This window comes from Enterococcus diestrammenae (assembly GCF_049384045.1).
Classification (GTDB): Bacteria; Bacillota; Bacilli; order Lactobacillales; family Enterococcaceae; genus Enterococcus_C; species Enterococcus_C diestrammenae.
The window spans coordinates 1-57,671 of record NZ_JBMRGR010000012.1; the positions used below are offsets into that span (position 1 = coordinate 1).

43 protein-coding genes (1 of these 43 running past the window's edge) are annotated in these 57,671 nt (G+C 44.9%); 15 read left to right on the forward strand and 28 right to left on the reverse strand.

Features of this window, described 5'->3' with window-relative positions; all coding sequences use genetic code 11:
- Positions 1 to 330: 330 nt before the first annotated feature.
- The 5 genes from rlmN to ACO03U_RS09240 all read right to left on the reverse strand — a co-directional run bounded on the left by rlmN (position 331) and on the right by ACO03U_RS09240 (position 7,508).
- On the reverse strand, positions 331 to 1,413 hold the full coding sequence (gene rlmN / locus ACO03U_RS09220) for a dual-specificity RNA methyltransferase RlmN (RefSeq protein WP_204686783.1): 1,083 nt from the start codon (positions 1,411 to 1,413) through the stop codon (positions 331 to 333).
- A 126-nt stretch (positions 1,414 to 1,539) separates the two neighbouring features.
- Positions 1,540 to 3,357: an ABC transporter permease gene (locus ACO03U_RS09225; RefSeq protein ID WP_204686782.1), complete on the reverse strand. Its 1,818-nt coding sequence runs from the start codon at positions 3,355 to 3,357 to the stop codon at positions 1,540 to 1,542.
- Positions 3,347 to 4,099: an ABC transporter ATP-binding protein gene (locus tag ACO03U_RS09230; RefSeq protein WP_204686781.1), complete on the reverse strand. Its 753-nt coding sequence runs from the start codon at positions 4,097 to 4,099 to the stop codon at positions 3,347 to 3,349. Before ACO03U_RS09230 ends, ACO03U_RS09225 begins: the two co-directional genes overlap by 11 nt.
- 447 nt (positions 4,100 to 4,546) lie before the next feature.
- The gene (pepF, locus tag ACO03U_RS09235) at positions 4,547 to 6,364 is read right to left on the reverse strand and encodes an oligoendopeptidase F (RefSeq protein WP_204686780.1); all 1,818 of its coding nucleotides are present in this window, start codon (positions 6,362 to 6,364) and stop codon (positions 4,547 to 4,549) included.
- A 142-nt stretch (positions 6,365 to 6,506) separates the two neighbouring features.
- Complete coding sequence (locus ACO03U_RS09240; protein WP_204686779.1) at positions 6,507 to 7,508, reverse strand: competence protein CoiA; 1,002 nt, start codon at positions 7,506 to 7,508, stop codon at positions 6,507 to 6,509.
- Between the two features lie 183 nt (positions 7,509 to 7,691).
- On the opposite strand from ACO03U_RS09240, the gene ACO03U_RS09245 reads away from it, so the two are divergent.
- Entirely contained in the window at positions 7,692 to 8,351 is a 660-nt protein-coding gene (locus ACO03U_RS09245) for an adaptor protein MecA (RefSeq protein WP_161870751.1), read from the forward strand.
- A 905-nt stretch (positions 8,352 to 9,256) separates the two neighbouring features.
- On the opposite strand, the gene spxA is transcribed toward ACO03U_RS09245, so the two are convergent.
- Together spxA and ACO03U_RS09255 are read right to left on the reverse strand one after the other, a co-directional pair.
- Positions 9,257 to 9,655, reverse strand: a complete 399-nt coding sequence (spxA, locus tag ACO03U_RS09250; RefSeq protein WP_161870750.1) for a transcriptional regulator SpxA — start codon at positions 9,653 to 9,655, stop codon at positions 9,257 to 9,259.
- 645 nt (positions 9,656 to 10,300) lie between these two features.
- Positions 10,301 to 12,019, reverse strand: coding sequence for an ABC transporter ATP-binding protein (locus tag ACO03U_RS09255; RefSeq protein WP_204686778.1), 1,719 nt, complete (start codon positions 12,017 to 12,019; stop codon positions 10,301 to 10,303).
- Positions 12,020 to 12,290: 271 nt separating this feature from the next.
- Between ACO03U_RS09255 and ACO03U_RS09260 the strand changes: the two genes are divergently transcribed.
- Complete coding sequence (locus ACO03U_RS09260; protein ID WP_204686777.1) at positions 12,291 to 13,016, forward strand: HAD family hydrolase; 726 nt, start codon at positions 12,291 to 12,293, stop codon at positions 13,014 to 13,016.
- Between the two features lie 773 nt (positions 13,017 to 13,789).
- On the opposite strand, the gene ACO03U_RS09265 is transcribed toward ACO03U_RS09260, so the two are convergent.
- Complete coding sequence (locus ACO03U_RS09265; RefSeq protein WP_204686776.1) at positions 13,790 to 15,871, reverse strand: DNA topoisomerase 3; 2,082 nt, start codon at positions 15,869 to 15,871, stop codon at positions 13,790 to 13,792.
- A gap of 287 nt (positions 15,872 to 16,158) precedes the next feature.
- A complete protein-coding gene (locus ACO03U_RS09270; protein WP_204686775.1) occupies positions 16,159 to 16,536 on the reverse strand; it encodes a DUF1033 family protein in 378 nt (125 codons plus the stop codon).
- A gap of 384 nt (positions 16,537 to 16,920) precedes the next feature.
- Here ACO03U_RS09270 and ACO03U_RS09275 point away from each other — a divergent pair, with 384 nt between their 5' ends.
- Positions 16,921 to 18,168, forward strand: a complete 1,248-nt coding sequence (locus ACO03U_RS09275) for a multidrug efflux MFS transporter (RefSeq protein WP_204686774.1) — start codon at positions 16,921 to 16,923, stop codon at positions 18,166 to 18,168.
- A 152-nt stretch (positions 18,169 to 18,320) separates the two neighbouring features.
- On the opposite strand, the gene ACO03U_RS09280 is transcribed toward ACO03U_RS09275, so the two are convergent.
- Both ACO03U_RS09280 and mnmA read right to left on the reverse strand, forming a co-directional pair.
- On the reverse strand, positions 18,321 to 18,614 hold the full coding sequence (locus ACO03U_RS09280; protein ID WP_204686773.1) for a hypothetical protein: 294 nt from the start codon (positions 18,612 to 18,614) through the stop codon (positions 18,321 to 18,323).
- Between the two features lie 681 nt (positions 18,615 to 19,295).
- Positions 19,296 to 20,417, reverse strand: a complete 1,122-nt coding sequence (gene mnmA / locus ACO03U_RS09285) for a tRNA 2-thiouridine(34) synthase MnmA (protein WP_161870743.1) — start codon at positions 20,415 to 20,417, stop codon at positions 19,296 to 19,298.
- A gap of 456 nt (positions 20,418 to 20,873) precedes the next feature.
- Between mnmA and serC the strand changes: the two genes are divergently transcribed.
- From serC to ACO03U_RS09305, 4 genes are all read left to right on the forward strand, one after another.
- Complete coding sequence (serC, locus tag ACO03U_RS09290; RefSeq protein ID WP_204686772.1) at positions 20,874 to 21,959, forward strand: 3-phosphoserine/phosphohydroxythreonine transaminase; 1,086 nt, start codon at positions 20,874 to 20,876, stop codon at positions 21,957 to 21,959.
- Between the two features lies 1 nt (position 21,960).
- Positions 21,961 to 23,142 carry a phosphoglycerate dehydrogenase gene (locus ACO03U_RS09295; RefSeq protein WP_204686771.1) on the forward strand — a complete coding sequence of 394 codons (1,182 nt, stop codon included), beginning with the start codon at positions 21,961 to 21,963 and terminating at the stop codon, positions 23,140 to 23,142.
- Entirely contained in the window at positions 23,142 to 24,368 is a 1,227-nt protein-coding gene (locus tag ACO03U_RS09300; protein ID WP_204686770.1) for a DUF1015 domain-containing protein, read from the forward strand. Before ACO03U_RS09295 ends, ACO03U_RS09300 begins: the two co-directional genes overlap by 1 nt.
- A gap of 225 nt (positions 24,369 to 24,593) precedes the next feature.
- Positions 24,594 to 25,301, forward strand: a complete 708-nt coding sequence (locus tag ACO03U_RS09305; protein ID WP_204686769.1) for a hypothetical protein — start codon at positions 24,594 to 24,596, stop codon at positions 25,299 to 25,301.
- A gap of 703 nt (positions 25,302 to 26,004) precedes the next feature.
- Here ACO03U_RS09305 and ACO03U_RS09310 read toward each other — a convergent pair.
- On the reverse strand, positions 26,005 to 26,325 hold the full coding sequence (locus ACO03U_RS09310) for a putative heavy metal-binding protein (RefSeq protein WP_204686768.1): 321 nt from the start codon (positions 26,323 to 26,325) through the stop codon (positions 26,005 to 26,007).
- A gap of 95 nt (positions 26,326 to 26,420) precedes the next feature.
- On the reverse strand, positions 26,421 to 27,191 hold the full coding sequence (locus tag ACO03U_RS09315) for a helix-turn-helix transcriptional regulator (protein WP_204686767.1): 771 nt from the start codon (positions 27,189 to 27,191) through the stop codon (positions 26,421 to 26,423).
- Positions 27,192 to 27,409: 218 nt separating this feature from the next.
- Here ACO03U_RS09315 and arfA point away from each other — a divergent pair, with 218 nt between their 5' ends.
- Complete coding sequence (gene arfA / locus ACO03U_RS09320) at positions 27,410 to 28,909, forward strand: arabinosylfuranosidase ArfA (RefSeq protein WP_204686766.1); 1,500 nt, start codon at positions 27,410 to 27,412, stop codon at positions 28,907 to 28,909.
- A 679-nt stretch (positions 28,910 to 29,588) separates the two neighbouring features.
- On the opposite strand, the gene mgtE is transcribed toward arfA, so the two are convergent.
- The 4 genes from mgtE to yjbM all read right to left on the reverse strand — a co-directional run bounded on the left by mgtE (position 29,589) and on the right by yjbM (position 33,494).
- Positions 29,589 to 30,959: a magnesium transporter gene (mgtE, locus tag ACO03U_RS09325; protein WP_161870735.1), complete on the reverse strand. Its 1,371-nt coding sequence runs from the start codon at positions 30,957 to 30,959 to the stop codon at positions 29,589 to 29,591.
- A gap of 72 nt (positions 30,960 to 31,031) precedes the next feature.
- A complete protein-coding gene (locus tag ACO03U_RS09330; protein ID WP_204686765.1) occupies positions 31,032 to 31,934 on the reverse strand; it encodes an RluA family pseudouridine synthase in 903 nt (300 codons plus the stop codon).
- Entirely contained in the window at positions 31,924 to 32,736 is an 813-nt protein-coding gene (locus tag ACO03U_RS09335; protein ID WP_204686791.1) for an NAD kinase, read from the reverse strand. Before ACO03U_RS09335 ends, ACO03U_RS09330 begins: the two co-directional genes overlap by 11 nt.
- Positions 32,737 to 32,804: 68 nt before the next feature.
- Positions 32,805 to 33,494, reverse strand: coding sequence for a GTP diphosphokinase (yjbM, locus tag ACO03U_RS09340; RefSeq protein ID WP_161870733.1), 690 nt, complete (start codon positions 33,492 to 33,494; stop codon positions 32,805 to 32,807).
- Between the two features lie 440 nt (positions 33,495 to 33,934).
- Between yjbM and ACO03U_RS09345 the strand changes: the two genes are divergently transcribed.
- From ACO03U_RS09345 to ACO03U_RS09355, 3 genes are all read left to right on the forward strand, one after another.
- Positions 33,935 to 34,507, forward strand: coding sequence for a CYTH domain-containing protein (locus ACO03U_RS09345; protein WP_204686764.1), 573 nt, complete (start codon positions 33,935 to 33,937; stop codon positions 34,505 to 34,507).
- Between the two features lie 101 nt (positions 34,508 to 34,608).
- On the forward strand, positions 34,609 to 35,268 hold the full coding sequence (locus ACO03U_RS09350) for a DsbA family protein (protein WP_161870731.1): 660 nt from the start codon (positions 34,609 to 34,611) through the stop codon (positions 35,266 to 35,268).
- Positions 35,269 to 35,517: 249 nt separating this feature from the next.
- On the forward strand, positions 35,518 to 36,390 hold the full coding sequence (locus ACO03U_RS09355; protein WP_204686763.1) for an AraC family transcriptional regulator: 873 nt from the start codon (positions 35,518 to 35,520) through the stop codon (positions 36,388 to 36,390).
- Positions 36,391 to 36,744: 354 nt separating this feature from the next.
- On the opposite strand, the gene ACO03U_RS09360 is transcribed toward ACO03U_RS09355, so the two are convergent.
- From ACO03U_RS09360 to ACO03U_RS09380, 5 genes are all read right to left on the reverse strand, one after another.
- Positions 36,745 to 37,377: a YesL family protein gene (locus tag ACO03U_RS09360; RefSeq protein WP_204686762.1), complete on the reverse strand. Its 633-nt coding sequence runs from the start codon at positions 37,375 to 37,377 to the stop codon at positions 36,745 to 36,747.
- A 58-nt stretch (positions 37,378 to 37,435) separates the two neighbouring features.
- A complete protein-coding gene (locus tag ACO03U_RS09365; protein WP_204686761.1) occupies positions 37,436 to 39,274 on the reverse strand; it encodes a right-handed parallel beta-helix repeat-containing protein in 1,839 nt (612 codons plus the stop codon).
- A 71-nt stretch (positions 39,275 to 39,345) separates the two neighbouring features.
- Positions 39,346 to 40,929, reverse strand: a complete 1,584-nt coding sequence (locus tag ACO03U_RS09370; protein WP_204686760.1) for a type 2 periplasmic-binding domain-containing protein — start codon at positions 40,927 to 40,929, stop codon at positions 39,346 to 39,348.
- Between the two features lie 33 nt (positions 40,930 to 40,962).
- Positions 40,963 to 41,805, reverse strand: a complete 843-nt coding sequence (locus ACO03U_RS09375) for a carbohydrate ABC transporter permease (protein ID WP_423104668.1) — start codon at positions 41,803 to 41,805, stop codon at positions 40,963 to 40,965.
- Positions 41,806 to 41,898: 93 nt separating this feature from the next.
- Positions 41,899 to 42,846 (reverse strand): ABC transporter permease, encoded by a 948-nt coding sequence (locus tag ACO03U_RS09380; RefSeq protein ID WP_204686758.1) that lies wholly within the window; start codon positions 42,844 to 42,846, stop codon positions 41,899 to 41,901.
- 353 nt (positions 42,847 to 43,199) lie between these two features.
- Between ACO03U_RS09380 and ACO03U_RS09385 the strand changes: the two genes are divergently transcribed.
- Positions 43,200 to 44,897, forward strand: a complete 1,698-nt coding sequence (locus ACO03U_RS09385; RefSeq protein ID WP_204686757.1) for a sensor histidine kinase — start codon at positions 43,200 to 43,202, stop codon at positions 44,895 to 44,897.
- Positions 44,898 to 44,969: 72 nt separating this feature from the next.
- Positions 44,970 to 46,556 (forward strand): helix-turn-helix domain-containing protein, encoded by a 1,587-nt coding sequence (locus tag ACO03U_RS09390; protein ID WP_204686756.1) that lies wholly within the window; start codon positions 44,970 to 44,972, stop codon positions 46,554 to 46,556.
- 62 nt (positions 46,557 to 46,618) lie between these two features.
- Here ACO03U_RS09390 and ACO03U_RS09395 read toward each other — a convergent pair whose 3' ends face one another.
- The 3 genes from ACO03U_RS09395 to ACO03U_RS09405 form a co-directional block, all read right to left on the reverse strand.
- Positions 46,619 to 48,817 carry a glycoside hydrolase family 65 protein gene (locus ACO03U_RS09395; protein WP_204686755.1) on the reverse strand — a complete coding sequence of 733 codons (2,199 nt, stop codon included), beginning with the start codon at positions 48,815 to 48,817 and terminating at the stop codon, positions 46,619 to 46,621.
- A 123-nt stretch (positions 48,818 to 48,940) separates the two neighbouring features.
- Positions 48,941 to 51,250 (reverse strand): glycoside hydrolase family 65 protein, encoded by a 2,310-nt coding sequence (locus ACO03U_RS09400; protein ID WP_204686754.1) that lies wholly within the window; start codon positions 51,248 to 51,250, stop codon positions 48,941 to 48,943.
- A 209-nt stretch (positions 51,251 to 51,459) separates the two neighbouring features.
- Complete coding sequence (locus ACO03U_RS09405; RefSeq protein ID WP_204686753.1) at positions 51,460 to 52,077, reverse strand: lysophospholipid acyltransferase family protein; 618 nt, start codon at positions 52,075 to 52,077, stop codon at positions 51,460 to 51,462.
- Between the two features lie 249 nt (positions 52,078 to 52,326).
- Here ACO03U_RS09405 and ACO03U_RS09410 point away from each other — a divergent pair, with 249 nt between their 5' ends.
- Positions 52,327 to 53,067, forward strand: coding sequence for a tRNA1(Val) (adenine(37)-N6)-methyltransferase (locus ACO03U_RS09410; protein ID WP_204686752.1), 741 nt, complete (start codon positions 52,327 to 52,329; stop codon positions 53,065 to 53,067).
- Positions 53,054 to 53,347 carry a GIY-YIG nuclease family protein gene (locus tag ACO03U_RS09415; RefSeq protein WP_204686751.1) on the forward strand — a complete coding sequence of 98 codons (294 nt, stop codon included), beginning with the start codon at positions 53,054 to 53,056 and terminating at the stop codon, positions 53,345 to 53,347. Before ACO03U_RS09410 ends, ACO03U_RS09415 begins: the two co-directional genes overlap by 14 nt.
- A gap of 106 nt (positions 53,348 to 53,453) precedes the next feature.
- On the opposite strand, the gene ACO03U_RS09420 is transcribed toward ACO03U_RS09415, so the two are convergent.
- The 3 genes from ACO03U_RS09420 to ACO03U_RS09430 form a co-directional block, all read right to left on the reverse strand.
- On the reverse strand, positions 53,454 to 54,122 hold the full coding sequence (locus ACO03U_RS09420) for a hypothetical protein (RefSeq protein WP_204686750.1): 669 nt from the start codon (positions 54,120 to 54,122) through the stop codon (positions 53,454 to 53,456).
- Positions 54,119 to 56,236 carry a hydantoinase/oxoprolinase family protein gene (locus tag ACO03U_RS09425; RefSeq protein ID WP_204686749.1) on the reverse strand — a complete coding sequence of 706 codons (2,118 nt, stop codon included), beginning with the start codon at positions 56,234 to 56,236 and terminating at the stop codon, positions 54,119 to 54,121. The genes ACO03U_RS09420 and ACO03U_RS09425 overlap by 4 nt, the downstream gene beginning before the upstream one ends.
- Before the next feature lie 178 nt (positions 56,237 to 56,414).
- Positions 56,415 to 57,671, reverse strand: the 3' portion of a protein-coding gene (locus ACO03U_RS09430) for a gluconate:proton symporter (RefSeq protein ID WP_204686748.1). It continues 27 nt past the right edge of the window; the window shows 1,257 of its 1,284 coding nt (coding positions 28-1,284); its start codon lies beyond the right edge, outside the window; it ends in the stop codon at positions 56,415 to 56,417.

Sequence of the window (57,671 nt, forward strand, 5' to 3'; positions counted from 1 at the left end):
TGAAAGTTCAACATATCGCATTCCACCAATCAATTTTCTATTTTCATTATCTCAAATTTATAGAAAAAAACGTATAGAAAAAAACGAACTTGGAACTTGTAAATGAAGAAAAAAAACTACATAAAACAAATTTCGTTTTATGTAGCCAAAGTTATTTAACTTTTTCAGCAGCTTCGTGGTAATCCTGTACTTTTTTATTTTATCCCAATGTCACTTCTTACACTACATGATGCGCTGATCTCTATCGGAGAGATAGTAGGTTTTCTATCAGCAAATGGCTCGTGGAGGTCACATCAAAAAAGCTACCTCATCAAGAAACCGTCTTCTAGACTAACTCACATGTTTAGTTCTTTTTGATTTAGCTTTTTTCAGTTGTTTACTGCGCAATTGTCCGCAAGCTGCGTCGATATCCGTACCATGTTCTTTGCGGATGACACAGTTAATTCCCCGCTTCTTCAAGATATCGTAAAACTTCAACACATCTGCCTTGTCACTACGGGAATATTGATCGTGTTCGCTGACAGGGTTATAAGGAATCAAGTTTACGTAGGCCAACTTTTTCTTATCTTGTAGGAGTTCCGCCAACTGATGGGCGTGTTCTGGTCTATCATTGACCTCGTGGAGCATGATGTATTCAAAAGTAATCCGGCGGTTGGTCTTTTCCAAATAGAAGTCGACGGCGTCCATCAACTCTTCAATCGGATAGCTTTTATTGATCCGCATCATGGAAGAACGCACTTCATTGTTTGGTGCATGTAAGGAAATCGCCAAGTTTACCTGCAAGCCATTGTCAGCAAACTGGCGAATCTTCCGGGCCAAGCCACTGGTGGAAACGGTGATATGGCGGGCACCGATAGCCAGCCCTTTGGCATCATTGATGATGTGGATAAACTGCATCACATTGTCATAATTGTCAAAAGGTTCGCCAATCCCCATCACGACCACATGAGAGACCCGCTCCCCTTGCCCTTTTTCGTCAAAGTACCGTTGCACCAGCATGATTTGCGCAGTGATTTCGCCGGCAGTCAAATCCCGTTGTTTCCGCAAAAGACCACTGGCACAAAAAGTACAGCCGATATTGCAGCCGACTTGGGTGGTGACGCAGACGGACATCCCGTACTCTTGGCGCATCAAGACGGTTTCAATCATCATCTTATCTGGCAACTCAAACAGGTATTTCACCGTCCCGTCTTTAGCTTCTTGGACGACGATTTGTTTCAGCGGATTGATGACAAAGTTTGCTTCTAATTTTTCAATCAAGCTTTTGGCTAAATTGGTCATTTCGCCAAAGGATTGCACTCGTTTTTCATAGAGCCATTCCCAGACTTGGGTCGCTCTAAATTTCTTTTCTTGATGATCGAGTAACCAAGCTTCCAAGTCAGCCTTGGTTAAGCCATAAATAGATGGATTCACGTTTTTTCCTCGTTTCTTTCTTGAGTGGCCGGGGCATTTCCCAGGTCAAAACATCTTTTTTACTATAACGGAAAAGCCGGCAGGACGCAATCGCCCCACCGGCTTCTTAAGCATTTTCAAACTATCTTAACGATCGGCTTCCAAGGTATGGTACACCTTGCGGAAGTAAAACCAGCGAGCCACCAGATAGTAAACAATCTGAATCACCAAAAATAGACCCAAGACTTGCCAACCAGCTAGCTGCATCGACATGTTAAACATGTGATACATCGCCGTCAGCGCCACCGCCCCATGACACAAGGAGACGATGATCGGTGTGAAGAACAAAATACCGATTTGTTGGTAAATCATCTTTCTCAATTCTTTTTTGGCTAAGCCCAATTTGTGAATCATCCGGAATTTGGCAATGTCTTGATCCATATCGCTGTAGAGACGGAAATACAAGAAAGAGCCTGCCGATACGAAGAAGACGATCCCGATGAAAATCCCGATGAAGAGAATCGGTGAGTAAAACTGCATGATCTGATGCCGTGTGTAACTCGTGGTGAGTATCGGCAAATTAGCATCAGTCAAGGTTTTCCCTACTTGAAGCAAGGCTTTTTCGGAAGCCTCTGGGGTTAACCATAAGGTGCTGACGCTTTGACTGGCATCCGCAATCTGGGTTTTATCAGGAATGACAAACGTCGGCTGATAGACACTCACCGCCCCAGTAGTTTGTTGCTGGATGACTTCGTAGTCAGTTTTGTCGATGGTGACAGCGGTATAGTCGACTTTTTTATCGACGCCCCCTTGGTTTAGCAATTGCACAGCTTGGAGATTTCCCAATTTTACAGGCTTTTCACCGACAGCGACTGCCAAGCGATTGAACTCTGTTTCCGTCAAAAAGATCTTATCCGCTGCACTGGTTTCGGTGAAAGTAATTTTTTCATTGGTGATATTGGCTGCCGTCAAGGCTTGGTCCACTTGGGTGATTTCCTTGGTGGAAGCATCGGTCATCTGTAATTCATAAGGCGTCCGATCCAAAGTTCCCACCAACATATCCTGAACCCCGTATAAAGTTCCGATGGCTGCAAAAGCTACCGTGGAAATGACGGCCACTAAAAAGAAGGAACGGGCATTGTCTTTCATCCGAAAAGCCAAATCGGAAAAGACTACCATATTAGTTTTTTTCCAAAAAAGACGTTCACTTTTTCGTAAGTGTTGAATCACGAAGACGCTAAGTTGATCAAATAAAAATTTCGTCCCCAAAATTACCACAAAGACGACGGGAATGAAGACCATGAAGACCGTCGCACCACGAGCCCACAGCGCAACCCCATAACCGCCTCCGATAAGCAGGATTGCGGCGAGACTTTGCCAAAGTGACGCTTTGACGTTACCTTTACCCAAATCTCCAGCCGTCAGTAGCTGCCGCACATTGAGTTTTGGCAGGCTAAACTGAATGAAGAAGGAAATGACGAAAAATAACAGGATAAAGGCCACTGCGGTAACCACCATGGCTTTCACCGGTAAATAGGAGCTAAAGCTGATGCCAATCATGGATTTGGATAGCCACAAAATAATCTGTGAAAAACCCAGACCCAAAAGGATCCCGCCCAGAGTCGCAAACAAGCCGATGACCAAGTTTTCAATAAAGACCATCTTCCGCAGTTGCAACGGACTCATCCCCTGAATCATCAAGAGACCAAATTCTTTTTTTCGCGACTGTAAGAAGACACCCATGGAATAGAGGACGAAGAAAAAAGCAAAAGCATAAATAATCACTGCCGCCACCAATAACCCCGTCTGAGCGCGGTGATCCAAATCACTGGACAACAGCGGGTGAAAGGCCAAGACACTAAAGGTGAAAAAGATCATCACCGAAAACAAAGTACTCAAAAAATAGGCCAAGTACAGGTGTTTATTCCGGCTAGTATTACGAACAACAAATTGACTAAAATTCATCGTCAACCCCCTCAATCCGGGCCAACTCTTCTAAGATAACACTATAAAAGGCTTGTTGTTCCCCATGACCACGACTGATTTCTTGTACCAATTCGCCATCTTTGATAAAGACGATGCGACGGCAGTAGCTCGCCGCCAACGGATCATGCGTCACCATCAAGACGGTGGCTTTTTCTTCCCGGTTCAACTGTTGCAATAACCGCATCACATCTTTGGAAGATTTCGTATCCAGATTACCGGTGGGTTCATCGGCTAAGACCAGCTGCGGATTATGAATCATCGCCCGCGCTACGGCTACCCGCTGCGCTTGACCCCCTGAAATCTCAGCAATCCGTTTTGGTAACAAGGCACTGATTCCTAAGCGTTCAGCGACTTGTTTTACCGCCCGCTTCATGACGACTAAGCGTTCACCATCCAAGGTTAAAGGCAAGACCATGTTTTCTTCCACTGTCAATGTCGGCAGCAAATTGTAGTTTTGGAAGACAAAGCCCAACTCTCGCCGCCGAAATGCTGCGATTTGATCCGGCTTTAAGTTGTGGGGATTTTCACCATTTAGCAAAATTTCGCCACTCGTCGGGGTATCAATAGTCGCTAATAAATTCAAAAAAGTCGACTTCCCACTACCAGAAGGCCCCATGATGCCGATAAATTCCCCATCTTCCACCGTCAAATTAATACCTTTTAATGCTTCATATTGCAGGGTTTCCCCATAAACTTTCTTTAAATTCTTTACTTCTAACACACCTGTCGCTCCTTTTCTACTGACAATTTTTAAGGCAGACCGACTGCCTGGCTACTCAAAATAGCTGGATTCCTGTTGTCTCATTGCAAGTTTACAAAAAAGTTCTGGAAAAGACCATCGATACCTTTGTTAGTTAGCTAACAATTTTGTTATCCCACCTTTTTTGTAGGGGAAGACCTCTCTTGCGTTACGCTTGGTTGCATCATGCAAAACTGATGTGATAAATTTTTAAGTCAATTAAAAATAAGCTAACCCTCCCATGCTTTTCAATGGAAGGTTAGCTTATTTTGCTTATAAACAAAAGTCATAAAAGATATCAATCGATTATTGAGAAAGCAGTCTCGGCTTGCAGCGTCTCACAAATTAACCTGCGAGACGCCTAAAAATAACGACCAAATCAATTATTCACTTTTTGAGGATGCAAAGCTTTACAGCTATTCCCAAGCCTTACTTCCCAAGTTCTGTCAACAAAGCTTCCAATTCATCCAGACGCGTTTCAAAGACCTTCATGGCATCTTGGATATATGCTGCTTTTGTCATATCCACCCCAGCTTTTTTCATCACTTCAATAGGGTAATCACTGGAGCCGGCCTTCAAGTAGTTGAGATAGTTTTCCAACGCATGGGGTTCTTTGTCCAAGATCTTCTTAGCCAAAGCAGAAGCTGCTGAAAAACCAGTAGCGTATTGGAAGACGTAATAATTATAGTAGAAATGCGGAATGCGGGACCATTCCAATTTGATTTCTGGATCGGCTGCCACTTCCGGTCCATAATACTTGGCGTTTAATTCACCATAGCTTGCGCTTAAGTATTCTGCCGTCAACGGGGTGCCTTTTGCATCTTCCGTGTGAATAAAATGCTCAAACTCGGCAAATTGAGTTTGGCGGAAGATGGTACCCTTGAAGCCATCCAAGTAATGATTCAGCACGTAAGCTTTCACCAATGGATCAGTTTCGGTGGCTAACAAGTATTCCGTCAAAATATTTTCATTGGTAGTCGAAGCAATTTCAGCCAAGAAAATTGAGTAATCCCCGTAGACATAGGGTTGGTTATTGCGGGTGAAATAGCTGTGCACGCTATGGCCCATCTCATGAACTAAGGTAAATAGCTGATCCAAGGTGTCGTGCCAGTTGAGCAAAATGTATGGTGCCGTATCGTACGCCCCAGAGGAATAGGCCCCGCTGCGTTTGCCTTTGTTTTCCACCACGTCGATCCAACGATTTGCAAAAGCCTCTGCCACCACGGCTTGATACTCTTCCCCTAGAGGCAACAAGGCTTCCTTCGCCTTGGCTACCGCTGCGTCATAGGTATAAGAAATCGGCGCTTCTCCGATGATTGGCGTATACATATCATACATGTGTAGCTCATCCACTGCTAACAAGCGTTTACGTAAAGCCACGTAACGATGCAACAACGGCAAGTTTTCATTGACTACCGCCACCAGCGTATCATATACACTTTCCGGGATATGATTGCCACTCAATGCCGCTTCCCGTGCCGAAGCGTAGTGACGAACTTTGGCTTTGTAGTTGTGGCTCTTGACATTGGTGGTCAAGGTTTGGGCAAAGGTATTGCGAAATTGTTCGTAGACGGTGTATAAGCCTTTAAAGGCCGCTTCTCGCACCTGACGATCCGTGCTTTCCATCAATTGCCCGTAGACACCATGGGACAGTTGCACTTTCTCGCCATCGCTGCCTTCAATCGTCGGAAAGACCAAATCCGCATTGTTCAACACGGAGAAGGTATTGCCAGCCGCGCCAAAAATTTCCCCCGCTCCAGCCAATAGTGCTTCTTGTTCTGCTGGTAAAATATGGGGCCGGTTTTCCACCAATTGCAAAACATAATGGCGATACACTTCTAATGAAGGATCCGCATCAAAATAACTCCAAATGGTTTCATCGGATAAGGTCAATAACTCCGGCTCAAACCAAGCCAACGCTTCACTAGCCTCCGCCAATAAACTAGAAGCCCGGGCGTACATGCCTTGATAAGTCGCATTGGCCGTGTCTTGGTCATTTTTCAAATGGGAGTACACATATAAGGTTTCCAATTGGCGATAGACATCCAATAAGTAGACAATCGCTGCTTTGAAAGCCGGCGCCCCTTGGTCTAAGGTCCCTTGATACTCACTGACTTCGGTTAATTTTGTTTTTAACGCTTCAAAGGCGTCATCAAAAGCCGCGTCATCTTTGAAAATCAAGGTTAAATCCCAAGTCATTTCAGCTGGCAGGGATTCTCGGGTAGGGAGTTGTTTGGTTTCTGACATTACATTTCCTCTTTTCTTTGCGCATCATCGCATCACTCATCTTAAAGCGGGCGGTTTTTCTTGTGTCTACCCCTCACTTTAGCTAGTTCTATGTTATCACAGTATTCAGAATTTTCTAGTCTTATGTCTCACAAAGCTTATCCTACTCCTCTGCTAGTCGCCGGGACTCTTGGTAGACCTCCCTCAGCACTGTTTTCTTATCCACCAATGGATAAGGCCAGGAAATCAGTTGATCCACTTCCTCATGCCACTGTTCCCATGTGGCGCCCCCTTTCGTTTGCGTCAGAAAGCGTAACAATAACAACTCCTGTTCTAACAAAAACTGGTGCTTTCCCGGTAAATAACACCAATCTGGCAGATCTAGCAAATTGCCCCTTTTTTGATAACAAAGTCCTTGCAGATGCAACAAGCGCTTTGATTGCGACGCCAAGCCACGTTGCAAATACCATTTGTACTCACTAATCTGCCAAGGATTGCTCTGATTTTCACCACGACTCCCAAGACGGAACAATCCAGTAAACAAACAATCTTGTGGTTTCAGCGATTGGATTTGATAACTGGAACCAAAACGATAGTGCCAATCCAAAGCATAAAAATATAATAGCTCTTCCTCTTGTGCTAACACCCCCCACAACTCCAGCCCCTGAGGCGACTCTTGCACACAGCTACGAGTCAGACTTGGCCAACGACTGCGACTATCAAGGGGGAGAAACTGCTTTCCCAAAAGCCACCAAGGCTGATAGCCATGGGCTTGGTAGTTTGTGGTCCGTTCCTGAAACCGGGCCTGCGACAAAGAAGAACACTGAAACTCCACCGCCAAACGCTGCCACAAAAGATCCGGACGTTGCTGCAAGTGTGGCAGATAGGCTTCCATCTGGGCCTCGGCAGGCAAGATTCGTTGCAAAAAACGTTTTCCAGCCAAATGCTCTGCCGTTTCCCCTTCTGAAAAAAGCTGACAGTCTTGCTGCTGACGATGAGCAAAATGGGGGATTTTCTGTTGCCCATTTTTAAATATCAGCGCCCCCTGACAACCAGGACAACACACCTCCAGCAAGTCAGCCTTCCTTGTTGACACTTGAGCCCGCAGTTGTCGATAGGCCTCCGCATCGATATATCCCCCCGTTTTCTGTCTCGCCATAAGCATCTGGATGCCCCCCCTTTTTTCTGCTCTTTTAAAAAAGATACGCAAAACGTAAGAATTCTCTCTCCTTAGAAAATCCGCCGTCTTATAATAATCTTTAGACTGGCAGGTTTTCCTTTACTTTTTAAAGAGTTTCGCTACAATGAATACATCAAGGACACGGGCAGAAAAAGAGGTGTAGCCAACATGGAAATGGAACATATCAATGAAAATACCATCCGCGTACTCATCAAAAGTGAAGATTTAGCGGCGCGAGGGATTACCTTCTTGGATCTTTTAGGCAACCATAGCGAAGTGGAAAACTTCTTTTATAGCATCTTGGAAGAAGTCGATATAGATGAAGAATTTAAAGGTAGCGAAGCCGTTACTTTCCAAGTTCTCCCTAAAGGTGATGGATTGGAACTATTTATTAGCAAAAATCTCAACATCGATGATTTAGATTTAGCAGAACTGGGAGAAGATGTCTCTGACGATCCCGGTGCGGTGTTACGCAAAACCATTGCTGATCAATTGCAAGAAAATAGCAAAGAACCAGAAGGACCTTTGCCACGCACCTATATCTTTGAGATGGTGGACTTCGAGCAATTCATTCAACTAGCCAATGAAGTTCAACTGGAATGCGTCGTCAGCAATCTTTACCAGTTGAAAGACTTCTACTTTTTAGAAGTGGAATTTGTGGACGATTTGATGTCTGATGGTCAAATCGAAAACTGCTTGGCCTATCTCGGGGAATTCGCCCGCCGTAGCCAAGCCACCCCAGAAGTCTTAGCAGAACATGCCAAACTGCTGATGAGCCACGACGCTTTGGAACTGACTCGCTATTATTTTGGCGAATCCTATCAATAATTCAATCGATAAAAAAGCTGAAGAAACCCTCCAGCTTGCAAGAAGAAAACAGGGCAGACTCGCTTCCAGAGAATGCCCTGTTTTATTGATAAGCGATTTATTCCGGCTTCGTAAATCCAGCAAATTATTTTCTTATAAGGTAGCATATGTACCGTCAACCCAATTCTTAGATCGCTAAATGTCACTTTTTTCGGCCATCACAATGACGGCAGGATAAGCCACTTAATCCCTGAACCATCAGGCTTTTTGGGCTTAATTTTTATAAGTTCTTCAGCTCTCGAGAATTAAGACGAAAACGCCCCATGATGTTTCTCATCATAGGACGGTTTCGCCTTTTATTGTGTGGGGTGATTTGTACCAACTTAGATAGTTCCTCTTGGTGTTTCCACTTAGATGAACTGTCTGCGATATGCTCCTTTAGCCCACGGGCATCCGTGACATTACTACCCGAGAAATTCACCTACAACAAGACCAACTAGTTTTGTGGATAAACTAAACTTTTTATCCTTTATTCGTTCTAAGTTATTCTATTTTTTCTAAATCTGCTATCTACCGTAAAAATGGTGAAATTTAGCGGAGTAGAATTGAAATAGCAGTAGCTCAAAGGATGTGAGATGAATGTACTTAGAGCTAGTGGCGCCTTGCGACACTTACTCTAAGTTTGAAGCTCCAAGGGAAATGACAAACACGTTTTACGTTTGGCATTTCCCGGTCCAGCTACAGCTATTTCAATTCCTACGGAGCTAAATTTCACCATTTTTTACCATCGAAAAAACAGGATAAAACTCTCTATAAACATTGGCAAAACAGGATTTTGCATTGATTAAAGCTTATAAAACCTTAGTGTATAAAAAAGAGACACAGCTCACAGCCATGTCTCTAAAAAATTTCTATTTGATTTAATCTTATAAGCCAGCCATCAATTGCGCGTGACGCAGTTCTAATTGACGTACTTCACGAGGTAAGAAACGACGAATCTCATCTTCATTGAAACCAACTTGGAGGCGTTTTTCGTCAATCATGATCGGGCGTCGTAGCAAGCCTGGGTTTTCTTGAACTAGATCCAACAATTCTTTTAGTGGCAATTCATCTAAGTCAATATTTAATTTTTGGAAAACTTTAGAACGAGTGGAGATAATCTCTTCGGTACCGTCTTCGGTCATTTGCAAAATAGCCTTTAATTCAGAAATATTCAAAGGCTCGGAGAAGATGTTCCTTTCCACAAAAGGAATCTCATGCTCTTGCAACCACGCGCGAGCTTTTCTGCATGACGTACAACTTGGGGAAGTATAAAGTGTCAACAACGTAATCACTCCTTTTTATTTTGATGGGAAAATGACTTTCCTCATCTTTAACCTGTTTCTATTATACCCAATGAAAAATCAAATATCTAGTCCTTTCTCAAAAAAAAATTACAATAATTAAATTTATGTTAACCGCTTATTTCCCGTTGCTTCCCGTTTTCATTATTTTTTTCTTTTTCTAAAATGAGATTTTTCAAATTTAAATCAAATTTAAATTCAGAATAAACAAGTCCCAATCGTTAGTGTAGGATTTACTCAAAAAATAGTTATTTTTTTTAATTGCTGTTTTTCAAAAAGGATAAAAGCACCAAATAACCCTAAAAATACTCTACTTATTGAAAAAGCTTACATGTTATCAAGACAATCAAATCCCCAATCAGGCGCTAATCTGTACCAATTCTAAACTAGCCGCCAAAAATAAACTAAAACGCGTTATTTATTATTCGTAAAACCTAGCCTTAAAAAAGAAAAAGCAGCCCTCTTTAACAAAAAAGACGCCTGAAAAAGCGTCTAGTGAAACCCTCATTATTTTAATTCACGACAGAATCAATCTTTGTATTCTCTTATGAAAGAAAGTCAGTTAAATAAAGCCACGCCGAAAAAAATTACGTCAATTTTTTTCTGATTTTTGTAAATTTTTGACAATTAACGGAATTGTGAGTTATAGAGGGCAGCGTAATGGCCCTTTTGCTCCAATAACTCCTCGTGGCCTCCCTGTTCCAAAATCCCCTTGTCACTGACTACCACGATACGCGTGGCATATTTGATCGTGGCTAAGCGATGGGCGATGATCAGCGTGGTGCGCCCCGCTGCCAAAGAATTCAGTGATTCTTGGATAACTTTTTCAGTTTCGCTATCCAGAGCCGAAGTCGCTTCATCCAAAATCAAGATTGGCGGATTTTTTAAAAACATTCGAGCGATGGCTACCCGTTGGCGTTGACCGCCAGATAATTTGACACCCCGCTCACCGATTGAAGTATCCAAGCCATCTTTCATATGGGCGATGGTCTCTTGCAAATGGGCCAAACGAACGGCTTCTTCAATTTCAGCATCGGTGGCATCCAATTTGCCATAGCGAATATTTTCCCGGATCGTCCCAGGAAACAAGAAGACATCTTGCTGGACAATCCCGATTTGATTGCGCAGCGAAGTCAAGGTCATGTCCCGAATATCGATGCCGTCGATGGTAATCCGACCTGCTGTGACGTCATAAAAACGCGGCAAGAGATTACTCAAAGTAGTTTTACCGGAACCGCTCTGTCCCACCAAAGCCACCGTTTCCCCTGGTTTAATCTGCAAGTCGATATGACTCAACACCTTGTTGTCTTCGCCTACCTCATAGGCAAAAGAGATGTCCTCGTAATGAATGTCCCCTTTTAGCGCTGTCACATCGATTGCATTGGGCCGATCAAAAATAGCGGTCGGACGATCCAGTTCATCACACAAGCGCTTGAACCCGGCAAAGCCTTTGGGATAGCTTTCAATCATATTGTTGACTTTTTCAATCGGTCGCACAAAAACGTTGGACAACAAGATGAAGAAGACGAACTCGCCATAAGTCAGCTCCCCTTGAATCACATAATAAGCTCCGAAAATCAGAGTAAACAAGCTGATGGAACGAATCAACAGGTAGTTATAGGCCGAACTGGCCGCCATTACTTTGTAAAACTTAATTTTGGAACGACGATAACCTTGACTTAAGCCATCAAAGCGGGCCGCTTCATAGGGTTCATTGGCAAAGGATTGGGTTACGCGAATTCCGCTGACACTCGCCTCCACACCAGAGTTGAACTCGCCAAGATTTTCATAGATGGTGGTATTCACTTGCGTCATTTTCTTATTAAAGAAGACTAAGGCGATAGTGATCAGTGGTAGCAAGGCAAACGTTGCCAGTGCCAATTTGGCATGGGAATGAAACATCAATAAAAAGGAGCCGACTAAGGTCATGATGGTAATAAAAACATCTTCCGGTCCATGATGGGCAACTTCGGAGATTTCAAACAGATCAGTGGTCAACCGACTGATTAAATTCCCTGTCTTTTGTTCGTCATAATAAGCAAAGGATTGCCGCTGCAGATGGCGAAACAAATCCTGCCGCATATCGGTTTCAATATTGACCCCCAGCTTATGACCGAAAAAAATCACCACATATTGCAAGGCAGTATTGATGGCATAAAAAGCAAAAAGCCCGCCACAAGCCAGCATCACCAGCTTAAAATCCTGACGCGGCATGATGTCATCGATCACCTGATTCACCGCCACCGGAAACGCCAACTCCAGCAGTCCCACCAAAATAGCACAGCCAAAATCTAACAAAAACAACCCTTTATACGGTCGATAATAACTAAAAAAACGTCGTAACATACTCGCACTCCTTCTTCATTTTGCCCTGCCACTAAAAATCCACGGAAAGACTAAATCCATTATAGGGAAAGCTTAGAAGTAATGCAAAATCATTTTTCGGTAAAGAAAACTGAAAAGTCCATTTCCTTGCAAGGTCGGGCTTCAAGCTTTTTAAGGTAGAATAAACCTTTATACAAAGGGATTTTCGCCTGTTTTTCGCAAAAATTTCTGCTAGAATATTACCTGTGTGAGCCACATGAAAATTTACAGAAACTGAAAGGCGTGTCGAATTTTGATTCAAGCAATCGTTTTTGATGTCGATGATACTCTCTACGATCAGCAACAACCTTTTAAAAATGCTGTTTACCAAATTGTCCCTGATTTTTGCGAAGGAGACATGTACGACTTGTACATTCGGTTCCGTCACTGGTCTGATGAACTGTTCCCGAAAGTCTTGACTGGCGAATGGGAGTTAGTGACGATGCGAAACTACCGCATTCAACAATCTTTAGTGGATTTAGGCTATGAGGCCATCAGCGACCAGCTAGCGTTACATTTTCAAGCAATTTATGAAGATGAATTGGATCATATCACCTTGCACGATGAAGTCCGGAAAACCTTGGACTTTCTCAAAGAAAACGACATACCCATGGGGATCATCACGAATGGCCCCACCGATCATCAATACAAAAAAATTATCCAGCTAGATCTCCTTCATTGGATTCAGCCGGAAAATGTCATCATCTCCCAAGCTACTGGTTTCCAAAAACCAGAACGGGAAATCTTCCAACTAGCAGAAGAACGTTTTGGCTTTGATGCAGATACCACCTTGTATGTGGGGGATAGTTTTGAAAATGATATCGTCGGCGCCAAAAGTGGCAATTGGCAAGCGTTATGGTTCAACCACCGCCTGCGGGACATCCCTTGTGGCGAAGATGCCATTTACGATGTCGAGCTGACTGATTTTCAACAACTCTACCCAGCGATTTGCGGCATTTTTGCGCCAGTTACTTTATAAACACTAAAAAAACAGGGCAGCCTTGCTTCCGGAGAATCCCTCGGGTGGTAGTGGGACCGGTAAATGCCAACAATAAACAGTTGTCATTTTGCTAGTTCATCTTAGCGAACTCTGCTTAGATGAACTGTATGCGATATGTTTCTGATAGCTCCTTGCCGAAGTCAAACATGTTGTAACTCCAACAAAATCGTTGGACAACAACAAGTAATTCCTCGGACATCCTTAACACTACAACCCGAGGCATTCTCCTCCAGCAAGTCCGCCCTGTTTTATCGATAAGCAATTTATTACCTTTGCTTTGTAAATCGAGCAATTATTTTCTTGTAGGGTAGCCTATGTACCGTGAAAAAGGTGAAATTTAGCATAGTAGAATTGGGTTGACAGTAGCTCTAAAGATGCGTAATGAATTACTTAGAGTTGTGATGCTGACACCACTTACTCTAAGTTTGAATGCGCAAGGCAAAGCTAAAGGTGCGTCTGCGCATACAGTTCATCTAAACAGACACCGTTAAGATGAACTAGCAAAGACAAACAGATTTTTCGTTTGGCTTTTGCCGGTCTAGCTACCGTCAACCCAATTCCTAGGTCGCTAAATTTCACCTTTTTCGGACATCACAATGACGGCATGATAGGCCACTTAATTACTGATACATCAAGCTTTTTGGAGCATAATTTTTTATAAGTTCTTTACCTACAAGCAAAAGACCACACCTGTTCCCAAACAGACGTGGTCTTTTTTTTACATTTACAGGCCTTGCAACTTGCAAAAGCTCTCAGTCTTTTTTCGCCATCGCAGCTTTCAATGCTTGGGCTAATGGACTTTCTCCTGGTTCTTCCGCTTTGGCATATTGTTCCAGTAAGCGGCGTTCTTCATTTTTCGTCATTTTCTTTTTCCGTTCCTGTTTATCAGGGATTTTCTCCGTAATCCCGCAGAACTTGCATTTGAAGAATGCCCCGTTTTTGCCATCAATGATTTCCATTTTTTTATGGCATTGGGGACAACGATGGTTAGACACTTTCGGCTCTTTTCGCCGACGATAGTTACATTCAGGGTTGCTACAAAGGTAAATCTTGCCATCTCGCGTGTTGCGTTCCCGCAGTGGTTCCCCACATTCAGGACAGATTTTGGTGGTCAAGGAGAAATCCTTGTAACTTTGCTGCGATTCTTTGATTTCAGCCACCAATTTTTTAGTATCGGCTTCGATTCCTCGCAAAAATTGCTGGGGATTTTCTTGACCTTGGGCGATGGCTTCCAAGCTGCGTTCCCATTTGGCGGTTAACTCTGGCGAACGCAAAGACGGATTCACCAGGCTCAACAGTTGGCGACCTTTTGGGGTCACCGCTAGCACATTGCCCCGGCGCTCCATCAGTTCTGATTTCAATAACTTCTCGATAATTTCGGCGCGGGTAGCTGGCGTACCGAGATTATTTTTTTCCATCTGCGCCAATAAAGTGCCTTCGCTGAGGAGTTTTGGTGGCGTGGTTAATTCTTTGTTGATTTTGAAGTTCCCTTTTAGACTCTGCCCTTCTTGCCAAGAAACTTGGGCTTTGTTGGCAGCCGTCCCCGTTTGCCAGCCTGCTTGCAGGACTTTTTCCTGCTTGAAGACAAATGAATGACCAGCGATTGCGACAGTCGCTTTGGTAGTGGCTGTGATATGAGGGTCAGCAAACAACCCAAAGAAGCGCTCCAAAATCAAATGATAGATGCGACTTTCATCTGTACTCAGTTTTTCAAAGCGTGGCCGCTCCTCAGTCGGAATCAACGCGTAGTGATCGGTGACTTTGCGATCATTGAAAACCGCCGTCTGCTTGACTTTGGCCCCTTGCGCCAGATAGCGCTTGGCCCGCTCATCATAGCCCACCAACGCCTGCAACCGCTCCTTCATCGTACCGGCTAAATCTTGCGGCAAATATTTGGAATCGGTTCGAGGATAGCTGACGATTTTATGCGTTTCATACAAGCTTTGTACCAAGGATAAGGTCTTTTTCGCCGAATATTGGTACCGGCTATTGGCCACCTGTTGGAGCTCCGTCAAATCATAAGGTAAGGGTGCCAGCTGTTGCTTTTCTTTGGTATTGACAGTCACTACTTTTCCATTTTGCCCCACCAACTGATTCACGAAGGCTTCTGCCTGATTGCGGTCAGTATACTGTTGGGGATTTTTCAGTTGGAGCCGCCCAGTTTCGTTGCCAAAAAGCAAGTCAATGGTGTAATAAGTGGTGGGAACAAATTTCTCAGCTTTTTCCTGGGCTTGATGCACCAGGTTTAAGGTCGGTGTCTGGACCCGACCAGCACTGAGATTGTCGGCATATTTCACCGTCAGGGCGCGGGTGACGTTCAGACCCACCAACCAATCCGCCTTCCCTCGTGCCACTGCTGATTGATAGAGATTTTCGTATTGTTTTGCTGGTTTTAGCTGGGCAAAGCCGGTCTTTACGGCTTTTTCCGTCTGGGAGGATATCCAGAGGCGTTCCAACGGTTTGTTCAACTTGATCCATTCAAAAATATAGCGTCCCACCGCTTCCCCTTCACGACCAGCATCTGTCGCCACGATGCCCCCCGTCACATCTTGGCGTTTCGCTAGATTGCCGATAAGCTTTAGTTGTCGTGAGGTTTTTGGCAAAGGTTTCAAGCCGATTTGCTTGGGAATCATCGGTAAAGTCTCCAGCTGCCACGTCTTCCATTCTGGCTTGATATCTTCTGGCAGCTTCAAAGTCAGTAGATGACCATACGCCCAAGTGATGATGTATCGTTCATTTTCAAAATAATCTCGACCCTGTGCCTTCGCTCCCAAGATTTTGGCATAATCTTTGGCAACACTGGGTTTTTCTGTCACAATTAGTTTTTTTCCCATCGTTGGTAATAACTCCTTTTTCTTGCACTTTCCCACCGGCTATCAGCTTATGGCAAAGCTCTCTGCCTGTCATTTTACAAAAGATTGCTGCGACGCGCCACCTTTGCCGAGACATCTCAGGAAATCTTCGGCTTTCGTTAAACCTTAGACGTGAAACGGCACCGTTAGCGCAACCGGCAAAAGATGACTGGCTAGGCTCCTGCGTTATTGCTCCCTCGCCGATTGCAGCTGAGAGCTTTCCCTTCAAAAAAAAGCCCAAGGAGTTACTCCCTAGGCAAGTTGTCGGATTAAACTGCATGATGCTGGCTAAATAATTGGCAACAGCGAATTTTTTTGGTGGGGTGCATGTCTTCATAAAGCTGGCCATCACTGGTTTCGCTCACAGCTTGATAGTCCTTTAACAAAGCGAGCCCCGTATATTGTTGTAAGTAATCATCGCATTCTTCACACCAGCGTTCATCACTATCACTCCAAAAAGCGCTTAAGAAATTCTTTTTACCGGAATGTTGCGGGTAGTTTTTACTCAAACGCACCCACTCCTGCGTATAAAACTGTTTTGCTTCCTCGATTGTGGCAAACACTGTTTCTTTGCGAATATCTTGACGCCAATCTTCAAAAAACCACCAAGGTTCATTGTCCCCATACATCTCGACCACTTGATACATAATGAATTCTTCCTTCTCTGCTTAATCGTTCATTTTTTCCTGACGCTTGCCTGTCGCATGCCAAAATTCCCCTCAGATAAAACGACACACGTTATCAAACGAGCTGCACGTCCCTCTTATTTTACCTGAACACCCTCATAGTAACCACCTTTTTTGACAGTGGCAAGAATTCTGTTTGAAAAGCAAGGAAGAATTAAGAAAACATCTCCTATTCATAAACTCTCTTACCAAAAACTAAAGAATCGCCAAAGCCAAAAAAGAGCCCTTGCCCCACCGCTATCCCTGTACTATCATAGAGAGCGGACGCAGTCACAGCGACATCTTGTTGCTTCTATTGGCTTCGTCTGTAACAAAAATCAACTCAATAAAAAGGAGCCTTCATTTGTGATAGCACTATTTTTTCAGCGTTTAAAAGAGCGCATTACCCGTCCAAGGCAAAGGTGGGAGCAAAACCTGATTGTCTTGTGGTTCGGAACTTTTATGGCGGGTATTGGCTTTAGCCTGGTGATGCCCTTCATGTCCTTGTACATAGATACTCTCGGGGATTTCACTCCCCAAGCATTGAACTTATGGAGTGGCTTAGCTTTTTCCGCAACCTTTCTCGTAACCACTCTGATTTCTCCATGGTGGGGCCGACTTGCCGATCAAAAGGGGCGGAAATTGATGCTCTTACGGGCCAGTCTGGGGATGGCTGTGGTCATCGGCATGATGGGCTTGGTCACCAATGTTTACCAATTGGTCGGACTGCGTTTGTTGCAAGGAGTCTTTTCTGGTTATATTTCTAACGCCACCGCCCTTGTCGCTACCGGTACCCCCAAAGCCCGCAGCGGACAAGTGTTAGGTACCTTATCCACTGGAGCAGTCACCGGCCAGCTGTTAGGTCCGTTATTAGGTGGAGTGACGGCCACGGCCTTTGGGTACCGCACCACTTTTTTCATCACGGCCTCCGTCTTGTTCGTCGTCTTTTTACTCAGCCTCTTTTTCGTTCATGAAGAATTCACACCAGTCGAAAAAGAAGCCTTGCAGCCGGCTTCAGCCATTTTGAAAGAGTTGAAATATCCTCATGTCGTCATCGGCATGTTTGTCACCACCATGATTATTCAAGCTTCCAATAACTCCATCAGTCCTATCATCAGTCTGTATATCCGGCAGTTATTAGGTGGCAGCGGCAATGTTACCTTGGTCAGCGGCATCATCGCTTCAATCCCCGGAGTCGCCACCTTACTCGCCGCACCACGGATGGGCCGACTGGGGGATCGTATCGGTAGTGAACGGGTGCTGGCGGCGGGTTTGATTTTAGCCATCATCGTGTACTTTCCCATGGCCTTTGTCAGTAACGTCTGGCAATTAGGAATCCTGCGCTTTTTGATAGGCGTTTCCGATGCGTGTCTGCTGCCAGCCGTCAATGCCTTGATTACCAAATATTCACCTCACCATGCGGCCGGTCGGATTTTTAGCTACAACCAATCCTTCCAAGCTACCGGTAATGTCTTTGGTCCCATGATTGGCTCCTCGGTCTCCAGCTTTTTCGGTTACCGCGGCGTCTTCATCTCCACTTCCTTTTTAGTCTTATTGAACTATTTACTGGTACGTAAAAATACGGCAGAAATCCAGCATGATCACAAAAAATAAATACTTCCCCTCTCAGAGAAGCAGAAAATGCTCCCGTGTATCAATAGTCACCCATAGCTTAAGTGGTTGATTAGAAGATTGCAAAGGCGAAAACAGCCCGCAACAAGAGTACTACCTCTTGTTGCGGGCTGTTTCATTTACGCTACGCTGCTTTACCCTTTGACACGGTTTTTCGAAACACTCCCCCGCACCAAATCAAAATGACGACTCCCATAACGGGAAAAATAAGTCGCCAACTCCCAATCTGGCAAATCCTGCAAATAATCCTCGGTGGTCGTCAAAGCATACCGGCACCGATCCATCGACGACAATCGCTGAAACTGCTTTGCCTGCGCGGCAGTATGAAACGGCCAGTCACCATTGATAATCGTGTAATAGACATCATGAAATAATTCTTCATCCAACAGCCAAAGTTGTTCTTTTGTGAATAACTGCTTTAATTTCATGCTGCTCCCTCCCTCAAACAAACCTCTAAGCCAAAACAAAATGCGAATTTCTCGCTAGTTTTTGCCATCCCCTATGCAAATGCTAGCGATCCCCGTCGCTATTCTCTCATCAATCTTACAGGTATAATTTTACCACATTTTAATTATAATCGCTTGATTTCTCATTTAAATATCTGAAATTTTTTTCTACTTTTTTGATGGTGTAGGAACTTACCACGATTTCTAGCATATTTAACAAGACAAGTTTTATGAGAATTCCCCCTCAACTTTCTCCAAAATACGAATGCTTACCAGCAAACTCGCCCACTTTCTTTCCTCTTATACACAATTACACGTTATCTCGAAGCCTAAACGAACAAGGCAGACTTACTCCCGAAGAATCATTTGGATTGTCACAGAATCGATAAATACCAACTAAAAACAGTTGTCATTTTGCTAGTTTCTTTACTCGACAGAGAACCTTCATACGACACTTCAAGGGATTTTCCGGCAAGACCACCCCCGTTTTGTCGATAATTGATAGACTATCTTTCCTACGTACTCTTTTTCATGACATCAAAATTGCGGCATGATACGCCACTTAATTCCTGAACCATCAGCCTTTTTGGAGCTTAATTTTTATAATTTCTTTATCTAAAAAAAGGACCAAAAACCTTGATAGGCTTTTGATCCATTTTGCGATTAAACGTATTGTAAAACTTTATTGTCCTGGTAGGCACAATCGATTAGGCCGCCGCCGAGACATTCCATACCGTCGTAGAAAACCACGGCTTGTCCTGGTGTGATGGCCCGCACTGGTTCTTGGAAGATGACTTCTGCTCGGTTATCCGGCAAAAGGCGCACCGTCACCGGCACATCCTGTTGGCGGTAACGGAACTTCGCCGTACAAGTGAATTCTTGCGGATGAGCCCCTTCTGTAGTGAAATGAATCTCACTGGCCTCCAAACGATCCGCATACAAAGCCGGATGATGGAACCCTTGGCCGACATATAAGGTATTGGTACTGAGGTCTTTTCCTACGACAAACCATGGTTCTTGTGACTCACCGCCACCACCGATACCGAGGCCTTGACGTTGACCGATAGTGTAATACATCAAGCCGCTGTGTTCCCCTTTGACTTCACCATCTAACGTCACCATCTGACCTTTTTTGGCCGGCAAGTAATGGCCCAAAAACTCTTTGAAATTCTTTTCACCGATGAAGCAAATCCCGGTGGAATCTTTTTTCTTGGCTGTCGCTAAACCAGCTTTTTCAGCAATTTCCCGCACTTGCGGTTTTTCCATGCCCCCTAAAGGAAACATCGTCTTTTGCAGTTGCGCTTGAGAAAGCTGACTCAAAAAGTAGGTTTGGTCTTTGTTATTGTCGACACCCCGCAACATATGAACCGTGCCATCTGCATCTCGCGTCACTTGGGCGTAATGCCCAGTGGCCACATAATCTGCTCCTAGGTCCATGGCATAGTCCAAAAAGGCTTTAAACTTAATTTCTTTGTTACACATCACATCTGGGTTTGGTGTCCGACCTGCCCGGTACTCTGCCAAGAAATACTCAAATACCCGATCCCAGTATTCTTTTTCGAAGTTCACCGAGTAATAAGGAATCCCGATTTGCGAAGCCACTTTTGCGACATCTTTGTAGTCTTCCGTCGCCGTACACACTCCGTTTTCATCCGTGTCGTCCCAGTTTTTCATAAAAATCCCGATAACATCATAGCCTTGTTCCTTCAGGATTAGCGCTGTTACCGACGAGTCCACCCCGCCGCTCATGCCAACGACAACGCGAGTTTTGCTGTTGTCCGTCATGTTTTCACCATCATTTCATTCTAGATTCTGAAAGTACGATTTGAAGGTCGCGTTCAGTATCTGTCATTATACAACAGAAGACTGGCAAATGGCCCAAATCCTTACCGAAAATAAGAGAATCTTTGCATTTTCCTGAAAATTTTCTTTCCACTCCTCAAAATTGGCAAAAAAAGTCCCAGCTCCAATCATAAATACGCGAAACACAATGGTTGAAGATACAGGGATAAGTTGCTATTTTGAATATATAAACAACAGAATGATAAGATTACAAAAGTTTACCGAACATTCAGTGAAAAAATATATAAATTTTCAAAATATTCTTTCGACTTGCAACAACATCTGTTACACTATTCGGTAACTCAAAGCTTTTTTGAGAAATTTGACCATTGGCGAGGCTATTTTTGCCTAAAACACGAAAATTAACCTCTGCCCAAACTATCTAAAGGAGAGAATGCAATGACGATTTACAATTTTTCTGCCGGACCTGCTGTGTTACCAAAACCAGTATTGGAAAAGGCCCAAGCTGAATTTTTAGACTACCAAGGTAGCGGCATGTCCGTGATGGAGTTGAGTCACCGTTCCTCCTTATTCGATGCCATCATTAAAGATGCTGAAGCCCTTTTGCGAGAATTGATGGGGATTCCTGACAACTACAAAGTGCTCTTTTTACAAGGGGGCGCCAGTTTGCAGTTTTCCATGGTACCTTTAAACTTGGCTCAAGGGAAAAAAGCACTTTATGTCAATACTGGCATTTGGTCTAAAAAAGCCATCAGTGCAGCCAAAGCCTTCAAGAGTATCGACGTAGAAGTCATCGCCTCTTCCGAAGACGCCAACTTCACTTATATTCCGGAAATCACGGAAGACATGATCGACCAAGACGCGGCTTATCTACACATCACTACCAACAACACCATCGTCGGTACCGCGTATCAAGAAATTCCCAAAGCTGGCAACGTGCCGATCGTAGCGGATATGTCTTCTAATATCTTAGCCAATGATTATCAAGTAGCAGATTTCGGCATCATCTATGCTGGTGCGCAAAAAAATATCGGCCCCGCTGGCTTAACTGTCGTGATTATTCGCGAGGACTTAATCGGTCTGTGCCCGGTGGCTGAACCAATGCTGGATTACCAAATTCAAGCGGACAACAACAGCCTGTATAACACGCCACCAACCTTTGCCATTTATATCGCCAAATTGGTCTTTGAATGGTTAAAAGAGCAAGGTGGTGTGGCGGCAATCTTGAAAAAAGATCAAGAAAAAGCCACTTTACTATACGATGCCTTAGCAAAATCTAGCCTCTTCACTAGCCCGGTAAGAGCCGATAGTCGCTCCCTTACCAACATTCCTTTTGTCACTGGCGACGCTGACTTAGACAAGAAATTCAATGCCGAAGCTTTAACAGCCGGTTTTGAAAACCTCAAAGGTCACCGTTTAGTGGGAGGGATGCGGGCAAGTCTTTACAACGCCTTTCCTAAACAAGGCGTGGTAGATCTGATTGCCTTCATGGAAAAATTCGAAAAAGAAAACGGGGGTGCCTGAGATGTTCCATATTCAAACCTTTAACGCTATCGCACCAGAAGGGATGGCGCGCTTCGACAAAGAAAACTATGCCATCAACGAAGGAGATGCGCCAGACGGCATTATTTTACGCAGTCAAAAACTCCACGACTACGCCTTTCCCGCTTCGGTCTTGGCCGTCGCCCGGGCTGGTGCTGGGACCAACAACGTCCCTGTCAAACAATGTACCGAAAATGGTATCGTCGTCTTCAATACTCCCGGCGCCAATGCCAACGCCGTCAAAGAATTGGTAATTGCTAGCTTACTGCTTTCAGTGCGCCCGATTTTACAAGGAGCTGCTTGGGTCCAAACTTTGACAGGAGAAGACGTGGAAACGCAAGCGGAAGCCAACAAAGCGCAATTTGCCGGCCACGAGTTGGAAGGCAAAAAACTTGGTGTCATCGGTCTTGGTGCGATAGGCGCCATGGTAGCTAACGACGCCTACCGCCTGGGTATGGAAGTCATGGGCTTTGATCCTTTCGTCTCGGTGGATACAGCTTGGAGCATTTCGCGACGGGTGCAACGAGCGCAAGATCTCAACGAACTTTTAACTAGCTGCGATTTCATTACCATTCATGTTCCATTATCCGAGAAAACCCAAGGCATGATTGGCGCTGCCGAAATTGCAAAAATGAAACCCACCGCCAAACTCTTCAACTTCGCCAGAGGGGGCATTGTCGATGACGCTGCTGTACTGAAAGCCATCGATGCCGGTGATTTAGCAGGTTATACCACTGACTTTGCCGACGAAAAACTCTTGCATCACGAAAAAGTTCTAGTCTTGCCTCACTTGGGCGCCTCGACGGATGAAGCGGAAATCAACTGTGCCAAGATGGCCGCTCGCACCTTAAAACGTTTTTTGGAAACCGGCGTCATCAAGCGCTCGGTAAACTTTCCGACGGTGGAAATGGCCTTCAACAGTCCCTACCGTCTGACCATCATCAACAAAAACGTCCCGAATATGTTAGGGCAAATTTCCACTGCCGTCGCCGAAGAAGGCATCAACATCGACAACATGATCAACCGTGGGCGGGATGATTTTGCCTATACTTTAGTGGATATCACAGAGGATGATCCGGCCAAAGTCGCAGCTGTCGCCGATAAACTGGCAGCCAATCCGGAAATCGTTCGCGTCCGGGTGATTCAAAATCAGGGTGTCTGCTAATGGTAGTCGTCCGAGCATTTGAAGCCCTCCGCCCCGCTGACAAGCTGGCGGAAAAAGTCGCTTGTTTGCCTTATGATGTGCTAAATTCGGCTGAAGCACGGGAACTAGCGAAAGATAATCCTTATAGTTTCTTTCATATTGATAAGGCGGAAATCGATTTACCGGCAGATTTGTCTCCCTATGATCCACTGGTTTATCAAAAAGCAGCTAGTAATCTAGCGGAGTTTTTGGCTAAGGGTTGGTTGCAAAAAGAAACAACCCCGCTGCTGTATTTGTACGAGCTCACCATGATGGGGCGCAGTCAAACCGGCTTGGTGGCTACAACTGCTATCGAGGATTACGTCAACGGCAAAATCAAAAAGCATGAGTTTACCCGTCCTGAAAAAGAAGTCGATCGCATCAATCATATTTTGGCTTGTGATGCCAATACCAGCCCGATTTTCCTCAGCTATCGGGAAAACGCGGCGCTGCAACAAGTGATGACCGCTTGGCAAGAACAACATGAGCCGGTCTATGATTTCGAGAGCTACCATGACGTGCAGCACCGTGTTTGGGTCATCGACGATCCCAAAGTGGTGACCCAACTCACAGAAGCCTTTGCAAAAGTGCCGGCATTGTATATCGCTGACGGCCATCACCGTACGGAATCCGCTGTGAAAGTCGGCTTGCAAAAACGTCAAGAAGGTCAAGCCAGCACCGAAAGCGAGTATTTTCTGTCGATCCTCTTCCCGGATAACCAACTGGCCATTTGGGAATATAATCGCGTCTTAAATGTGCCGCTTCCAGCTGATTTTTTGGAGCAGTTGCAAGAAGCCTTCACAGTCGTCGCTACTGGTGAAAAGAAAGCCGCTGCTCAAGGCCAAATCCAAATGCTGTTAGCTGGTACTTGGTATACTTTAACGATTAAAGATTCGGTCTTACCAGCGGATGTGGTGGGGCGATTGGATGTCTCCGTCTTGCAAACACAAGTCTTCGAAAAAATCTTCGGCATCATGGATATTCGCACCGACAAACGCATCGATTTTGTCGGCGGTATCCGGGGACCCGAAGAACTCGAACGTTTGACGGCGAGGGACGATTGGAATCTCGCCTTTGCCATGTATCCGACGCAAATGTCCGATCTCTTAAACGTAGCCGATGCCGGTGAGATCATGCCACCAAAATCCACTTGGTTTGAACCCAAACTATTAAGTGGCCTGTTTTTACACGATTTGGAGACCCGCTAACTTCTGATAACATTAGTTTCCCCGCTGACACCATCGTCAGCGGGGCTTTTTCGCGACTATGACAGTCTCCTCTGTTGTCAGCCTCCCCGATGAGTTGTCTTTGGCAGAAAGGCGGCCTCTTATGCTATACTTAGCTCAAAGTACACTAGTTTTGGTTGCTAGTGGTGCAGTGATTTTGGCCAGATAGCTTATTTTGGCCGTTAAAAGACAGGAGTTTTGGTTGTTATGAAAAAAGCAGATGAAATGTACGTGTATGCCCGCAAACACAAACTGGGATTCAATATGACCCCGTTGATTGGTGGCTGGCTGCAACGAAAACACTTTAAACTAATTGAAGATGCATTGGGCAAAGATGAGGAAGTTTTGGCCTCCTTTATCGGCCGTCACCATCCCGAAGACAAAGAAAACTTTAGTCCCGAGACTGGAGAGTCCAGTGAAGATTTCCACGAACGGGTCCACGATCGCCAAACAGGCAAAGTTCGTTACTTTAGCTGTAAAGGCTTCAGCGCCTATGCCATCACCAACTCAGGCCGCTTGATCTTTGCCCGCTGGGTGCCTTTCAATAATGATTACAAGAGTATCCCTTTGAGCAATATCAACACCATCAATCCCAATACCCGCATCATCTGGGGCTCGTTGCGGATTGAGAGTTTCCGGGAAGTCTTCAGTATTTTTTGGACGAAACGCGTGGTCTTTGATATCGCTAAACTTTTGGAAGACAGCAAAAGTGACATGCAAGACGGCGTGATGGACGGGATCACCACAGCTGGTCGCCACAAGTTGGCTGGCGCTGGCAATCCTGCTGGCCCCCAAGCCCCCCTGACGACTGAAACCAATTATCAAAAATTAAAAGAACGTCGCCAAGCGTTAGAAGACGGCCTGATTACGCAAGAAGAATACGACGAATATAAAGATAAATTCCTGAATAGCTAAAAAATTTCCCATAACGTAAGAAAGCTGGTTGGCTTTGTTTCCGATAAATCTCTCGGGGGTTTAATGGAACCGGTAAATACCAACCAAAGGACAGTTGTCATTTTGCTAGCTCATCTTAGCGATTTTTGCTTAGGTGAACTGTATGGGATAGGTTCCTTTAGCCCTCGGACATTCTTGACACTACTACCCAAGGAATTCACCTACAACATGACCAACCGATTTTGTTGATAAACTTCTTATATTTAATTCGTTTTAAGTAATTCTATGATTTCTAAACCTGCTATCTATCGTAAAAATGGTGAAATTTAGCGGAGTAGAATTGGAATAGCAGTAGCCCACAGGATGTGAGATGGCTATAAAATCATTGCGCATACAGTCATTTCTAAGCAGAGACCGCTAAGAAAGACTAGCAAAAGTACTTAGAGTTGGTGGCACTTGTGACACTTACTCTAAGTTTGAAGCTCCAAGGGAAATGACAAACCCGGTTTACGTTTGGCATTTTCCGGTCCAGCTACAGCTATTTCAATTTCTACAGAGCTAAATTTCACCATTTTTGTGCCATCAAAAACACAGTATGAAATTCTCTATAAACCTTAGTAAAATAGGATTTCACATAGATTAAAATTTTATAATATCAAGTCTATCAAAAAGCTCGTCTCCGATTATTTAACCGGGACGAGCTTTTTTATTCACTAACTAACGCTTAGCTTAATTTTACAGCAGTACCGCTACAAGTAACCATCAGCATGCCATTGTCAGAGCCTAGCACTTCATAATCCATCTTGACACCAACCACCGCATCAGCGCCCATGGCTTGTGCCCGTTGACTCATTTCTTGCAAAGATTCTTCCCGTGCCCGCAATAATTCTTCTTCGTAGCCTTTCGAGCGGCCACCAAAGACGTTACGTAAGCCCGCTCCTAAATCCTTCAACATATTAATCCCGGTAATGACCTCACCAAAGACAATCCCCTCATAAGAGCCGATTTGGCGATTTTCAACACTTGTCGTTGTCGTAATAATCATTGGTACATCCCCCTATCTATCAGATAAATTTAGTATATCATAACCAGCGAAAACGGTATCTCAAAACGTCCCTTCATAGGTATTCGCCACAAAGATTAACGACTACGATACTGGCTAGGCGTGCAACCATAACGCTTTTTAAACAGCCGGTGAAAATGATTGATGTTAGCAAAGCCGGCTTGATAGGCGGCTTCTTGAATCGTCATGGAGCGATTGGTCATATGGTAAATTGCCAACTGCAACCGCGCCCAAATCAGCTCTTCATTAGGAGTCGTGTGGAAGTACTGCTGGTATAAACGGTAGAACTGACTTTTACCAACCTGCAACAAATCGCACATCTTCTCTGCCGACCACTCCTCCTGACAATCCGCCAGCATGGCTAAACGCAAGGAATGCAACTCATGATACAAGGAATTTTCCCCTTCTTGAAGCCGCTGATGGTGATCCGCCCCGCGAGCCGCCAGCAACAACAGTTCCTGTAAATACAAATCCATCAAAGTCCCGCTTTCCGGCTGATGCAAGAGAAATTCTTGATGAATTTTTTGCAACAGACGGTTTAGCTGGTCTTCATTTGTGGGATAAAACAAGCGATTAACCGGTAAATTAGCTGGTAGAGACGCCGCTGTTAATCCGGTGAACTCCACGAAGCTGTTGAAAAAAGTCGTCTCTGCTTGATAGTGTTGGAAGGTCCCCGGTGTGTATAACAGGCACGCGCCCCGCTTGGCCAAGACTTTTTGACCATCCGCAAAGGTAAATGTCATCGGGGCTAACACCAACAAAAATAAATACTCCGCCAAACCTTGGGGCCGAGAGATGACATCATGGTTGACATTATGGGTATGATACCCGCAAAACGTGACTTGCATCAAGGTCTTCCTTTCTTTACTGGATATTGGCAGCTGGACTCGCCGGATAGGAAAATTGGTCAGGACTTCTTTTCATAACAGCGTCTGCTAGCTAACGAATTTCTTTTACCTTAATTCTAATGGGAGAATAAGTCAACTTTTGGCGACATTTGTTCCTTCCCAATACCCGCTGAGCTTTCTATACTGTAAGGGAATTCAAAAAAAGGAGTGTCACAACGATGAAGCAAGCAGCAATTATGATTGACAAACACTTTATTTTATCTGATATCGATGAACGAATCTACGGCTCTTTTGTGGAACACTTAGGACGCTGTGTCTACGAAGGGATTTACCAACCTGGTCATCCAGCAGCCGACGAAAACGGGCTACGGCAAGATGTAGCCGCTTTGATTCGTGAACTCAATGTTCCAGTGACCCGCTATCCTGGGGGTAACTTTGTCTCTGGCTACAAATGGGAGGACAGTGTTGGGCCTAAAGCAGAGCGGCCTAGCAAAATCGATTTGGCCTGGCGCGTGGTGGAATCCAACCAATTTGGCTTGAACGAATTTATGGAATGGACCAAAACCGTCAATACCCAGCCGATGATGGCGATCAACTTGGGGACCCGGGGCCTGGAAGCTGCCAAAAATATCATCGAATACACCAACTTGGAAAAAGGAAGCTACTACAGTGACCTCCGCCGCCAACACGGTGTCGAAAAACCTCACGATATCAAACTTTGGTGTCTCGGCAACGAAATGGACGGGCCTTGGCAAGAAGGTCATAAAACCGCTCTAGAATACGGTCGTATCGCCGAAGAAGCCGGCAAAGCCATGCGCCTTGTGGACCCGACGATTGAAACGGTGGCTTGTGGTAGTTCCAATCTCGACATGCCGACTTTCGCCTTTTGGGAAGATACCGTGTTGAGCCAATGTTACGACCAAGTGGACTACATTTCCATGCACCAATACTACGGCAATCACGATGACAACAGCCAACAATATCTGGCTTCTTCCGACGGCATGGATCAGTTTATCCGGGAAGTCATCGCCATCTGTGACGCCGTCAAAGCCAAACGACGGGCCAAGAAAAACATCAATATTTCCTTTGATGAATGGAATGTTTGGTATCATTCCAACGAACAAGACAAGCAAATCGAACCTTGGACGCAACACCCGCATCAATTGGAAGACGTCTATAATTTTGAAGATGCCTTATTAGTCGCTAGCATGATGATTACCATGTTGCGCCACGCCGATCGGGTCAAGATTGGCTGTTTGGCACAATTAGTCAATGTTATCGCTCCTATCATGACCTCGGATACTGGCGTTTGGAAACAAACCATCTTCTATCCATTTGCCATGATTTCCAACCAAGGACGCGGCCACGTCCTCCATACACAGATCAAGGCCCCAACCTTCGAAAGTCGCTATGGTAACTCTTCTTACTTGGATGCCGTGGTTATCGAAAATGAGGCCGCTGACCAATTGACGATTTTCGCCGTCAACAAAGACTTGGCAGATGATTTGGAATTGACCTGTGACTTGCGACAATACGAAGGCTACCGTTTGGATCAGCACGTGATGTTGCACCATGATGACTTGAAAGCTGTCAATACCGAAGCCGCTCCTGATACGGTAGCGCCTGTTGCTGGGAAAAACCTCACTTTTGAAAACGGCCACCTTTGCGGCATGTTACCAAGTCAAAGTTTCCACATGATTCAATTGAAAAAAGCCTAATCTTCAAATTCTATAGAAAATAGGTTGCCCTCGCTTCCGGTGGAATTGTGGGTATGGTAGTGTCTTTAAGGATGACTACTGAATTATAGAGGGTAAGTCGCAAGGCAAACTTGTTGTAAGTCCAACAAAAATATTGAACACAACAAGTAATTTGCTAGCTCACCTTAGCGATTTCTGCTTAGGTGCAACTATATGCGATAAGTTCTTTTAGCCCTCTGACATCCTTAACTCTAAAACTCGAGGCATTTTCCTCCAGTAAGGCCACCTGTTTTATAATCGATTGTTGACTTTGCTCCCCAAAGCTTGCTATTTTCTTTCTTAAAAAGGTGGCAGCATCTCGTGAAAAAGATGAAATTTAGCGTAGTAGGATTGATATGACAGTAGCTTTCAAGATTGAGATGAATTACTTAGAGTTGGTGGCACTTGTGACACTTACTCTAAGTTTGAAGCTCAAAGGAAAATGACAAATTGCTTTGTATTTGGCATTTGCCGGTCTAGCTATCGTCATATCAATTCCTACGGAGCTAAATTTCATCTTTTTCGGGCATCAAAATGACAGCATGATACGCCACTTAATTCCTGATACATCAGCCTTTTTTGAACTTAATTTTTTATAAGTTCTTTATCTAAAAAACAGGCTAGCTAATTCGCCATCAACGCTAATTAGCTAGCTTGTTTTTTAACTACCAATAAAATGGGACATGAAGAGACTGGCGATATTGAAATAAATCAACACCGAGGTCAAATCACTCAAGGTGGTGATAAAGGGTCCACTGGCAACTGCTGGATCAAAGCCTAAGCGGTCCATCAGCATCGGGATTAAACTCCCTGCCAGATTAGCCACCGTGATGGCACACATCATCGCCATCCCGATGACAAAGCCCAAAATCGGGTTTCCCTTCCAGATAGAAACGATGGCAAAAATCGTCAACCCAGTGATGGCCCCCGTGACTAACCCCGTCAGGACTTCACTGATGACCGTCCGTAAAAAGGAATTCTGCTTATCATCATTCATGGCTAAGCGCCTCACCGCTACCGCCAAAGACTGGGTACCCGCATTGCCGGCGGTCCCCGTAATCAACGAAATAAACACCGCTAAAATCGAGGCTTCACTCACCAACTCTTCGTAATGGCTGATCAAACTCGCTGTCGCCATCCCCAAAAATAACAAGGTAATCAACCACGGCAAACGACGTCCGGCTGATTTTACCGGATTTTCAGAGACTTCCTCGACGTTGACCCCCGCCAAACCGGAGTAGTCACTGGCTGCTTCGTCATCGATGACGTCGATGATATCATCGACAGTCACAATCCCTAATAGGTGATCATCGTAATCCGTAACTGGTAAGGCTAGAAAGTCGTAATCCCGGAATGTCTGGGCGACGTCTTCTTGGTCATCCCCCACATGGACAGAAATCACCCGTTCGCTCATGATATCTAAAATCATTACGTCATCATCATTGACGATCAAATCCCGCAAGGAAATCACGCCTACTAAGCGGTTTTCTTGATCCACCACGTAAATATAGTAGATGGTTTCGGCGGCTAAGGCTTCATTTTTCAAGACGTACATCGCCGAACGCACCGTTTGATTGGCCACGATGGAGACATACTCGGTGGTCATGATTGCCCCGGCGGTATCATCTTCATAATGCAAAAGTTCCCGAATTTCGCTGGCGGATTCGGCAGGCATGATGCTTAAATATTTGGCAATTTGTTTTTTATCCAAGGTGTTCAACAAATCGACGGCGTTATCGGTATACATCTCAGCCAGCATATCCGCCGCATACCGCGGACGCATTTCCGCCAAGTATTCCGTCATGTGCTCGTTATCTTCTTCGATCACATCAAACATGTCCGCCATTTCTTTGGGAGAAAGATAGGCGTACATGATATGGCGCTGATTTTCTTCAATAGCTTGATAAAACTGCCCCTGCTCATAGATGTGCAACTCCAAAAAGATTTCTCGAAATCGTTTCATCTCACTATTTGCTAAGGCTTCTTGCAATTGTTGAAATTGCACCTCTAATGCTTCTTGATTTTCATCCAATCTTTCTCACCACACCTTCAGTTCATTCAAAAACCGGCGCTGTTGCCACCGGTCAACTCTGTCATTGTGCCACTAGTTGCGCATTTTAGCAATCAACTCCGCCATATCCGCTGGTGGCTCTTGGATAAAATGCAAGAGCTCACCGGTGAAGGGATGGGCAAATTGCAACTCGTAACAATGCAACGCTTGCCGAGAAATCCGCGTCAAGCTGCCACCGTACATATCATCGCCTAAAAGTGGACAACCCAAATCTGCAAAATGCACCCGAATTTGATGGGTCCGACCAGTGTGTAACTGAATATCCACCAAGGCTTCAGCCTGCTGGAGGTCCCGCTGTTCCAACCAATATTCCGTCTGAGCCGGCTGCCCCGCAGGATCCACCATCCGTTGCATCAAGGAGGTCCGCTGCCGGGAAATCGGCCGGTCGATCATTTCGTGGTCTTGTAACCGCGAAACCGCCCCACCCACGAGTGCTTGGTATTTTTTCAAAAATTGGTGGGCCCGTAACTGCTTATCCATTTTGGCATGGGCAAAGCCGTGCTTGGCAAAAACCATCAAGCCACTGGTGTCACGGTCCAAGCGGGTGACGATGTGGATCACTTGGTCCGCATAGCCTTGGCGCAAGTAATAAGCCTTCACCCGGTTGGCCAAGGTCCCTGTCGGATGGTACTGGGCCGGTATCGAGGCGATGCCCGCTGGTTTATTGACCACCAACACATGCTCATCCTCAAACACGATATCCACCGGCCCCTCTGATGGAAGCATCGTCTCATGTTCCCCTTCATCAGGAATGATAAACGTCACCTGGTCCCCCCACTTCAGCGAATAAAGAACATTTTCTTCCTGACCATTTACTAAAATGTGGCCTCCTTGAAATTTGACTTTCGCTAAGAGGCCTTTGCTGATGCCTTGTTCTTTCAAAAAGCTCCGCAACAATTGTGGCACCTCTTTTTGATAATGGTATTCAAATCTCATGGGCTTCACTGTCTCCAATAAAGGCATCCTTCACGCGATGCCAAAAATGCATGTGACGGGTGGATACAAAGCGGATGCGCTCTTGAGCGATACGGTAACAAATCGTATCCATCTGATCTTGAGGGATATCCAGCTGGTCCACCGTCACTTGGTAATCACTGGAATGTTGCAGTTTGATTTGCAGCCAGTCATTGTCAGAAATCACGATGGGCGAGCCCAAAGTCCGGAAAACGCGATTATTTAAGGAGGCGATTTCCGCTAACTGCATCGCATTGATGGAAGGATGCAATACCGCCCCACCGACACTTTTATTATAGGCTGTCGAGCCTGTGGGGGTCGAAATCGACAACCCATCCCCACGAAAGCGTTCAAAAAGTTCATCTTTAATATAGACATCGGCTACCATAGTTCGGTTGCCCCGCTTGATTGTCGATTCATTCAAGGCCAATAACCGCCGCTTAGGCTTGCCATTGGCGTAGCCGATTTTGACTTCCAATAAGGGGTAACTGATGCTTTTGATTTCCTCGTTTTGCAAACTGGCTACCATTTCCGCTAGCTCATAATCCCGCCAATCAGTATAAAAACCCAGATGGCCGGTGTGGACCCCGATAAAACGCACTTGATGCAACTGCGCTTCGTATTGGTGAAAAGCGGATAACAGCGTGCCGTCCCCGCCAACAGAAATCACGATCGTGGGCTGCAGAGGATCTTCAGGAATGCCTGCTTGGGCCAATAAGCGCCGCAAGCGATACACCACTTGAATCGTCAATTCTTGTTTATTCGCGACAATGGCCACCTTCAACTCCATAGTGACAGTCCTTTCCCCAGCTTTTCTGACCTGCTACCTCTTCAGCAGCAAATCGGTTGGTATTACTTTTCAGGTGCTTGATAATCCTGATCTTCTTTGTCCATCGCTGCCAGATAATAACCGTCATCGGATTTGCCCCGGCCATGGGCAAACAAGCGCTGCGCCTCTTGGATTTCTTCTCTGATTTTAGACATCTCTTCGTCCAATTGGTACGCGGCCTCGGCTGCTCGTTGCAGGCGATCTTTCATCTCTTCAGGAAACGCCCCTTGGTATTTATAATTGAGGGAATGTTCGATAGTGGCCCAGAAATTCATCGCCAAGGTCCGAATCTGGATTTCCGCCAAAATCTTCTTTTCCCCACTGATCAATTGAACCGGGTATTCAATCACCAAATGATAGGAGCGATAACCGCTAGCCTTTTTGTTGGTGATGTAGTCCCGTTCAATCAAGACTTTCATATCTTTGCGATTGCGGATAATCTGCACCACTTGATGGATATCTTCCACAAACTGGCACATGATGCGCAAGCCGGCGATATCAGACATCTCTTCGTCCAAACGCTCCATTGGAATATGGCGAATCTGGCTTTTGGTGATGATGCTTTCCACCGGTTTGACTCTTCCCGTCACAAATTCGATGGGCACGTGTTTGTTTTGCTCACGATATTGTTTACGGATACCTCTTAGCTTGACTTTCAACTCCGCCACCGTCTGTTCATATGGCGCTAAAAAAATTTCCCAATTTCGTTCCATAAGCTTCCTCGATTCTGCCATCACAACCCGCGAGCTGGATGGATCGTGGTTTTCCTGCCAATTTCAGCCGACTTTGCTTTCCCATCTAAGGCGGCCGAACCTTTGGCATCTAACCTTGATTTTACCATATTTTCTCCTATAAGATGGAAATTTCTTTTCCAGCGCTGGCCAGCCTTCATTGAAAAATAAATCTTTTCTTGACGGAAAAAGCAATGGTTTTGCGTAATTATTGATAGCCGCGTCTTGACAACTTTTCCCGCGAAAAACCACTCGCCTCAACTGCCCTGCCCAAGTGGCTTATCGTGAGGGACAAGTAGCCAACGGATTGATTTTGAAAAAAATATAGAAAATTTCGAATCATTTTCCCCTTTTGTTTGCAAAACGGCTTTCATTATGTGAAAATGAAGAGGTTTGAGCATTCCAAAAAGGAGGCGCTACCAGTGGCGAAAACCCGCGAAATCGAATTTAAATCCATGCTGACTGAAAATGAGTTTGCCATGCTTTGCCAACACTACCAACTCACCAGTGATGCGTTTAAAACCCAGACCAATTGCTATTTTGATACCGAAGATTATAAGTTACGAAGCCTTGGTTGGGGCTTACGGATTCGCTTGTACGCTGACCGTGGCGAACTGACTTTGAAAGTTCCTGCTGCCGAGGGGGGCCTGTGGGAATATACCGACGCCTTGACCCTCGAAACCGCCCAAACCCTGCGGACTCAAGGAACGTGCTTACATACAGGAGCCGTAGCCGACAAACTACAAGAAGCTGGCCTCTCAGCTACTGAAGTAAAGCTTTTAGCCGATTTGACCACCAAGCGAGCTGGGTTTTCCATCCCAGAAGGCTTGTTAGCCTTAGATGAAAATTTCTACGGCACCACCCATGATTTTGAGCTGGAACTAGAAGTCAGTGATCCGGTCCACGGCCAAGCAGCTTTTTTACAGCTTTTGCAACAGTTACACCTCACCTATCGGCCAGCAGAAAACAAGATTAGTCGGGCCTTTAAAGGTTAGATAAAGGTAGTTCTCTTTATTTCCTTTTTGCCATTTTTTCTGTTAGATTATTCATAGAAAACAAACTGATTTGGGGAATCACATAAACGGGGGAGATTAACTTGATTGAGATCTATTTATTCGTCAATCCACTAGGGTCGGTGTGCCTTGAGACGGAAACGAACTTGTTGGATTTCATGACCAGCAGCCAAAAGAAAATCCAATTTCGCATCATGCCACTTGTCAACATGCAGACCATCCATGACACCATGAAACGGCGGGGGCTGTCACTTACGGATATCGATGCCCGCAATCGCTTATTTGCCGATACTTATTCGGCGGCGTTAGACATCAAAACGATCCAACTTCAGGGGAAAAAGTTGGCTCGCAACTTCATGATGCGTTTGCAACAAGCAGTGGGCTGTGAAGCACAGCCTTACAACCAAACATTGGTCGAAGAACTAGTCACCGAAGTCGGTGGCGATTTGGCGATGTTTAAAGAAGATCGGCCCACGAGCTTTGTCAAAGAGATGTTCCAAGTGGATCAAGACATCGCCCGGGAGATGAACATCACCATGCACCCTTCCGCCGTCGTCTACAATTACGCTTGCGAACGGGATTATGGCGTCAGTCTGGAAGGACCGCTAGCCATTGCTGATTTGCCAAAGCTGTGCCATACCGATGAAGAAAGCTACCAAATCTTCCACATCGATGGCTATCTCAAAAAGCGTCACGAATCACGAGTTGCCCACTATCCAAACTACTTAAAACTCGTTTATTAATTTGAAAAGGTAAGGAGAGTCGCCGGGGAAGGTGGCTGTCCTTACCTTTTTAATAGATAAAAAAGGCGCCCTTGCTGGAGAAGAATGCCTCGGGTAGTAATGTCAAGAATGTCCGAGGGAGGCTCTGGAAGCAAGATTGGCCGGCTTTCATATTGTTAACGTATGACGAATTCGACTTATTTTCTAACAAGATGTCGAGTCACCTCCTCCACCTATTGCTAAGATTGGGGTACGAAAGGCGGGCTGAAGATGCTAAAAGAACTGAATCAAGTCATGGATTATATCGAGGAACATCTGACCGAAGAACTGACGCTGGAAGAGATTGCCAACTTTGCGGGAGCTTCTGATTATCATTTGCGCACCGTCTTTTTCCATCTGGCAGGGCTGACCTTACCTGAGTACATCAAGAATCGCCGTTTAGCTGAGGCCAACCGTGCATTGCTAAAGGGACATTCGGTGACAGAGGTGGCTTATCGCTACGGCTACCAATCCTTAGATGGTTTTACTCGTGCTTTTAAAAAATGGAGCGGTTTCCTCCCATCAGAAATTGCCAAGACGCAACACAGCAAATTCTTTCCGAAACTTTCGTTTAAAATCACGGTAACAGGAGGAATAAGTATGGAATACAAAATCGTGGAACAGCCAGAATTTTACCTAGCAGGCGTCAGCAAACGAGTCCCTATGCAATTTGAGGGAGTCAATCAGGCCATTGTCGAATTGGCCCAAAGCATCACCCCCGAGCAGCGGGCAGAAATGCACGCCCTGCAAAATCTCGAACCCAAGCAAATCGTCAATGCGTCTTACAATGCCGATGCTGCCTTTCTCAAAGAAGAAGGCGATCTAACCCATTTGATTGGCGTCTTAACTACCGATGGAAGCCCTAGCCAACTTTTGGAAAAGGTCAAAGTCCCAGCTAGTACCTGGGCGGTCTTTCCCAACGAAGGCCCCTTTCCTACGACGATGCAAGAAACCCATGCCAACATCTATGCCCAGTGGTTACCGAGCTCAGATTATGAGGTCATCGACGTTCCTGGCTTTTCCTTTACGCAGATGAACGAGGACAAACCTGGCTATGCTTATAGCGAAATCTGGACGCCGGTGCGAAAAAAAGATTCATTATAAGTCACAACCTCAATATGAAAAAGGCCCATTGACGTAATTGTCGATGGGCCCCTTTTATAACAGTCTTTAATTGCCACACTAATCTTCGGAATCCTGGCACTCTGCAGAAATGACAAAAAGAAATAACCGTCAACTTTAGCCGGGAGACGATTATTTCTCAACAATAATTTAACTCAGCCACCGTCTTTATCGGTGCTACTAGAGGAACTGTATTCAGCAGTTCCTCTTTATATTTTTAGTATACTATAAATAGACATTCAAGAGAAGATTTACAACCGCCACTTGGTAATTGCCCCTTATCACTCTCATCTGTCCCCTTCAAATCCCTTAACAAAACATCCCCAGCGCTTTGTCCTACTTTTTCTCCTGTTCGATCTTCCCGAACACTTTTTTCATGATCAAAGCATTTATCAAGGCCACAGCCGAAAATCCAAAGAAGGTACAGCTATAGATAGTTGTCAGGAGCCGCTCAGGTGAACTAACTGCAAAATATAATAAGCCGCCGTTAATCCCGCTAGCTAGCACCACCCATGGAAAACAGTTAATTAAGATGAGAAAGGCATTTTTGATGACTTGCTTGAGAGTGTCTCGATAGCGTCCGATATAAGCAAACCAGACTGTCGAACCGGCCAACAATAGCAACACAAAGGGCATGAGAATAAATAACCCAATACCTCGTAATACTCCCGTGGCTTGTTGCAACAACAGGTAATCCATGAAAAAAATCCCACCGAACAAGACCGTGATTCCCCAAAGAAGCGTTCCTTGTTTCAGATTCTCCCGAAAAAGCTGTAGATAAGTCAGTGCGACTTGATTGTCGTGTCCTCGCAAAATTTTCTGCCAGCTAGCTAATAAACTCGTCCAAGCTGCCCCGATAGTGACTATGGGTAAAGCTGTAACTAAAAACAATAGATTTAATAAAACTAAATCAGTTAATTTGACTAATATTTGCATCAACGGGCGCTCAACGTTAAATAAATTACTCATAATTATCAACCTTTCTCTTCTGGTGCTCCTTAGATGAGGAAGCAAATCTAAACCCTTGTTATTTACGATGGCGGGATTTACGATACCAAATCCAAAGGCCACCGGCAATTAACAATCCCACAGCACCAATACCTAATACAATACCAGTTATCTTACTTGAAGAGTTCTTGCCCTTTGTCTTGGTAGCGGATACCTCAGTCAAAATTAATTGGCTCTCATTTTTAAACTTGCCCTCCGAAAATTCTTGAATCTCATTGTTCGTAAGAGTAACTTTCCCTTGAGCGCTGGGATCGACTTCAATGCCATACGTAGTACCACCTTTAATTTGATTTCCAGAAAAGGTCATATTGGTCAGTTTTCCGCTATTAAATAGATAGATTCCTTGATAAGGGCTGTCTAAAATTTTATTGTTTTTAATCTGTATCTGGGCGGCATTGTCAAATCCAGGTTCGGTATTCACCCAAATTGCCCCGTATTCAGCTTTCGTATCATTTTCCAAACTACCACAGCGCAATAATTGATTCTCGTATATCTGATGGCTACCAGCAAAAGGCTGAGGCTTGAAACGGGTGCTGATGTTGATGCCACCGCCCATCCCCACTGTGTCCCGTAGATCATTGCCATAGACTTCATGGTCCTCCCCACCGTAAATGGCGATATTATTGGCTAACCACGGGTAACGCACTGTATTGTGGAAAATTTTGTTATTTTGATCTACCAACGAACTGGACCACATGGCGATTCCATCGTCTCCGGTATTACGAAAATCACTATAAGAAACTTCGCTGTTGGAAGTACCACGACACAGGTTAATGCCATCTGCCATGACATTGCGCACCCGGCTATTGGTCAGTTTTAGGTGATCAATACGATTAGCCCAGACACCGACTTTGGTATGTTCTATCCAGAGGTTTTCCAAGGAAATATTGCGGCTTTGACCTGTATCTGACTCCACCGCAATTCCCGGTGGTTCATTATCCCGCCGCACATCGGTCTGACCAAATAACGCTAAATCACGGACCGTAATATTTTCTCCCCGAATGTAAAAACCGGCTGTTTTCGTTTCCAAACGAGTGTGCCACATACCTGCTCCGGCAATTTCTAAATTATCTTTGGTTAATAAAATACCCTTCACCAATGCCGGATTATAAATCTCATAAGTGCCCGCCGGTAAGTAGACTGTCTGTTGGCTAGTTGCTGCCTCAGCGATAGCCTCATTTAAAGCGACACTATCATCTTTGCCATCATTGGCTACTGCTCCAAAATCAGTGATACTCAAACTATCTTCTGGTTGGGGGACGATTGCCGGTTGCAACTCTGTATCCAGTAAATCGATTAAGTAAAAAGCTGCGGTATCCTTGACTGCTGGTACTTCCAGAGTAATCTCAGTACCGGCCGGAATAATCTCTGAAAAGGTCAAAATATGGTCATCAAAATAATTATGGGGGCGGCCATCCGCCGGGTCATTAGTCCAAGGAAAGTCACCGTATACCCAAGAGAGTTTCGAGGAGAGTTGGATGGTCTGAGTATTTTCGCCAATTTTTAATATCAAAGGATGCTCCTCGCCACCACCAGTAGAACTATCTGGCACGCTCCCTCGAATTATCAAACTATCACTGTCTACTTCGGTTTTAAAAGATAATGTTTGCCCAGCCTGATCTAGTCGGACATAGCTTTTTCCAGAAGCTTCTGAGCCCGGGGTAAAATAAGCTCTTTCATCAGCTATAATTTTCCCATTCGTTTCACAACTTTCCGCTTCTACCTGTTGATAGGCTAGGATTGGTCCATATTCGGCTATGCCATTTTCTGAGGATTTTTCCGTTGCAGCATAGCCCAAACTTCCGCTATTTAAGAATAAAATCGCTAATAGCAAACCCCAACCAGTTTTCTTTTTCATCCCTTGCCTCCAAACACTCGTATTTCTATGTAAGGAAAGGACACCCGTAGATGCCCTTTTACAAATAATGATCAGCCTTCCAACGCTTTTTCGTAGCGGTCAAAGGCGTCTTGTTGGATTTTCATGAAGTCTTGCATCCCCATTTGATCCAATTGTTTGATATAGCTATCCCATTCTTTGTCAATGCCACCTTCGACAACCCATTTGGAAGCCATTTGAGTAACATAAGAACTGATGTCCACATAGATTGAAGAAATCTTGTTCAGTTCTTCTGGGGAATAGTTGACATTAGGGAAAGCTGGTAAAGCATATTGGTTGATTTCTTCATCCAATTTCAATTTCAGGCCGTCACCTTGAGTGTCATCGATTGTAACTTTGTCATTGAAGCCATCTTCAACAAATTTTGGACCAAAGTCCCGCAAAGAGTTGATCCAAGCCCATGAGTCAGCGGATTCTTCCCCTTGAGGTGGCAAGACTTTGTAATTGTCCCCCTCTTTTTCCGTTCCGATACCAAATGAACCATAGTAAGTTTGAATACTTGCATCATCGGTATAGAAAGAGTCTGCCCATTTCAACAAAGATTCTGGATCTTCACATGAAGTAGTCACCATGAATTCATTGCGGCCATAGTTGTAGTGATCAGGATCAGAAAAGACATAACGATTGCCATCAGGACCTTTCAGAGGCTGCATAGCAACGTATTCTTTAGCGTGTAAGCCAAATGTCGCATCCGCTGTCCAACCTACAGAAACCCCAACTAAAGCAGCATTTTTATCCATCCGTTTAGCATCAGACATGGAGCTATCTTGGGTAAAGAGTTCCGGATCAATCAAGCCTTTTGCATAAGCTTCATGCATCCAAGCAATCCCTTCTTTGTAGCTTTCTTCGGTCCGAAGATAGACTGGTTTGCCATCTTTTAAGGACATTTCATAAGTTTGATCTTGGCCTCGACGGTTATCAAATGGCAAGATAAAGCTAAAGGTTGGGTCGGCATTACCGGCACCATAAGGAATTTCATCATTTTTATCGCCATTACCATTGGCGTCTTCTTCCTTAAAGGCCGTCAAAACTTTGATAAAATCTTCATAGGTATCTGGCATTTCTAAGCCCAAGTTATCCAGCCAAGTTTGGTTGATAAACAATTGATTATCGATTGTTGGCCGCATTGGTAATTTTTTTGGCAAACTATAGATATGTCCGTCTGGCGAAGTAATCAACGCTTTGAGTTTAGGTTCTTTTTCCATCGCTGCTTTTAAGTTTGGCATGCTGGATTCGATATAATCTTCTAACGGGATAAACATCGCTTGGTTTTGGGCAATTTCTGCGTCATTTAACGTAATCGACCCTAAGAAAGCATCCGGCAAATCACCACCGGCCAACAGGACGGATTTTTTATCCCCCCAGTCAGCGTTCAGGTAGGTATCCCACTTGATATTGACCCCTGCATCTTTCGCGCTTTCTTCTAAAAAGCCTTTTTGGTAGTCGTCTCCCCAGTCTGCCCAGCGAACCGTTGCTACTTTAAAACTAGTTGCTCCAGCTCCCCCTTCTGTTTTGCCACTGTCTTTTTTGGCATCGTCTCCTGAACTACTGCCACAACCTGCTAATAACGCCAAGACCGCTGCAGTGGTTAAGAAAGCACCCATTTTTCGCTTCATTTCTTTTTCCTCCTAGCATTAATTATATAGTGTTTATTCTTTAATCGCGCCAATCATGACCCCTTGGTTGAAATATTTCTGCAAGAAAGGATACAACATCATAATTGGAGCGGTTGAAACCACGATTGCCGCGTATTTCATCATATCAGCAGTGGCTCGCAATTCCGAAGCCAGGCTGCCGGTTGCCTGATTTTGGAGCGTTTGGTTGCTGATGAGCAACCGGCGCAAAATCAGTTGCAGCGGTTGAAGGTTTTCATCCGTCAAATAAATCAAGGCATTAAACCAAGAGTTCCAAATCCCTACCGCGGTCCATAAACCGATAACTGCTAAAATCGCCTTGGATAGCGGCACCACAATACTGATAAAATAACGAATAGTACTACAGCCGTCGATCTGTGCTGCTTCCCATAAACCTTCTGGAATACTGTTGTTAAAGAAGGTGCGGGCAACGATAATGTTATAACTAGAAACGGCGAAAGGAATCACCATCACCCAGAAGTTATCTAAGAGGCCAACTTGCTTCACCGTCAAATAGATTGGAATCAAGCCGCCACTGACAAACATGGGAATCACGTAGAAGACCGACAAATATTTTTTGCCATAAAGATCACTCCGGGACAAGGCATAGCCTGCAGGAATATTGACTAACAAGGCAAAAATCGTCCCTACAACGGTGTACAAGATGGTATTTAAATAACTACGCCATATCAGTGATTGTTCAAACAAGGCTTTGTAACCATCCAATTTCCATTCCCGTGGCCAAAACCAGATATGGCCATTTGCGACATCAGCCGGATCACTAAAAGAGGCGATGATGACAAACCATAACGGATAGACAATCAATAAAATCAAGAGAATCGCACCACCGTAAATCATCACGTCAAAAAGTCGTTCTTTAACATCTTTCTTCCGCCAGCGACTTACGGAGGTTTTTTCTTTGCGTTTGATCAGTTCCATACCTTTTCCCTCCTAGAATAAGCCGGTCTTCGTGGTCTTGCGGGACAACCAATTGACAAAGACTAAGACGATGACGTTGACGACAGTGTTAAATAAGCCAATCGCGGTGGACAAACTATATTGAAAGTTTTGCATCCCCACTTTATAAACATAAGTGGAAATGATTTCACTTCCTTGTAAGTTCAGCGGATTTTGGAGCAACAAGACTTTTTCAAAACCGACATTCAAAATTCCTCCAGCTCGCAAAATCAAAAGAATCATCGCAGTTGGAATAATCAAAGGAATATCGATGTGGCGGATCTTTTGTAACCGAGACGCGCCATCCATCGTTGCCGCTTCGTAGTAGGTTGGATCGATGGCAGACAAAGCCGCCAAATAGATGATACTGTCCCAGCCTACGTGTTGCCAGACATCACTCCAGACATACACCGAAGCAAAGCGGCCAGGACTCGAAAGCAAGTTAGGCATATTGATATTCAATAGTTTCAAAGCATTGGCAATCAAACCATTATTTGGTGACAAAAAGAGTAACAACATCCCGCACATCACCATCGTCGAAATAAAATGCGGCAGGTAAGTAGTGACTTGGAAGAATTTTTTGAACTTCTCGAGACGAATTTGGTTACAGATTAATGCCAAAAGAATCGGTAAGGGGAACCCTACAATAATACTGTAGATGGAAATCTTTAGGGTATTTTTTAAGGTGACCCCAAATTGGAAGGAATTAAAGTATTGCGTAAAATGCTTTAAGCCCACAAAAGGACTTTTCAACATTCCTAAGGCTGGTGAATAATCCTTAAAGGCAATCATCAACCCACCCATGGGAACATAAGCAAAGATAATCAGTAAAATAATTGACGGTAATAACAACACGTATAAAGGAATGCTTCCCTTAATCTTGCGCTTGTACAAGTCTTTAAAGCCCTTTTTTGCAACCGGTGGGCGTAGTGACTTCTCCATAAAACTCCACTCCTTTTCGTATAAAAGTATTGATGATAAAAACCAGTCTGATCCTCTACCAGATCCCTTCGTCTAGAAAAAACTTTCCGATGAAGGGCTAGTTTTTGCTAACTTTTTCACCCCACTATTAGCATTTTTTACAACTCGTTGTTTTTCCTTACACTATCGATTATAGTGGGCGGTAGCTTTTCCTTATAGAACTATCAATAGGCAAACTTAGTAGATTTCCGTCAATTTCTGGATGCGCTTTCTAGCGATTGTGTACATTTCCGACAAAGCAAAAAAAACTGTCGTAAAAGTACCATCGTGAAGAAATAGAAATACAGTATAATGAAGATAAGAGGTGAAAGCCCATGCAAAAACTAACGTTAACCAACTCGAGCCATTCCATCGACTACTATGCAAAGATGCTGATCATCCTATTGATTCCCATCTTATTCATCAATTTTATTTTGAGCTTTTTAAGCATCAGTACGATCCATAAGCAAAATATCAATCAGATGACTAGCTCTATCAATATTTATGCTGATTCATTGCAAAAAGAATTGAAAGCCGTGGATCACTTCATGTTTTGGAGCGCCCTACATGAACCTTCAATCGACGAAATCGCCACCAGTACGACTCACAACGAGTACGAAACTGGCCTGCGAAAACTTCGCTATCGCGTCACCGATTTTATGTTTTCCACCAATGTGGACTGGACATTTTTAGTAGCTACGACAAGCAACCACCGTTTTACCAATGCTTCAGCCCTCCATCTGGATTACAGTGTCTATCACCAGCTAGAAGACTTTTTCAATCAGCCAGAACAACTAAAAACGACGAGTGGCGCTAGTAATAACTGGGAGAAAGTCTCCTTATACAATCAAGAGTACCTTTATCGCAGCGTCCACTACAATGAAAAAACGATTTTCGCAGTCGTTGCTACCAAGGATCTCCTAACACCGTTGAATACAATTGAGATTGGGAATCAAGGTAGCATTTCAACCATGCCTCCAGAGACTCAGTCAAACGGCTTCATCAATCTGCTTTTTGGTAACCCGGTATTACACTTTAACCAAGAGGAAACGCAGCTACCGTTTGATGTCTTTGTGAAGATTGATTATCCTTCTGCCTTTAAAAATATGCTGTTTTTGCAGGTAATGATGTTACTACTACCATTTATCATCGGTGCCTTTTCGCTATTTTTACTTTTTTATATTCAAACACGAGTGATTCGACCGGTGCGGCGCTTTACCGATCGTCTGATTCGGATTTCCAAAGAAGAACCGGTGAAACTCATCGACGAGGGAATTTCAGAAATCGATAATGCCAATGATCAAATCACCGGGATGGTGCGGGAGATGCAAAATCTGCGAATCAATGTGTATGAGTCGGAATTGGAACAAAAAAGAATGGAGTTGAACTATCTCCGTACCCAAATTCAACCCCATTTTTACTTAAATATCCTTTCGACGATTCACAGTATGGTGCAAACGGAAAATTATCACGAGATAGAGGAGCTCACCTTATCCACCTCCAAATATCTCCGCTACTTGTTTCAGTCCACCCAAGATTTTGTTGGTCTTTCCGCTGAACTGGCCCATATTGAAAACTACCTGGCTGTCCAAAAATTACGCTATGGGGATAGCTTAAAGACCTATCTCCATCTGGATCACAACCTAGCAGATGCAGCGATTCCCCCGCTAGTTTTGCAAACCTTCATCGAAAATGCCGTGAAGCATTCTTACACGGTGGATGACAATTTAGTCATCGATATCGATGTCAGCTTTACTAATCTCGCCAAATCTCACTATACAATCACGATTAAAGACAATGGCTACGGTTTTCCCGAAGATGTCTTAGAAAAACTCCAAAGCCACACCTCCTTAGTGACGCCGGAAGGTAAACATGTTGGCCTAACCAATGTCCGGGAGCGTTTGGACTTACTCTATGGCACAAAATACCAGCTAGCCTTTAAAAATCAACAAGGTCATGGCACTTGGATTCAATTGATTATTCCTTATCAAGCCATCACAGCCAGCAGCAACCAACCTAAACTAAACACTTAACCTATCAGCAGGTTTACTAGCTAGCACCTGACAGAAGAGATCGGATTTTTGACACACCGGGAGGAAATGGAAATGAACATTTTGTTAGTGGATGATGATCGCTACATCGTCAAAGCATTACAAGAAAAAGTCCATTGGTCAGCTTTAGGTATTAAACACGTCTTTAGTGCCTACAATATGCAACAGGCCCAAGAAATCATCAAAACACAAGCAATCCAACTGCTAATCAGCGACATCGAAATGCCGCGAGGAAGTGGTTTGGAATTATTATCTTGGATACGCCAAGAAAACTATGAAGTACAAGCGATTTTTTTAACCAACTATGCTGATTTTAATTACGCTCAAAAAGCGATTGAACTCAGTAGTTTTGAGTACTATCTAAAACCGATTGAATACGATAAGTTGGAGCTGATCATCAAAAAAGCCGTTAACAAAATCAACGAAAAACGCCAAGCTTCCGCCTTATCTCCCAATGATCGCTATGTCTTGGAACGGACCTTCTGGTATGACCATCTCCGCAAGCCCCAACGAACCGATGACCAACAAGCTCTTTTTTTACAAGATAGTCGTAGGATGGGGCTGCAATTAGCAAATGATGAACGATTACTGCCCATCGTCGTCAGCTTAGACATTGATTTTACGCAACATACAGCCAACGAACTCACCTGGAGTGAACTACTCAAGTCAGCCATTGACCAAGTATTAGTGGCCCAGCCAGCTTACCGTCTTGGTGCTTTATTCAAAATCGATACTTGGTCAGAAAAATATTTTCTGCTCTTAAAACGTTCGCAGCAGCTAACTGGTGATTTCTCCCTTGAGATGGAAACCTTGCACCAAACCCTAAGCCAGCTCACCCAGCAAAAAATCCAACTGATTGTCGGAAATAGTGCCAACCTAGACACGATTTTGAACCAAACAAAAGCCCTCTATGATTTTCTCGACCAAGCAGTGGGCCATTCCCAAAGTGTGTATTTACTTCGGGGAAAACTGCCAAACTTACCCGTCTATCAAGAAGAACCCTTTGAGATTACCAATTTTTTGTTAGCCAATTCTGGCCAACAACTAGATGACAGTTTGTCCCAAGAAATGGCCTCTTTTGAAAGTCAGGGCTTGATTGCCCTACCCGTTTTAAAGAGTTTGCGTTTGGATATTACGCAAAAGACGGGGATTTACTTGGACGCCAAAGGGATTTTGGCCCACAAGCTCTTTCAAAATGTCGAACACGATTTTTTGCTTCAGCGTTGTTACAATTCTCTGGAAGCTTTTTATAGCTATCTCACCAATTACTTTGAAACTGCGCGAAACTATATCCAGTTGCTAGACTCCAAGCAATCCATCGCCAAAATCTTAATCACTTATATCGACAAGCATTTTACCGAAGACCTTAACCGCAAAGCTTTGGCTGAGGTGGTCTATCTCAGCGAAGATCATCTAGCACGCCTTTTCAAAAAGGAAACCGGTCAAACGTTGGTCAACTATATTACAGAAAAACGTCTGGGCTTAGCCAAAAGTCTGTTGCTACATTCCGATGAACCTATTTATCAAATCGCTAGTTCGGTAGGCTATGACAATTACTCCTACTTCACCAAGATTTTTAAAAAAGAAGTCGGCGTGACCCCAGTAGAATATCGGAATACGGCTCAGCCTCGTCAACGATAAGGTCAAACTCCATCTAAAAAAATCCCCACTGCGTCGTAAAACCGCAGTGGGGATTTTTTAGACTAGCAAGCAGTGGTTGGCAATGGGGTAATTTTAGCCCCATCATGAAAGCAACAGATTTGATAGACTTGGCCTTGATACTTAATCTTAAAAGCAACTTGAGCCCATTTTTTGGGTAACCGAGGTTGCAGAGTGACTTGATTGTTTTTGATGGCTAACCCGCAAAAGCCTAAAATTGCCACCATCCAAGCGCCACCGTTGGCTGCTGGATGGGTCCCACCAATATACAAATCCCCAGCGAAAGTTTTGCTTTCACCTGTCAAATCCACTTGAGCGGTCTTCATGAAATAATCATAGGCCCAGTCTTGCCGGCCAATCATACAAGCTACCAGCCCATAAATACACGCACTCAAGGAGGAGCCATGTTCTGTGCGGGGCTCATAATACAACCAATTTTTCTCAAGCTGAGACTGAGAGTATTCATCAGCAAATAAATACTGCATCATAATCGTATCGGCTTGTTTAATAACTTGCGTGTCACTTGCTACTCCATAAGCTCCTCCCCAATACTCTTTGGGATCTAGGAGTCGTTGCCGCAACACCGCTGCTGTGGTGTCCTCCAATTGGAAATAGCCATCAAACTGTTGGACTAACTCAGTCTCAGAATTTGGCTGAGGCACATAGATTTTATCCGCGATGACCTTCAATGCAAATAAATCTTCTTCAAAGTCCAGTTTTTCAATAATAGCAGCAACTTCCGCCGGGTAACGCATCGCCAGTGCGTCTGTTAAGTTGACCGCTGTTTCTATAGTAAACTGAATAAGTTTGGAGGTGTAGGCATTGTTGTACACTCGTTCATGGTATTCATCCGGTCCTAAGACATCAATCGCTTCATAGCGGTCTTTTTCCGACTTGTAATACAGATAAGACAGATAAAATCGTGCAGCTTCTAAAATAACTTCCAACCCTCCCGCCAAAAGGAGGCTTTCATCTTTGGTATAGTCCACATATTGTTTTAAAGCATAGACGATATCGCCAGAAATATGAATCTGTTTATCCTTGAAATACGTCCGCTGGGGGCGTTTGGTAAAGACATCCACCACATTGTAGTCGCTGGTGGCATCATAGCCTGCTTCTTGGGATTCCCAAGCAAAAAATGCTCCCCGAAACCCATAGCTCGCCGCCTTTTGCCGAGCCAGTGGCAAACTATCAATCCGATATTGCAATAAATGTCGAACTAATCGGCTATCATGATGCAAAAAGACTGGCATCATAAACATTTCCGTATCCCAGAAAACAGCCCCTTTATAGGTTTGCCCCGATAGCCCGCGAGCGGGAATCGACAAGCCGCTACGGTGATGTGGAGCGATAATCTGTAACTGATACAAGCTATAACGCAGGGCAAAATCTGCCTCATCATCCCCGGTAATGGTAACATCCGTCAGATCCCAACGCTTTTGCCAAACTTGCTGGTGGGCCTGCCACGCTTTAGCAATCGATGCTTCAGTAGCCCCCTCTAGATCAGGGCGGCAAGCCCCCCTTGGATCACTAGCTTCGTGGCTATGATAGATCGCGATTTGCTTTTGAAGCGTCACAGTTTCTCCCGCAGCCAACTCATAGGCTAGATGTCGCAACAGCTGCTTTTGATCCATCGTAAAATATTCCTGATACTGCTGATCACTGATGACTACCTCCCCGACAGAGACAATCTCTCCTTTGGCTTGAGTAGTAGCGGTCATTTGTAAGATAGGGCCGGTTTCCATTTGATAATCCGTCAAATGGGGACCGTTGATATCCCAAACATCCCCGTCAATCCCGGTGACAATTTCCAAATGGGTCGCCTTGGTGACCGTTACTTGATATTCCAACAACAAGGTGTGGACCTCCGCAGCAGAGGCGGTCCGTTTGGCTTTCACAGTGACATGATTATCTTTGATTTGAAAACTCGTTTCCCGGTGATGGGTCGCGGTATAAAGATCGAGACTTTGCTGATGTTTCTGTGGCTTATGGGTCAAAAGGCTGACGATTTGATGATCCACTCTGATAAAGGTGAAAAACGGGTTCGGCGCATTGACTGGTTCCCGCCATTTTCCTGGGACTTGATCATATAAGCCGCCTAAATTAATCGCCGCTAATTCCTTTTTACCAAATTCTTCCAGCGTCCCACGTACCCCGAGATAACCATTTGCCACTAAAAACTTGTTGCCAAAGTGGACTGTCTGTTTTGGATCATAGCCCGTTTCCCTTAATAGATGCTTCATGATGACTCCTTTCTCCTCCAAGGAAATTATTTTTTCAAAAACAGTCGCAAGCTTCGTGATGGGTCCTACTGACAGCATCTCGATCGTTGCGACTGTTTGCCAATGAAAATAGAAATCCCCCAGCTATCTGTCTAAATCTGGGCTAGCCTCCCAAATAAAATCATTCTTACCAGCCTTCAAGAGCACCTTTTTCTCATGGAGTAAAATCGACAACGCGGACTGTCCCATCATTTCGATAGTGTAACCGGTTTTTGTGACGGTGGTGAAGAGATGGGCCCCCTTGTAATGGACATGGAAGCTATATGCCTCCCAATCATTTGGAATCATCGGCGCCATGACCAACTCGGTGCCGTCTGTCCGGATGCCACCAAACCCATAAACAATGTTCATCCAGGCCCCAGCAATCGACGTGGTATGCAACCCTTCCCGCGTATTGCGGTTGTAGTTGTCCAGATCCATACGGGTGGCGAATTCAAAGAAAGCAAAGGCATCCGCTTCTTTACCCAACTCCGCCGCCAAAATCGAATGAATCGCTGGTGACAAAGAGGATTCATGAATTGTTTTTGGTTCATAAAACTCGTAGTTGACTCGTTTGACCGCTTTGGTGAAATGTTGGTTCAACAGAAAGAGGAACATCAAGACGTCCGGTTGTTTGATCATATCGTTGCGATAAATCCGATCGTAAGACCAGTGGTGATACAGTGGGAATTCTTCTACTGGAATCTGATGGATATCCACATGTGGCAGTTGGAAGAAACCTTCATGTTGCTCAAAAAGGCCCGCTTCGGTTTGGATAATCTTCATGTGATCGGAAATTTCCTGCCATTCAGCCAGTTCTTCTGCTGTCACACCAGTTTTTGCCAGCCCCAGTTGATAATCTTCAGGACTGTTGTCTTTGACTTCCGCCAATAATTCCCTAGCGTAATCGATACAGAACTTCGCCATCAAATTGGTGTAGGTATTGTGATTGACCATCATCTGGAATTCATCTGGCCCCATCACCGACCACAAACCAAAGTTTTCATGATTTTGGTCCCAATCCCCACGACTTACCATGAAGCGACTAATTTCTAGCACCATTTCCAAGCCATGGCGATACAAAAATTCCTTATCATCAGCAAACTTGCTGTAATGCCAGACCGCAAAAGCCACCCCAGAACTCGGCTGAAACTGCAACGATGCATGTTGCCACAAGTCGCTGGATTCATGCCCATTCAAAGTTGCGATGGGATAACAAGCGCCTTGACAGTCCAATTCTTTCGCCCGCCCTCGTGCTTGCTCCAAGGTATGGTATCGAAATTCCAGTAAATTTTTAGCAGCCTCCAGGTTGGTTAGCAAATAATATGGCAGGCAACAAGTTTCCGTATCCCAAAAGGCATGTCCGCTGTAGGCTTCTCCCGTCAGCCCTTTGGCACCGATATTGTTGCGGGGGTCTTGCCCATGATAGGTTTGGTTCAATTGGAAAATACAAAAACGGATTCCTTGTTGTTGCGCTTCATCCCCGACAATCACGATGTCTTGATTTTCCCAGACTTGATCCCAGTAGGCCCGCTGTGTCACAACAGCTTGCTCCCAAGTCAATTGCTGACTCTGCTCAAAGACACGCAAGCCAGCTAACCAATCCTCACTCCCCGCCCCCGTTTTTTTGGCTACATTGACAGCGTGGCGGCGCACTCGAAAGGTTTCTCCAGCTGGTAGATTGATGATCAGCTTTTTCCCTACAAAATACTCCTCACTCAAAGGTTCCACTTGGTCCGGTTGGGTAGAAGTATCCAAGGTAAAAGCCGCGAGTAAGGTTTGTTTCGTGGTTTTGGTTTCTCCCAAAATCGCAGCTCCGGCTTCCAAATCTCCTTTATCGAGAATTTGCCAGTAGCGATAATCATCACCAAAATGCTTGGTTGCAAAATCCGCTCCCAAAGTCAACTCTAGCTTGGTTGTACCATCTAGAGGCGTAACAGAAATTTCCTGAAACATATTTTCCACTTGATTCATATGCAGAAAGCGAGAAAAATGCAACTTCACTTTTTTCCCACTGGTCAACGTCACGACATACTCCTTCGTCAAAATACCACTGCGTAAATCCAGTTCCCGCTTGAAATCGGTAATTTGACTTTCACCAATCGTCACTTGTTCGCCATCTAAAGAAATTCGAGTATACAACCAGTCCACCGTATTCACCATAAAATGAATCCGTTGCACGATTCCCTTGTACTGCACTCGATTCAGGTGTCGGCCATTTTCATAGATTCCATTGAAATAACTGCCTAGTAGCGTCTCAGCCGTCGTGCCTTCCTCATGGTAGCCTCGAACGCCCGCGTATTCGTTTCCTAATGAAAAAATCGACTCCGCCACTTCACTATAGGCCGGATCAGATCCTTTTTCGATTACTTTCCAGGGATCAATTTCAAAATAGCGATCAGCAATTTTAGCCATCTTTGCCACACTCCTTGCGTTTTTTTATAGTGTAGTGGCAAACGAAACCGCATTCAACGCTGGCGGCAAGAGATGTCGTGAATAGACGACGAATTGTCGGAATCGTGGAGGGCTTGTGCACTATTCAGATATCAACGGGGTAGCTTATCGGTTCCCTTGCGCAAAAAAGCCCGACATCCTTCAGACATCGGGTACTTGCAATTCGCTAGTTATTTCGCAATGTATTTAAAATTAGGATCCACTTCTTGATCCAACTGGTCGAAGCTTCCTTGAATTCGGCGCTCGACTTCCGCCAAGCCTTCCTTGTCCATCTTTTTGATATCGGAAATATCGATGGGGGCACCGAAGCGGATTTTGACTTTTTTACGCTTCAACAAGTCTTTAAAAGTCAACGGACCCTGATAAACACTGGGTACAATCGGTACTTTCGCCATTTTGGCAATCAAGGCCATGCCCCCTTTTAGTTCAGAGGAATGGCGGGTCCCAGAAGGAAACATGATCAGACCCAGCTCACTATTTTTCAACAATTTCACTGGGGTTTTGATGGTACTTGGACCAGGATTGTTGCGGTCTACAGGAAAGGCATTGGCATGGACTAGAATAAACCGCAAAATGGGATTTTTGAAGAGTTCTTCTTTAGCCATAAAAGAAAATTTCTTAGGGCTAGCGGCCAAAGCCATATAGATGGGATCCCACCAAGTTCTATGGGGCGCGACGAGAATATAGTTGCGATCTTTGGGTAAGACTTGCCGGTTTTGGTAATCCCCCCGGCCATTGGCGACAAATAAAACCACCCGGGCCACCACACGGATAAATGAGTAAAACATTCGATCAACCTTTCAACGAACGTCAGCTAATCAGGGATTAACTCAACGATTTTTTCTATTTCCGACCTTTCACCCTCTAAGTATGCAAAACTTTTTCCAGAGTGACAAGCCTTTTTTCCCGTTTGCCAAACAGCTAGGACAAACGTATAATACATTTTATTGTAAGCAGTTGATTTTGGCAATTTTTTCCAGCCTTCCTTGGAAATTTTTTACAAAACAAAAACTGCGAGAAAGAAGGGAGCAGTAGGCGTGGGACTACAACCTGGAGAACGCATCGATCAACTCTACGCAGAAGGCATCCAAATCATCCAAAGTCGCGAGGTCTTCTCCTTCTCATTGGATGCGGTTCTTTTGGCAAATTTTCCGAAAATCCCCAAACGTGGGAAAATCGTGGACCTCTGTGCTGGTAATGGGGCAGTCGGTTTGTTTATCGCAAAAAAAACAGCAGCTACCATTGAGATGGTGGAACTGCAACCGAGGCTAGCGGAGATGGCGCAGCGGAGTGTCGCCTTAAATCAATTAGAGGACCAGATCACCGTTTACAACCTAGATTTAAAGGACAGCCTGAGTAAAATTCCCGCTGATTCGACGGATTTGCTCCTGTGTAATCCGCCTTATTTTAAAAATCTCCCTACCAATGATAAAAACCCCAATCCCCACCTAGCGATTGCCCGCCACGAAATTCATGCCGACCTCCATGACGTCCTTCGAGTTTCGGCCAAAATGTTGAAGATGAATGGTCGCTTTGCCATGGTTCACCGCCCAGATCGCTTTTTGGAAATCATGCAGTTGATGCCCCAGTATCGTCTGGCACCAAAACGCGTACAGTTTGTCTATCCAAAAGCTAATAAAGACGCCAATATTTTACTGGTAGAAGGCATTAAAGATGGCAAGACAGACGGCTTCAAAGTCGCGCCACCGTTGATTACGTATGGGGCTGACGGGGAATATACCCCAGAGATCAAGGAGATGCTTTATGGTCGCCACTGAACATTTTTTCTACGTCTTGCATTGCCATGACAACAGCTACTACGGCGGCTACACCACCGAATTGACCCGCCGTCTCAAGGAACACAACTCCGGCTCTGGTGCCAAATACACCCATCCCGCCAGTCGCCGGCCGGTGAAGATGATCCATGCGGAAGTCTTCGCTACCCGCAGTGAGGCCACCAAAGCCGAAGCCGCCTTCAAAAAACTCGGTCGCAGGGCCAAAGACCAATATTTGCTAGCCAATGAAGCGAAAAACGTCCTGCTCTCCCACAGCGTCTAATTACCGAAAACCTAATTACTAGGTTGCTAAATTTCGCCATTTTTGTGCCATCAAAAGTGTCCAAATAAACAGAGCACTGCCCACATCTCGCGGCAGTGCTCTATTTTTATTTCGATTCGCTTGAGTAAAGTTCCGTCAGCGCCATCAGCAACTCAGTCAAACGTCCCGGGTAAAAAGGCCAATTGGTCAAATGCTGGGCAAAACTCATGGCCGCGATTTCCCGTAAAATTGTAAGCTCCGTCTTGTGAGTGTATGGTCCCAACTTCCACAGTGACAGGCGATAGTCCTGGGGTGGCACCATTTTTTTCGTCTCATCCAAATAATGAAACAACTCATGAGCCAGTGCTACCGGTCGCCATTGTTCGTAAGCCAACAGTGGCATTTCTGCTGTTTGGACCCCCTCATCATATTGGGCAAACCAGCGATTGACAAACAATTGATTAGGCGTTTCAAAGTAGCCAATAGTGGTGAACTCCGGCGCCACAGGATACTCGTCTTCTGTCACCTGAGCGCCATAAAAATCGGCAATGGCCAAGAGATTCGGCACGAGCTCCTCACTATTTTCAACAAGCAGATTAGCTATCTGAGCTTCCCCAGTCTCTTGCAACACTTGTTCGGCCAAGGCTGATCCTAGGGCTAACGCTTGATCCACCAAGCCCGCTTGTTCATCCGCAGCAATCTTAGACCCGAAGCGATCGGCCTGCAATTGATTCAAAGCATCTTGGCGGGGATCCGCTACCAAGGCGTCTCGGTAGCGCTCCGACAAGGTCATCATAAGTTATTCCGAGCACCCACGACGATGACTTCTTCTTTCCCGCCGTGCTGCATCAGCTCGGTATCCATCACCATGTGAAGTTGTGAGAGCTCCAGCATTCCGGTGTAGTCGATGACTTTCGCTCCGATACACAGGTAAATGTCTGGCGCCAGTTTGATATCACTCTTGTACACTGCCAAGTCTTCCCAGTAGGTATCCACGATATTGCGGATGCCTCCGACAGTGGTTTTCTTCGCTTCCGCATCCCCTCGTTGTACCTTGATAAAGCCTTTTTTATCGATGATTCGCATTTCTTGATGGTCATTTTTCATGGTGCCAAAACAGAAGAAGTAGTCATTTTCTTCAATCAAATGCACTTTGTCTTCTGGCACTTGCATGGATTTCGCCACGAGTTTAAGTGCTTCCGCTTCGTCAACTTTAGCTGACAAATCATTGGTGCGGACTTCTGTCGAACCTGTAGCAATCGCCCGAACTTTATTGGTTTGGGCATCGATTTCCATCTGTACCTCGATGGTTTCTGGCGAAGCACCGGATTTGGTAGCGGATTGGATTGCTTCGTTGCGAATATCTTCCAAATCTTGTGGGGATGGGTTCGGAATTACCCGTTCCACCACGTCTCGTACCATAGCCAAGGCTACCCCGATGGAGGAGATTACTTCTGCGTGTTTGGCGATATCATAGCCGAGGCCCATGCGTTTAGCAGTATAAGGAAGCAAGGCAGTTGCCCCGCCACCACCACCTACAAGCGAGATTTGGCTGCGTTCCACTTTATGTTTGTCGGCTAGTAAGTTGATGACCTTGATTACCACGTCACTGGCTTTATCCATGATTTGGGTGGCACAAGCTTCCAAACTCATGCCGAGGTCGGCTGCCAAAGCCCCAATCGCTTTGTTACAGCTTTCAGGATAGCCGTAAGAATAGTCCCCTTCTTTTACCAAACCTAAGCTGTTAGCTGCGCATGTCACGGTGATGGCATAGCGTTTGCCGTTTGCACATTCGATTGCGATATAATCATCTGGATCATTTTCCAAAGGTTGAATCCGGACCACTTTTGGATCCACGATTTCTTCTGGAGGTGTGAAAGCCACATACGGGAGCTTCGCAATATGGGCAGAACGAGGCCCGGCTGCCACGACACTATTGCGATCCGCACGTACCATACTCCCACCGGCTACACCAGATACGTGAACGTCCAAGGAACTAATCAAGGTTTTGTGTCCACCGACTACCGAATAATCAATCATCGGCCGACCATTCTTGATAACCCCGATATCCGTACTGGTGCCCCCTACTTCAAAGAACACCGCATTGGAAGCTTTCAAATACATCAAGGCACCGACTGTGGAAGCGGCTGGCCCGGATAACATGGTCAAGACGGGGCGTTTGCGCATTTCGTTGATATCCATAACCCCGCCATCCCCACGCATGATCATCAGTGGCACATTGATCCCGGCTTGGCGTACTGAGCTTTCGGTACTATCAGCGGTTTCAAACATCTTCGGCAAAATAGAGGCATTGATAACCGCCGTCCGTGTCCGTTTGGATAAGCCGTACATTTTACTGATATCGGAAGCTTGGGAAACTTCTAAGCCCATTTCTTTCCCGATTTCAGCGACTTCTTGTTCTTCTAAATTGTCATCGACCCCAAAAGCTTGGGAAGCCACAATCACTTCCGCACCGGCTCCCACCAATTCTTCAATGGTGCGTTTGGCGGTATTGCGATCATATTTTTTCAAAGAGAGGTAACGATTATGAGTCTTGATGCGGTGCTTGCCAGTTTCGTCTAAAACGATGTCATCGATGGCAACTTGGCGTTTAGCCAAAAAACTATTGCCCATCCCCACGACGCCCGTCACAGCCACGTCCCCTTCTAAAAGCGCGTTCGTAGCCTGGGTCGTACTATGAGCGATAAACGTAACTTCCTCTGGTGCAATGCCATTGTCCTTCAAACATTTTTCAAAAGCTTGTACCACCCCTGCGGATACGCCCAAAGGATCATCATGGGTGGTTTTTACTGAACCAATCCCCACAATTTCAAATGTATCATTATCAATAGCGACAGCTTTCGTATGGGTTCCCCCAACGTCAATGCCGACCCGAATAGCTCGTTTCATAACTGTTTTGCCTCCTTATTAGTGTGCTGAGATGGCTCGCTCTGAAGTTGAGCAATAAGACGGGAGACAGAACATGACGCTTTTTGTCATGAGCTGGCTCACGGCTTATTGCCGAAACTTCAAGCCCTCGAAGCCATCCTGCTTAGTGTGCTGCTACTAATTTCCTTGCTTATTTCCCTTAACCAAACATAAAGTAACAAATCATCACGTTGATAGCGCCGGCGATCCAGCCCCAAGGGACCCCTGTCAGCATGAACTCTTTGGCACTCACCTTGGTGTAGTTCAACGCCCACAAGTTCCAGGACTGTGTCGGACAAGTCGAGAGGTTCATCGCAATCGTTGGAATGTAAATCAATGGGAATAACAAGCTGACTGGGAAAACACCCATCGCTTGCAAAATCCCGATCGTCGCACTCCCCGCACCAAAGACAGTCAAAGGTCCCCGGAAGAGCCCTAAAGGAATCAACACAGCAAAAGCAATACACAAAACTAGTGAGTTGGTAGGCACGATATCTCCCAAAACAGCTTGGAAGAACGGCGCAGCCACGCCAGAAGCTTTGTTAAACATCGGTAGAATAAACAAGAAACCTAGCAAGGAAGCCACATCGACGACCCCTTCATAAAATGTCCGGGTAATCAAGCGGGTCCCATCTTTGTAGTTTGGCAATTTGCCAGTAACGGCTAACGCATAAAGAGAAGCGACAATAAATGCTGGAATCGGTTGCCAATTAAAGCCAATAGCTAATAATACCGGAATAACCGGTGTCAATAAGGCATACACAGGAATATCTTTTTTTCGTTCAATCGCTGCGGCGGTGGCTGCCCAGTTGTAGGATTTTTTCTTGCGGAGACCAAAGATCAACATCAAAATGATCATTAAGGTTTGAACACCCATCGCAGCAAAACCAAATTTCAAGTAGTTCATATCGTATTGGTAATCAGTGAAGATCCCTTGCATCTGTTTGAACAACACGATATTGACATACATCCCTGACCCGACACTCATCAAGTAACTAGTTACCGCCAGTTTTTTGGGAACCCCCAGTGACATCAAGATTGGCAAAACGATAATACCGATAGCCACTACCGCCCCAGCACCAAAAGTCGAAGTGAAGATCAAAGTCGTGACTAACGATAGCAGAACCGTCGTAAATAGAGGATTCTCACCACTGAGTTCCACGGTTTTCTTGATTAGACTGGAAGCAATTTCCGTTTCAATCAAGATTCGGCCAAACCAAGAACCAAAGATGACAATAACCGCGGTGGCCCCCCAACTTTCCGGCCCCCCTTGGAAAATATTCAGCATGGCGTCGTCCCAAGTAAGTTTTCCCCCGAGAATCGAAAGACCAGCCCAGATGATTGCCATCACGAAGAAGCCCACCATCAAGTTGCCACCTTTAGCGGCAAAGCGGATCAATAGGAAATACGTGATTAA

Coding starts and splice junctions, on each gene's coding strand:
- ACO03U_RS09225 (WP_204686782.1), bottom strand. CDS start 3,357: ATGAATTTTAGTCAATTTGTTGTTCGTAATACTAGCCGGAATAAACAC.
- pepF (WP_204686780.1), bottom strand. CDS start 6,364: ATGTCAGAAACCAAACAACTCCCTACCCGAGAATCCCTGCCAGCTGAA.
- ACO03U_RS09240 (WP_204686779.1), bottom strand. CDS start 7,508: ATGCTTATGGCGAGACAGAAAACGGGGGGATATATCGATGCGGAGGCC.
- ACO03U_RS09245 (WP_161870751.1), top strand. CDS start 7,692: ATGGAAATGGAACATATCAATGAAAATACCATCCGCGTACTCATCAAA.
- ACO03U_RS09255 (WP_204686778.1), bottom strand. CDS start 12,019: ATGTTACGACGTTTTTTTAGTTATTATCGACCGTATAAAGGGTTGTTT.
- ACO03U_RS09265 (WP_204686776.1), bottom strand. CDS start 15,871: ATGGGAAAAAAACTAATTGTGACAGAAAAACCCAGTGTTGCCAAAGAT.
- ACO03U_RS09270 (WP_204686775.1), bottom strand. CDS start 16,536: ATGTATCAAGTGGTCGAGATGTATGGGGACAATGAACCTTGGTGGTTT.
- ACO03U_RS09280 (WP_204686773.1), bottom strand. CDS start 18,614: ATGAAATTAAAGCAGTTATTCACAAAAGAACAACTTTGGCTGTTGGAT.
- mnmA (WP_161870743.1), bottom strand. CDS start 20,417: ATGACGGACAACAGCAAAACTCGCGTTGTCGTTGGCATGAGCGGCGGG.
- serC (WP_204686772.1), top strand. CDS start 20,874: ATGACGATTTACAATTTTTCTGCCGGACCTGCTGTGTTACCAAAACCA.
- ACO03U_RS09295 (WP_204686771.1), top strand. CDS start 21,961: ATGTTCCATATTCAAACCTTTAACGCTATCGCACCAGAAGGGATGGCG.
- ACO03U_RS09300 (WP_204686770.1), top strand. CDS start 23,142: ATGGTAGTCGTCCGAGCATTTGAAGCCCTCCGCCCCGCTGACAAGCTG.
- ACO03U_RS09305 (WP_204686769.1), top strand. CDS start 24,594: ATGAAAAAAGCAGATGAAATGTACGTGTATGCCCGCAAACACAAACTG.
- ACO03U_RS09310 (WP_204686768.1), bottom strand. CDS start 26,325: ATGATTATTACGACAACGACAAGTGTTGAAAATCGCCAAATCGGCTCT.
- ACO03U_RS09315 (WP_204686767.1), bottom strand. CDS start 27,191: ATGCAAGTCACGTTTTGCGGGTATCATACCCATAATGTCAACCATGAT.
- arfA (WP_204686766.1), top strand. CDS start 27,410: ATGAAGCAAGCAGCAATTATGATTGACAAACACTTTATTTTATCTGAT.
- ACO03U_RS09330 (WP_204686765.1), bottom strand. CDS start 31,934: ATGAGATTTGAATACCATTATCAAAAAGAGGTGCCACAATTGTTGCGG.
- yjbM (WP_161870733.1), bottom strand. CDS start 33,494: ATGGAACGAAATTGGGAAATTTTTTTAGCGCCATATGAACAGACGGTG.
- ACO03U_RS09355 (WP_204686763.1), top strand. CDS start 35,518: ATGCTAAAAGAACTGAATCAAGTCATGGATTATATCGAGGAACATCTG.
- ACO03U_RS09360 (WP_204686762.1), bottom strand. CDS start 37,377: ATGAGTAATTTATTTAACGTTGAGCGCCCGTTGATGCAAATATTAGTC.
- ACO03U_RS09365 (WP_204686761.1), bottom strand. CDS start 39,274: ATGAAAAAGAAAACTGGTTGGGGTTTGCTATTAGCGATTTTATTCTTA.
- ACO03U_RS09370 (WP_204686760.1), bottom strand. CDS start 40,929: ATGAAGCGAAAAATGGGTGCTTTCTTAACCACTGCAGCGGTCTTGGCG.
- ACO03U_RS09375 (WP_423104668.1), bottom strand. CDS start 41,805: ATGATTTACGGTGGTGCGATTCTCTTGATTTTATTGATTGTCTATCCG.
- ACO03U_RS09380 (WP_204686758.1), bottom strand. CDS start 42,846: ATGGAGAAGTCACTACGCCCACCGGTTGCAAAAAAGGGCTTTAAAGAC.
- ACO03U_RS09385 (WP_204686757.1), top strand. CDS start 43,200: ATGCAAAAACTAACGTTAACCAACTCGAGCCATTCCATCGACTACTAT.
- ACO03U_RS09390 (WP_204686756.1), top strand. CDS start 44,970: ATGAACATTTTGTTAGTGGATGATGATCGCTACATCGTCAAAGCATTA.
- ACO03U_RS09395 (WP_204686755.1), bottom strand. CDS start 48,817: ATGAAGCATCTATTAAGGGAAACGGGCTATGATCCAAAACAGACAGTC.
- ACO03U_RS09400 (WP_204686754.1), bottom strand. CDS start 51,250: ATGGCTAAAATTGCTGATCGCTATTTTGAAATTGATCCCTGGAAAGTA.
- ACO03U_RS09405 (WP_204686753.1), bottom strand. CDS start 52,077: ATGTTTTACTCATTTATCCGTGTGGTGGCCCGGGTGGTTTTATTTGTC.
- ACO03U_RS09415 (WP_204686751.1), top strand. CDS start 53,054: ATGGTCGCCACTGAACATTTTTTCTACGTCTTGCATTGCCATGACAAC.
- ACO03U_RS09420 (WP_204686750.1), bottom strand. CDS start 54,122: ATGATGACCTTGTCGGAGCGCTACCGAGACGCCTTGGTAGCGGATCCC.
- ACO03U_RS09425 (WP_204686749.1), bottom strand. CDS start 56,236: ATGAAACGAGCTATTCGGGTCGGCATTGACGTTGGGGGAACCCATACG.